Raw genomic sequence first — 57399 nt, forward strand, 5'->3', positions numbered from 1 at the left:
CATCACCTCGCGCGGGCGCGGGTCCAGAACGGGGCGGTGCGCGCCGCGACCGCGCTGGCCCCCGCGATCCGCGACCTGACCCATGCGATCGGGCGGCTCCATGCCGATCGCGGCATCACCCTGTCCGCCGACCTGCCCGACGATCTGGCGGTCGCGATGGACGCGCAGGATCTGGACGAGGTCGCGGGCAATCTGATCGACAATGCCGCCCGCCATGCCCGCACCCGCGTCCTGATCGCGGCGCGGGCGGAAGAACGGCAGATCCGCCTGACCGTGTCGGACGACGGCCCCGGCATCGCCGAGGCGGACCGGATTCGCGCGACCCAGGCGGGGGCGCGGCTGGACGAGCGGGGCGACGGGCATGGCTTCGGCCTGTCGATCGCGCGCGAACTGGCCGAGCTTCATGGCGGGCGACTGATCCTCGACGAAGCGGCGGGGGGCGGGCTGGCCGCCACCGTGCTGCTGCCCCGCGCCGCCCGCACCGCCTAGACAGGAGAGCATGATGATCCCCCGCCCCGCCCGCCTCCGCCCGATATGCCTGCTCCCCATGCTGGCACTGCTGCTCCAGGCGCAGACGCCGGTTCCGGTCGCGCCGCCCTCGCCCGCCGACATTTATGGCCCGCTATTCGCCGCGGTGCAGGAGGCGCAGGTCTTTCCCGACGGCAAGACCTTCGCCGATGCGGTGCCGCGCGAAGAGCCGCAGGCGATCCTGGCCGCCTATGCGCGTGAGAAGCCGGTAAACAAGGCGGCGCTGGCGGCCTTCGTCCACCGTCATTTCTCGGTGCGCGGCGACGAGGCAAAGGCCCGCCCGCCGCTGCGCGCGCGTATCCGCGATCTCTGGCCCGTGCTGGGCCGCGCGCCCTTCGCCGCGACGCCGGGCTCCTCCGCGCTGGGACTGAACCGTGGCTATGTCGTGCCCGGCGACCGGTTTCAGGAAATCTATTACTGGGACAGCTATTTCACGATGCTGGGGCTGAAGGCCGATGGCCAGGCGCCGCTGGTCGAGGCGATGCTCGCCAATTTCGTCGATCTGGTCGAGCGGTACGGCCATGTCCCGAACGGCACGCGCAGCTATTATCTCAGCCGGTCGCAGCCGCCGTTCCTGGCGCTGATGATGGACCTGTCCGACGATCGCGACCCGGCGCTGGCGAAGCGGCGGCTGGCGGCACTGATCCGCGAGCATGACTATTGGATGGCGGGGGCGGACTGCCTGGATGCCACCGACGCCTGCCGGCATGTCGTGCGGATGCCCGATGGCAGCCTGCTGAACCGCTATTGGGATGCGCGCGATACGCCGCGCGACGAGAGCTGGCGCGAGGATCGCGAAACCGCCGCCAGGGCCGCGCCCCGCCCCGCCGCGATCGTGCAGCGCGACCTGCGCGCGGCGGCGGAGTCGGGCTGGGACTTCAGCTCGCGCTGGCTGGGCGACCCGATGCGATTGGAGACGATCCGCACCACCGATATCGTGCCTGTCGACCTCAACAGCCTGTTGTGGATCGGCGAAACCCGCATCGCCGCGCGGGCCAGGGCCGCCGGGGACGACGCGACCGCGCAGCGTTTCGCCGCCATGGCGTCGCGGCGAAAGGCGGCGATCGACCGCTATCTCTGGGTCGCCGGGGAACGGCGTTTCGCCGATTGGGACCGAGTGGCCCGGCGCCCCACGGCGGCACGCACCGCCGCCTCGCTCTTCCCGCTGTTCGCCGGGCTGGCGAGTGCCGGGCAGGCGCGCGCGGTCGCCGCATCCACCCGCGCCACCCTGGTCGGCGAAGGCGGGCTGCGCACCACCAATATCCGGTCGGGCCAGCAATGGGATTCCCCCAATGGCTGGGCGCCGCTGCAATGGATCGCGGTCGAGGGGCTGGGCCGCTATGGCGAACAGGCACTGGCCAGGGACATTGCCCGCCGCTGGATCGCGACCGTCGCGCGGACCTATGCCGAGACGGGAAAGCTGCTGGAAAAATACGATGTCGAGGAACGGCGGCCCGGCGGCGGCGGGGAATATCCGACGCAGGACGGGTTCGGATGGACCAACGGGGTTACGGCGGCGATGCTGGAGCGGTGGCCGGATCTGATCCCGTCGGATGGTGCGCCCCGATAAGGGGTTCGCGGGGAGGCACGAACAAAAACTCTCCCCCCGCCCCGGACTTCGTGTAGCGGACCCCGCATGACCGACATTCCGCACACCGTCCTGGGCATCGACTTCGGCACCACCAACTCGGTCATCGCGCGTGCCGAGGGCGGGCAGTCGCATCTCGTCCCCCTCAAGGGGCCCAAGGACGCCGATCCGGTCTTCCGTTCGGCGCTGTGCTTCTGGGAGGATGACGGGATCGCGGTCGAGGCGGGGCCCTGGGCGATCGCCGAATATCTCGACTTTCCGGGGGGCAGCCGCTTCATCCAGTCGTTCAAGTCGGTCGCCGCCTCGCCCGTGTTCGAGCATGCGACGGTGTTCGACAAACGCTATCGCTTCGAGGAACTGGGTCGCACCTTTCTCGACCGGATGGCGGCGCATGGCGGCGGCGCCCTGGACGGCAAGGCGGCGCGGATCGTGGTCGGGCGGCCGGTGGAATATGCCGGGCACCGCCCCGACGAGGCGCTGGCCCGCCAGCGTTACGACGCCATGTTCGCGCGGCTGGGGGCGGATATCCACTATGTCTATGAACCGCTGGGCGCGGCGTTCAGCTATGCCTCGCGGATCACCGAGCCCGCGACCGTCTTGGTCGCCGATTTCGGCGGCGGCACCAGCGACTTTTCGATCGTCCGCATCGCCGCGCCCGGCGCCGAACGTCGCTGCGAGCCGCTGGGCCATGCCGGTGTCGGCATTGCGGGCGATCGGTTCGACCAGCGGCTGATCGATCACCTCGTCCTGCCGCTGCTGGGCGCGGGCGGCCAATATCGGTCGTTCGACAAGGTGCTGGAGATTCCGCGCGGCTATTTCGCCGATTTCGGCGACTGGTCGCGCCTTGCGCTGATGCGCAACCGCAAGACGCTGGCCGAGCTGGAGAAATTGCGCCGCGCCGCGCTCTGCCCGGACGCGATCGGGCGGATGATCGCGATCATCGAGGAGGAGCAGGGATACCGGCTCTACGACGCGGTCGGCCGGGTGAAGCGCGACCTGTCGGCGGCGGAGGAGGCGCGGTTCCGGTTCGAGGGCGGCGGCCTGTCGATCGAGGCGGGTGTCAGCCGGAAGGATTTCGAAAACTGGATCGCCCCCGATCTGGCGCGGATCGAACAGGCGGTCGACCGGGCGATGACGGCGGCGGCGACCGGGCCCGAGCGGATCGACCAGGTGTTCCTGACCGGCGGCACCTCGCTGATGCCCGCGATCCGGCGGATGTTCGAGATGCGCTTCGGTGAGGGCAAGATCGCGACCGGCGGCGAACTCACCTCGATCGCGCATGGCCTGGCGCTGATCGGCGAGCAGCCGGATATCGGGGCCTGGGCGGTGTAAAAGCCCCTCCCGCAGGCAAGAGGGGTTTGGGGAGGGCAAGGCCGCGAGCGCTGGTCTCGGTGAGACTCCCTGCCCTCCCCCATCCCCTCCCGCCTGCGGGAGGGGAGCGTCCCACGCATAGGTTCTATCAGAACCCCTTTTTCAGCGTCACGAACCACTGGCGCGGCGCGCCGGCGAGCAGCGTCTGGTTGTCGCCGCTGGCGGTGAAGCCGTTGGTGCCGATGGTCGAGATATAGCGCTTGTCGGTCAGGTTGGTCACGCTGCCCTCGATCGAGAAGCCGCCCCAGGCCGCCGGGAAGCGATAGCCGATGCTGGCATCGACCAGCACGCGACCCGCCACCGACTGGTCGTTCAGATAGGTGAAGTAGCGCTTCGACATATAATCCGCGCCGACCCGGCCGAAGAACCGGCTGTCGTCATAGACCAGCTCGCCCTTGACCATGTTCTGCGGCGTGTCGACGACATAGCGCCCCTTCTCCGCCAGCAGATTGCCCGAACCGTCGCGCACCGTCTGCTGATAGGTCGCATGATTGTAGGAATAGCTGGCCAGCGCCGAGAAGGCCGGGGTCAGGCGGTAGAAGGCCGAAACCTCCCCGCCATAGCTTTCCACGCCGCCGACATTGTTCAGCGTCGGCGGAATGCCCTGGATCGCGGTGCCGACCGAATAGGTCAGCAGGCGGTCGGAGAAGTCGATATAATAGCCGACCGCCGACAATTGCAGCCCGCCGGTGCGATAGCGGAGGCCACCCTCCGCCGTCTTGGACTTTTCGGGGCGCACCGTGTTGGCCACGGCATTGAACGCCGCCTGGCTGATCGAGAAGGGCGGCGCGGTCGCGGCGGCGACGAAGGCGCGCATATTCTCGGTATAGCTGGCGAAGACCTCCGCCTGGTTGCCCAGGTGCAGCACCGCGCCGATCTGCGGCAGGAACCAGTCCTGGCTCTTGATCCGACCGCGCGCCAGCGTGCCCGCCAGCACATTGGCCTGGTTGCGCACGCGCATCCCCTTCCAGCCGCCATTGATGGTCAGCTGGCCGATGTCGAGCGTGTCGCCGACCGAATATTGCAGCGTCTCGGTGTCGTACTTGCCGTTCCACGCGGTCGACATCGGATTGCTCTGATAGTCCAGCGCGTTGCGGTTCGGCGTCGCGGTGTCGGTCATGCCATAGAGGCGACGCGCCTGGTGCAGCGTGTTGCTCTCATACCAGCCGGTCAGCGCCAGCGTGTTGGCGCCGGTGGTCAACGCCAGCTTGGCGATGGTCCCTGCGCGGTCGAGGCTGTACTGGGTCGTGCGGAAGGACAGCGGCGCGGGGTTGGTGATCGGCGTGCCATCGGCATTGGGCGCGCCCAGCGTGGTCGGGCTGTAGGGCGTGATCCACGACCCCTGTCCCTTGTTATGATGATAATAGCTGGTCGAGGTCAGCGACAGGCTGTCGGTCAGCTTGGCGTCGAAGGTCACGCCGCCCAGATAGTCGCGGCGCAGACCCGCCGCATCATAATAGCCGTCGTCCAGCGTGATGCCGCTCGGCAGGCCGATCCCGACCCCGGCATAGGGCGCGGAAAAGCCGTTCAGCGAACCGTTCGCCTTCTGATAGGCCGCCGCCGCCGCGCCGTTGGTGGCCTGCTTGGCATAGAGGATCGCCAGCGGATAGTTGTTGCTGATATTGTCGTTGAAATAGCCGCGACGCTTGATGATATCGAGGCTCAGGTCCTGATAGTCGTTCTCGCGACGGTCGGAGAAGTTGAAGAAGCCGGTGATCGAGCCGCGATCGCCGAAATCCTTGACGATCTTGGCATTGGCCTGATGCTGGCGCTGGCTGCCATAGCCCTTCCACTTGTCGGTGGTCAGATAGGCATAGCTCAGATAGCCCTTCAGCCCGCCGCCCAGGTCGCCGCTGTCGACACGGATGAAAGCGCGCGCGGTATCGTTGCTGCCATAGGTGCCCGACGCGGCGATCCCGGCCGTGTCCGACGGGGTGCGGCTGGTGAACTGGATGGTGCCGCCCAGATTGCTGGTCGAGGCGGTGCCCAGCGCGCCCGCGCCCTGCGCGACGCTGGTCGAGGCGATATTCTCCGAGATGATCGCGCGGCTGATGTGCAGGCCGTTGGTCGGGCCATAGCTCATATCGCCCAGCGGCACGCCGTCCAGGGTGAAGCCCAGCTGGTTCTGGTTGAACCCGCGCAGCGAGATCTTGGTCGACCATTCATAGGCGCCGAAGGGATCGGCCGACTGGAAGTTCACGCCCGGCAGCTTCGAGATCGCCTTGAGCGGCGACGTGCCGGGGGTCAGCCGGTCGAGATCGGCGGCGGTGACGGTCTGGACCTGGCGGCTCTGGCCGAAGCCCAGCACCACGACATCGCCCGAATTGCCCGACTGATCGGTATCGGTCGTGCTGGGGTCGGCGACCACCGGGTCGCTCGCCGTGCCGGTAACAGCGGCCTGCGCGGGCAACCCCTGCGCCGCGACGCCGGGTGCGATCAGCGCGACCGTCGCGACACCGACCAGATACTTCACCATGATGTTTCGCCCCCAAATGGCTCGTTAACCCAATGGAGCGGGCGCATGGGACCGGCGCGTGACATCATGGCGACAGCGTAATGACCGGTTTGTGACGGCCTGCCGTTGTGGCTTTGCGGTCACGTACTTTTCCTCCCCTGCAAGGGGAGGGGGACCAGCGAAGCTGGTGGAGGGGTGTCACCACTTGCGAGGATGGCGGAACCTTGCACAGCGGGACACCCCTCCGTCAGGGCTTCGCCCTGCCACCTCCCCTTGCAGGGGAGGAAAAAAAGGGGGCCGGACAACCCGCGTTGCCCAGCCCCCTTTCCTGCCCTCAAGCCGAAGAGAAGATCAGCGCGCGATGCCGCCCGCCGCCAGCACCGCCAGCGTGACCAGGTCACCGGCGGTCGAGGTCATCGGCGCGATCTGCACCGGCTTTTCCATGCCGATCAGCATCGGGCCGATCATGCTGTCGCCGCCCAGTTCGCGCAGCAGCTTGGCCGAGATATTGGCAGACTGGAGACCCGGCATGATGAGGACGTTCGCCGGACCCGACAGGCGCGAGAAGGGGAAGTTCGCCATCTGCTTCGGGTTCAGGGCGACGTCGGGGGCCATGTCGCCTTCATATTCGAAACCGACCTGCCGCTTGTCGAGCTCCGCCACGCCGTCGCGGATATTGTCGATCCACTGCCCCTCGGGATTGCCGAAGGTCGAATAGGACAGGAAGGCCACGCGCGGCTCATGCCCCATGCGGCGCGCCACTGCCGCGGTGCGCTCGGCGATGTCGGCCAGTTCCTCGGCGGAGGGGCGTTCGTTGACCGTGGTGTCGGCGATGAAGACGGTGTGGCTCTGTCCGACGAGCAGATGGATGCCGAACGGCACCTTGCCGTCGACCGGATCGATGACCCGGCGGATCTCGCGGAAGCTCTGCGCATAGGTGCGGGTGATGCCGGTGATCATCGCATCCGCCATGCCCAGCTGCAGCATGACCGAACCGAAGATGTTGCGGTCCTGGTTGATCAACCGCTCGGCATCGCGCTTCAGGTAACCGCGCCGCTGGAGCCGCTCATAGAGGAAGTCGACCATCTGCGGCACCATCTCCGAGGTGCGGCTGTTATGGACTTCATATTCCTTGGGGTTGGTGACGCCCAGCGCGGCCAGACGGTCATAGACGTCGTCGCGCCCGACCAAGACCGGGATGCCGTAACCGCCTTCCTTGAAGGCAATGGCGGCGCGCAGCACCACCTCTTCCTCGCCCTCGGCGAACAGCACGCGCTTGGGGTGCGCCTTGGCGCCCTCATAGGCCAGCGTCAGGACCGAGGTGGTCGGGTTGAGACGCGCGCGCAGCTTCTGGCGATAGGCGTCCATGTCGAGGATCGGCCGCGTCGCCACGCCCGAATCCATCGCCGCCTTGGCCACCGCCGAGGGGACCAGCTCCATCAGGCGCGGATCGAACGGCGCAGGGATGATATATTCGGGGCCGAAGCTGTGCTGCGTGCCATAAGCCAGCGCGACCTCTTCGGGCACGCGCTGGCGCGCCAGTTCGGCGATGGCGTTGGCGGCGGCAATCTTCATCTCGTCATTGATGCCGGTCGCGCGCACGTCGAGCGCGCCGCGGAAGATGAAGGGGAAGCCGATGACGTTGTTGACCTGGTTCGGATAGTCCGACCGCCCGGTCGCGACGATGGCGTCGGGGCGCGCCGCCTTGGCGAGTTCGGGGCGGATTTCCGGTTCCGGGTTCGCCATCGCGAAGATGATCGGCGAGGGCGCCATGTCCTTGACCATCTCGGGCTTGAGCGCACCTGCGGCCGAAAGCCCCAGAAACACGTCCGCGCCGTGCAGCGCTTCGGTCAGGGTGCGGCGGTCGGTGACGGCGGCGTGCGCCGACTGCCACTGGTTGATGTCGTCGCGGCCCTGATAGATGACGCCGGTGCGGTCGCACATGATGACATTGTCATGCCGGACGCCCATCGCCTTCATCAGCTCGGTACAGGCGATCGCCGCCGCGCCCGCGCCGTTGACGACGACCTTGATCTCGTCCAGCCGCCGCTTGGTCAGCAGGCAGGCGTTGATGAGACCCGCCGCGCAGATGATCGCGGTGCCGTGCTGGTCGTCATGGAAGACCGGGATGTTCATCCGCTCGCGCAGCGTCTGCTCGATGATGAAGCATTCGGGGGCCTTGATGTCTTCCAGATTGATGCCGCCGAAGCTCGGCTCCATCAGTTCGATCGCGTCGATGATCCGGTCGACATCCTCGGTCTTCAGCTCGATATCGATCGAGTCGACATCGGCGAAGCGCTTGAAGAGCACCGCCTTGCCCTCCATCACCGGCTTGGAGGCGAGCGCGCCGAGATTACCGAGGCCCAGGATCGCGGTGCCGTTGGAGATGACCGCGACCAGATTGCCCTTGGCGGTATAGTCATAGGCGGTGGCGGGATCGTCGGCGATGGCCAGCACCGGCACCGCGACGCCGGGCGAATAGGCCAACGCCAGGTCGCGCTGCGTCGCCATCGGCTTGGACGCGATGATCTCGATCTTGCCGGGCCGTCCCTCGGAATGGAACAGCAGGGCCTCGCGCTCGGAGAACTGATCGGTGGGTTCGTCGGTCATGCGCGCGGCCTTCGATGCTGTGGATACTAAGGACGCTACGGCTCTTGAAGGTTTCGGACACGGCTGACAACCCTGTCACGCAGCCCTTTTGCCGCCCTAGGCAAGTCCGGGCATCAGCCTTATACGTTCATCCATGGAGCATGAGCCGAGCATTTTCGAGCAGCGTGACGAGGCGGCGGAAGCGCTGTCGCTGGAACGCGCTCGGGCGGATTACGCCGCCGGGCGCTATCATGACCACGCCACCGTTTCCGCCTGGCTCCGCACCTGGGGAACCCCGAACCGCAAATCGTTTCGCGAATGGCTCAAGTCGTCTGGCTGAACGAGGCCCTCGACCAGCTCGATCTCATCGTCGCCTATCTGGAAGCCTTTGATCCCGAGGCCGCCGCTCGAATCGCGCAGCGACTCGTGGATCTTGGCGAAAGCCTGCGAGACTTTCCTCGCCGTGGCCGTCCCGCTGCGGATGGCACCCGCGAGCTGGTGACGGTTCCCCCTTACATTCTCAGCTATGACGTGAACGGCGACATCGTATCGATCGTCGGCATCCGCCATGGTGCACGCAATCTGGATTCTCGCCCCCAATGACCACCCCCACCCCGATGATGGCCCAGTATCTGACGCTGAAGGCCGAGGCCGAGGATTGCCTGCTCTTCTATCGCATGGGCGATTTTTTCGAGCTGTTCTTCGACGATGCGCGGATCGCCTCGGGCGTGCTCGACATCGCGCTGACCTCGCGCGGGGAGCATGGCGGTGAGAAGATTCCGATGTGCGGCGTGCCCGTCCATGCCGCGACCGCCTATCTGCAACGGCTGATCAAGGCGGGTCACCGCGTCGCCATTGCCGAGCAGACCGAGACCCCCGCCGAGGCCAAGGCGCGCGGCGGGTCCAAGGCGCTGGTCGCGCGCGGCATCGTGCGCGTCGTCACGGCGGGCACGCTGACCGAGGAAGCGCTGCTCGACGCCAAGTGCGACAATTGGTGCGTCGCGATCGGCGAGGCGGGCGGCGCGGTGGCGCTGGCCGCCGCCGACATCTCGACCGGGCGGTTCGTGGTGATCGACGTGAAGGCGGATGCGCTGGGGGCCGAACTCGCCCGCCTGGCCGCCGCCGAGGTGGTCGCGGCCGAGAATGCTGCTCATGCCGAAGCGGCCACCACGCTGCGCCCTTCCGCCACGTTCGACAGCGGCCAGGGCGAGGATCGGCTCAAGCGGCTCTACGGCGTCGCCACGCTGGACGGGTTCGGGCAGTTCAGCCGCGCGGGACTGTCGGCGGCGGGCGGGCTGGTCGCCTATCTCGACCACACCGCCAAGGGCGCGCTGCCCTTCCTGCGCCCGCCGGTATTGATGCAGGCGGCCGGGGCGATGGCGATCGATGCGGCGACGCGCGAGAGCCTGGAGCTGACCCAGACGGCGAACGGCCAGCGCAAGGGCTCGCTGCTCGACGCGGTGGACCGGACGGTGACGGGCGCAGGCGCCCGCGCGCTGGCCGGGGATATCGGCGCGCCGTTGATGGACCGCGACGCGATCGAGGCCCGGCTCGACCTCGTGCAGCATTTCCATGACGATGCCGCGCTTCGCGAGCGGCTGCGCGCGGCGCTGCGGGCGCTGCCCGATATCGGCCGTGCGATCGGGCGGATCGCGGCGGGGCGCGGTTCTCCCCGCGATCTGGGACAGTTGCGCGACGGGCTCGACGGGGCCTGGGCATTGTCCGAACAGTTGAGCGACGGCCCTCCCCTGTTGCGCGAGACGACGCCGCGCCTGCGCGGGCATGGCGAACTGATCGACCTGCTGCGCCGCGCGCTGGTTCCATCGCCCCCCATCGAGGCCAGCGAAGGGGGCTATATCGCGGCGGGTTATGACGTCGCGCTCGACGATCTGCGCGATGCGGGCGCAGGCGGCCGCCGCGCCATCGCCGCGCTGGAGGCGGAGTTCCGCCAGAAGACCGGCATCACCGCGCTCAAGATCCGCCACAACGGCGTGCTCGGCTATCATGTCGAGGTGCCCGCGCGGTCGGCCGATGCGCTGATGAAGCCGGATTCGGGCTTCACCCACCGCCAGACGCTGGCGGGCGTGGTCCGCTTCAACACGCCCGAGCTGCACGAGGTCGCCAGCAAGGTCGCGCAGGCCGGTGCTCATGCGCTGGCCGCCGAGGCCGCGCATCTGGAGGAGTTGACCGCCGCCGCGCTCGCCTCGCGCGAAGCCATCGCCGCGACGGCGGACGCGCTCGCCCGGCTCGACGTGGCGAGCGGCCTGGCCGAACGCGCGGTCGAGGGCGGCTGGGTGCGGCCCGAGCTGGTCAACCATAGCTGTTTCGAGGTGACGGGCGGCCGCCATCCCGTGGTCGAGGCGGCGGTGGCGCGCTCGGGCGAGCGGTTCGTGGCCAATGACTGTTCGCTGTCGGAGGCTTCGCGGCTCTGGCTCGTGACGGGCCCGAACATGGGCGGCAAGTCGACCTTCCTCCGCCAGAACGCATTGATCGCGGTCTTGGCGCAGGCGGGCTCCTATGTCCCGGCCACCCAGGCGAAGATCGGGCTGGTCGACCGGCTGTTCAGCCGGGTCGGCGCGTCGGACAATCTCGCGCGGGGCCGCTCCACCTTCATGGTCGAGATGGTCGAGACCGCCGCGATCCTGGCGCAGGCGACCCCGCGCAGCTTCGTCATCCTGGACGAAGTGGGGCGCGGCACCTCCACCTATGACGGCCTCGCCATCGCCTGGGCGGTGGTGGAGGCGATCCATGAGGATAATCGCTGCCGCTGCCTGTTCGCGACCCATTATCACGAACTGACCCGGCTGGCGGAACGCTGCGAGGCGCTGTCGCTGCACCATGTCCGGGCGCGTGAGTGGAAGGGCGAGTTGGTCCTGCTGCACGAGGTGTCCGAAGGCCCGGCGGATCGCTCCTATGGCCTGGCCGTCGCACGCCTTGCAGGCATGCCGCCGACGACGGTCGCGCGCGCGAAGGCGGTGCTCGCCAAGCTAGAGGCGGGCCGGGCCAAGACCGGCGGGCTGGCGGCGGGGCTGGACGACCTCCCCCTCTTCGCCGCCGCCGCGCAGGCCGAGGAAGAACAGTGCGACGCGATCCGGGCCGAGGTGGAGAAGCTGGACGTCGACAGCCTGTCGCCGCGCGAGGCGCTGGATGCGCTGTACCGGTTGAAGGCCTTGGCGCGGGAGGGGTAACCTGCTCCCGTCTTCCACCCCGGAGGAGGCCGGGGCCCAGTTGCGGTGAAAGCCCGGGGCGCGAGCAATTTGCCTCCCCCGCACCGTATAGCGCACCATCCACTGCGTCGAACCTGGGCCCCGGCCTTCGCCGGGGTCAAGGAATGTGTGGTTTTCCTCACCCCGTTCAGCCTGAGCGAAGTCGAAGGCCACGCCCCATCGCCCCGCCGCGAGCCTCGCCCGTGCACTTCGACTTCGCTCAGTGCGAACGGACGTTGGGAGGGCAGCCGACCAGCAAGCATCCACCCGCCGCCTACCCCAAGGCCCAGGAAGATTCGGCTCACCCAAAAATTCGGAAAGTGGGGAGCTTCTGTTGCCCGGTGCTCCCCGTACCGCTGGAATCCGATTCTGTTGCCCGGTTCGGTCCAACCGCGCTATCTTGGTGTAATCTCAGGCCGTGAGGCCCTCAATTACGCCGCAATCGCGAGTGCTTCGTTATCGTTGGCACTTGTGTGTATGGGCCGTTGCGGTGGTCCCATTCCGAACGAAAACAGCGCTTTTCAACACACGTCGATCCTGGTTCGGCCCCGTCAGAAACGGTGTCCAAGTACACCACCTTTTATGGTGGAGCCGCCGGGTACTGCCCCCGGGTCCGCTGCGTCTATTACTCGCCGCAGTTTATCGTCATAGCCGGGTGAAACCCGGCACGAAGAGATATAGTTAGCCATGCGCGTTTACGCAAATGCCTTTCGCTCGCCCCATTTTGGGTCCATGGAAGCGCCATGTTGACCCAGCGGTCCCGTTATGCGTTGCGCGCGATGCTGTTCCTTGCGGAAATGCCCGTCGAAGGGCCGCCGACCTCGATGACGCGCATCGCGGCCGAGGCGAATGTGCCGCGCAAGTTCCTGGAACTGATCCTCGCCGATCTGAAGGGCGCGAATCTGCTCGACAGCCAGCGGGGCAAGATGGGCGGATACCGGCTCGCGCGCCCGGCGCATCTGATCTCGCTGGGCGACATCATCCGCACGATCGAGGGGCCGCTGGCGCTGGTCCCCTGCGTCAGCCGGACCGCCTATCGCCCCTGCAACGACTGCAAGAGCGAGGCGGACTGCGCCATCCGTCATGCGATGATGCGCGTGCGCGACGAAACGGCGCGGATTCTCGACGGCACCAGCCTGGCGGATGCCACCGCCAAGAAGCTGGCGGCGGCGTAAACGTCTTCACCTCACCCAACGCAGCGCCACCCCGGCGAAGGCCGGGGTCCAGTTGCGGTGGAATTCGCGAAGGCGGCAAGCCTTTGCCTCCCACGCACCGCAAAGGGCACCACGAACGTGGTGGCACCTGGGCCCCGGCCTCCGCCGGGGCGGCAGGTCGACTCAGGAACGCCGCGCACGCAGTTCGTCGCGGATCTCGCGGAGCAGCGCGATATCGGTCGGCTCGGCCTTGGGCTCCTCAGCCGCCTTGGCCTTTTCCTTCTCGAAGAGCGTCGTCGCGCGGTTCACCGTGCGGACCAGCAGGAAGATGATGAAGGCGACGATGACGAAATTGACCGCCTGGGTCACGAACGCGCCGTAACCGAGCAGCGGCACCCCCGCCTTCTTCAGCGCGGCATAATCGGTCAGCGAGCCCGTATAGCTGGCGGGGATCGGCCCCATGCGCAGGAAATAGCTGGAGAAATCCAGCCCCCCGAAAATCTTTCCGATCACCGGCATCAGCACGTCGTCGGTCAGCGAGGTCACGATCTTGCTGAACGCCGCCCCGATGATGACCGCCACCGCCAGGTCGAGGACATTGCCCCGCGCGATGAAGGCGCGAAATTCTTTTAGCATCGCCAACTCCCTCCGTTCGATGAGCGTTACGCCTATCGTCGCTTTTCCCCTTCGCCAAGCGGGGTCGGCGTCTTATATGGATCGGACAGTTGACGGAGGAATATTCGAATGCGTCGTCCCGTTCTTGCCCTGACCCCGGTCGTGATGGCCGTCGCCCTGTCCGGCTGCGGCATGAACAGCGTGCCCACGGCGGAGGAAAATGCGAAGGCGAAATGGGCGGACGTCCAGGCCGCCTATCAGCGCCGCGCCAACCTGATCCCCAACCTCGAAGCGACGGTGAAGGGCGCCGCCGCGTCCGAAAAGGCGATCCTGACCGATGTGGTCAACGCCCGCGCCAAGGCGACCTCGGTCCAGGTCAGCGCCGACGACCTGTCCGACCCCGCCAAGATGCAGCAGTTCGCACAGGCCCAGGGCCAGCTCAGCGGTTCGCTCGGCCGGTTGCTCGCCAATGTCGAGGCCTATCCGAACCTGAAGAGCCAGGACAATTTCCAGACCTTCATGAGCCAGCTCGAGGGCACCGAGAACCGCATCAACATCGCGATCCGCGACTATAATGGCGCGGTGCAGGAATATAACACCCGCATCCGCACCTTCCCCGACGCGATCGGCGCGAAGGTCTTCTACGGCGCCAAGCCGATCACCCCCTATCAGGCGACGACGCCGGGGGCCGAGAATGCGCCCAAGGTGAATTTCGGCAGCTGATCGGGCACTCATGACCCGGTTCACCCGGTTGCTTCGCCCGGTCCTCGGGCTCTGGCTGATCCTCTGCGCCGTCCCCGTGATGGCGCAGAGCTTTCCCAAGTTCGACGGCCTGGTCGTCGATGCGGCGAACAAGATCGACCCCGCCACCAAGGCGCAGCTCGAACAGAAGCTGGAGGCGCTGCAAAAGGATACCGGCCGCCAGCTGGTAGTCGCGACCATCCCCGATCTTCAGGGCTATCCGATCGAGGATTATGGCTATCGGCTGGGCCGGGCCTGGGGTGTCGGCCTGAAGGACGCGGATAACGGCGCGATCCTGTTCGTAGCGCCCAATGAGGGCAAGGGCCAGCGCGGCCCCCGGCTGGAGGTCGGGCGCGGGCTGGAGCCGATCCTGACCGACGCCTGGTCGTCGCAGATGATCCGCACCCTGATGATCCCGCGCCTGCGTGAATCGAGCGATATATCGGGTGCGCTGAATGCGGGCGCGGACGCGGTGATCGCGCAGCTCCGCGCCTCGCCCGAGGAAGCCCAGGCCAAGGTGGCCGAGGCGGCGAAGCAGTTCGACCGCCAGCACCGGCGCGGCGGCGGCGATTCCAACGGCTTTCCGATCCTGATCGTCCTGGTCATCTTCATCGGCGGCTTCGTCCTGCTGTCCATCCTGCGCCGCAAACAGGGCCAGCGTTTCCACGATGACGATGACGACGATCGTGGCGGCGGTGGCGGGCGACGCGGCGGAGGCGGCTGGCCGATCATTCTCTGGGGTCCCGGCTGGGGCAGCGGTGGCGGGTCGGGCGGCGGCTGGAGCTCGGGCGGATCATCGGGCGGCGGCAGCGACGGATCATGGTTCGGCGGCGGCTTTACCGGCGGCGGCGGCGGGGATTTCGGCGGCGGCGGCGCTTCGGGGGATTGGTGAGATGTTGAGCGAAGCCGATAGCGATCTGGTCACCGCCGCCGTGGCGCGCGCCGAGGCCGCGACCGATGCCGAGATCGTGACCATCGTCGCCCCCCGATCGGACGACTATCGCGACGTGGCGCTGTGGTTCGCCGCCGCCGCGATGCTGCTGGTGCCGCTGTTCGCCGCGCTGTTTCCGGGCCTGGGCCTGAAACTGCTCGCGCTGGTGCATGACGGATGGAGCGAAACGGGCGAGGATCTGGTCCTGGGCGTGCTGATGATCGCGCAAATCCTGGTCTTCGCGGTCGTCGTCGCGGCGCTGGGGCCGGTGAAGCGCCGGATCGTGCTGGTCCCCAAAAGCATCCGCCATGCCCGCGTCCGGGCGCGCGCCGTCCTGCTCTTCCGCGTCTCGGCCGAGCGGCGGACCGACAGCCGCTACGGCGTGCTGCTCTACCTTTCCGAAGACGAGCATATGGCGGAGATCGTCGCCGACTCCGGATTGACCGGCAAGGTCGGGCCGGAAACCTGGGGCCGCGCCATGGCGGTGATGTTGCCCCATGTCGCGAAGGGCCATGTCGGTGAGGGGCTGGGCGCGGCGGTCGAGCGGATCGGGCTTGTGCTCGCCGAGCATTTCCCCAAGACGGCGGCCGATACCAACGAACTGCCGGACAGACCCATTTCGCTATGACCGATCCCCGTATGGACGCCCCCCTCGAAACCATGGCCGAGGGACGGTTCCTGGCGCTGCGCAAGCGTGGCACCTGGGAATATGCCGACCGACCGCGTGACATCCGCGCCGCCGTCATCCTCGCGATCGACGGCGAGCATATCCTGCTGGTCGAACAGTTCCGCGTCCCCCTGGGCGCGCCTTGCCTGGAAATGCCCGCCGGGCTGATCGGCGACGAGACTGTGGGTGAGGCCGTGCTGGACGGTGCGGCGCGCGAGTTGGAAGAGGAAACCGGCTATCGCCCCTCGCGGATCGAGGCGCTGGGCGAATTCTGCTCCTCGCCCGGCATGACCTCGGAACGCTTCACCCTGGTCCGCGCGAGCGGCTTGGTGAAGGTCGGCGAAGGCGGCGGCGATTCGGACGAGCAAATCGTCGTCCACCGGATCAGGCTGGTGGATGTCCCCGCCTTCGTCGCCGAACGACGTGCGGCGGGGGTGGTGATGGATGCCAAGCTGCTCTTGCTGCTGGGGGGCGGCATCCTGGGCTTTTGATTTCACGCGAAGCCGCGAAGGCGCGAAGAGAAGAAGGTTGGTTCGCGCGGAGACGCGGAGACGCAGAGGAGTTTCGCTCGCGGCAGCGAGATTCCTCTGCCATCGGCCAAGATCGAAGAACGGCCGGAGCCGCTGGGTTCGACACCTCTGCGCCCTCTGCGCCTCTGCGCGAACCCATTCCGACAATCTTCGCGTCATCGCGGCTTCGCGTGAAATCATCGCGACACGCCGCAACGGACGGGAAGGCGCCAAGAAAATTTGTTCGCGCAGAGGCGCGGAGGGCGCAGAGAGGGATTGCTCGCGGAAGCGACACGCCGCTCCAACAGATCGGTTGTGATGCGATCCCGATGCCGCCGGGCGCAACACCTCCGCGTCTCCGCGTCTCCGCGCGAACCAACCTTCTCAAGCGCTGCGCGCGAAAGAAAAGCGCCCCGGCCTTGACCGGAGCGCTCGAACCTCAGCGGAAATTGTCGGCGTAGCTTTGCAGCTTGAGCGTCTTTTGCGGCGTCGGCACGACATGATGGTCGAGCCCCTCGCGCTGGCAATAGGCGATCGCCTCTTCCAGCGTCGCGAAGGTCAGGCGGACCTGCTCCCGCGTATCGCCGCTTCCGGCCCAGCCGGTCAGGGGATCGGGCTTTTTCGCCTCGGTGGATTCGAATTCGAGTTGCCAGCGATCGGTCCGGTACTTGCCGGATTGCATCGCGTTCTTGGGGCGCTGGAAGATGCGAGCAGTGGCCATAATCCACGTCCCTTATCGCGAACCGGCGGCTCTTGCATCCGCCTTTTTCGTGCGTAGCGTCGCGGAGGCCGCTGCGGGGTCATCGGGCCAGGGATGGCGGGGGTAGCGGCCGCGCATTTCCTTGGCCACCGCGCTCCAGCTTCCCGCCCAGAAACCGGGCAGGTCGCGCGTCGTCTGGATCGGGCGACCGGCGGGCGAGGTCAGGCTGAGGACCAGCGGCACCCGCTCGGTGCCGATCACCGGATGCTCGGCCAAGCCGAACAACGCCTGGACGCGCAGCTCCACCCTGGGGCCACCTTCCGCCGCATAATCAATCGCATGGCTGCTGCCCGCCGGGCTTGTGAACTGGGCGGGCGCCATCGAATCGATCCGCCGCTGGTCGTTCCAGTCGATCAGGTTGCGGATCGCCTCGGTCAGCGCGCCGGGGGCGACCGCATCCAGCCGCCTCTTGCCCGCCACCAGCGCGGGCAGCCAGTCGTCCAGCCGCGCGATCAGCGTCGCATCGTCCAGCGCCACCCCGGCATAGGCCGCCCGCGCCCGGTACGCCCCCGCCCCGTCGCTCCACGGCAACAGCGACAGGCCGTGCGTCCGCACCCCCTCGACCAGCGCCTCGGCGATCGCCTCGGGGGAAGCGCCCGAATCGGGGCCGCTCGACAGGCGCAGCCCGCCCAGCCGCCGTTCGCGCAACGCCTCGACGCCGCCGGTCGCGGGGTTGAAGGTGACGGTGCGCCGCGTCTCGATCCGATCGGCGAACAGCGCCTCGACGGTGGCGAGGTCGAGCGGCGCGGCGGACAGGATGCGCGCGCCCGACGCCGCGCCCTGCGTCTCGCCCACCGCCAGCCACTCCGCACCGGCCAGCGCCGATGCCGGATCGAGCCGGAAGCCCCGCCCGCCGACGCTCGCCCAATTCTCACCGGTCGAATCGCGGCGACGCGCGACCCGGTCGGGATAGGCCAGCGCCAGGCAGACGCCCGCCGGATGGTCCCACGCCTCGCGCTCGACCGGCCTGGGGGCCAGGCTAGCCCAGCGTTTCGCCATCTGGCGCGCCGCATCCGCCTTGGGACCGCGTTCGGTCCGCCAGCGGCGCAGGCGTTGTTCGACATCGACATCCTGCCCCCCGATGCCCCGCTCGCCCAGCAGCACCGCGACCTCGGCGGCGACGGAGGCCAGCCCGCGCTCGCCGCTGCGGATCAGCATATGCGCCAGGCGCGGCGGCATAGGCAGCGCGGCGATCGCCTTGCCGTGCGCGGTCGGGCGGCCCGTGTCGTCCAGCGCCTCCAGCACGGTCAGCCGCGCACGCGCCTCGGCGACCGCGGCCTCGGGCGGCGGGTCGAGCCAGGGGAGCGCGCGCGGGTCGCCCACCCCCCAGAGCGCGGTGCCGAGCAGCAGCGCCGACAGGTCCGCCTCCAGGATCTCGGGCGGGTCGAAACGCGGCAGCCCCGCCGTGGCGGCCTCTTCCCACAGGCGATAGGCGACGCCGGGCGACTGGCGCGCGGCGCGGCCCGCGCGCTGGGTGACGGCGGCTTGGCTGGCGCGCTCGGTGACCAGCCGGGTCATCCCCGCCGCGCGGTCGTAGCGCGGGCGGCGCGCCAGCCCCGAATCGACCACGATCCGCACCCCGTCGAGCGTCAGGCTGGTCTCGGCGATCGAGGTGGCGAGGACGATGCGCCGCCGCCCCTCCGGATCGCGCCGGATCGCCGCGCGCTGCGCCGCCGGGTCGAGCGAGCCGTGGAGTTCATGGACCGCGATCCCGGCGGGCAGGCTCGCCAGCCGCTCGGCGGTGCGCGCGATCTCGGCGGTGCCGGGCAGGAAGGCCAGGATGTCGCCCTCCGCCTCATCGGCCAGCGCGCGGCGGATGGCGGCGGCGACCGAATCCTCGATCCGCGCCTCCGCCGCCCGGCCGAGATGGCGAAGCGTCAGCGGATGGCTTCGTCCGTCACTCTCGATGACGGGCGCGTCGCCCATCAGGCTGGAGAAGCGGCGGCCATCGAGCGTCGCCGACATCGCGACCAGCCGCAGGTCGGGACGCAGGCCCGCTTGCGCATCCAGCGCCAGCGCCAAGCCGAAATCACCGTCGAGGCTGCGTTCGTGGACCTCGTCGAACAGCACCGCCGAGACGCCCCCCAGCTCGGGATCGGTCTGGATGCGCGCGACGAAGATACCCTCGGTCACCACGGTCACGCGGGTCGCGGCGCTGACCCTCGTATCCATGCGGGTGGCATAGCCGAAGGTGCGGCCGACCGGCTCGCCGACCATCGCGGCCATGCGTTCGGCGGCGGCGCGGGCGGCAAGGCGGCGGGGGGAGAGGAGCAGGACCTCTCCGGTGCACCAGGGCTGGTCGAGGAGAGCGGGCGCGACGGCGGTGGTCTTGCCCGCGCCCGGCGGCGCGACGAGGACGGCGTTGGGAGCGGCCGCGAGCGCGTTCAGCAGGTCGGGCAGGACGGCGGTGACGGGTAAGGTCATGGCGGTCGCGATACGGGGTTTGCCGGGCGGGGTGAAGGACCTCGACCCTTCTGGCCCCCACCTTCCGTTCAGGCTGAGCGAAGTCAAAGCCCATGCCTGGGCATTTGCCCAGCGGACAGGCTTTCCCTTGGCCTTCGACTACGCTCAGGCTGAACGGGGGTGAGGTGCGTTGTCAGCAAAGCCGTTCCCCGGCGAAGGCCGGGGCCCAGGCTCCACCAAGCCGGAGGCGCGCCACGCAACGCGGGGGAGGCAGACCGCCCCGCACCTCCGCCGGGGAACGGCCTCAATACGCCCGCGCGACCGCGAACTCGACCGCCTCGATCATCGCGCTCTTCGCGGGGCTATCGGCAAAGCCCTTGATCGCCTCGATCGCCAGCCCGCCATAATGGCGCGCGCGCGCCATCGTGTCGTCGACCGCACGGCTCTTGCGGACCAGCGCGATGGCATGGGCGAAGTCCTCGTCCGAGGTGCGCCGCCCCTCGACCGCGTCCTTCCAGAACTGGCGTTCCTCGTCATTGGCGCGGGCATAGGCCAGGATCACCGGCAGGGTCATCTTGCCCTCGCGGAAATCGTCGCCCGCATCCTTGCCCATGGTTCCCGCGTCGGAGACATAGTCGATCGCATCGTCGATCAGCTGGAACGCGATGCCCAGATTGCGGCCATAGGCCTCCAGCGCCAGCTCCTCCGCCTCGGGCCGCTCGGCGACGACCGCCGCGATGCGGCAGGCGGCGGCGAACAGCGCGGCGGTCTTGGCGTCGATGATCGAGAGGTAACGCTCTTCGGGCAGGCCCACCTGCCGCACCGCGGTCAGCTGGTTCACCTCGCCCTCGGCGATCACCGCCGAGGCGCCCGACAGGATGTTCAGCACCTTCAGGCTGCCCGCATCGACCATCAGCTGGAAGGAGCGGCTGAACAGGAAGTCGCCGACCAGCACGCTCGCCGGATTGCCCCAGATGATGTTAGCCGTCCGCCGCCCGCGCCGCAGGTCGGAGCCGTCGACCACGTCGTCGTGCAGCAGCGTCGCGGTGTGGATGAACTCCACCGCCGCGGCCAGCACATGGTGGCTGGTGCCCTGATAGCCGAGCAGCTGTGCGCTCGCGAGCGTCAGCATCGGGCGCATCCGCTTGCCCCCGCCCGCGATCAGATGACCGGCCAGTTGCGGGATCAGCGGAATCTCCGACCGCATCCGGTCGATGATCACCTGATTGACCTGATTCATGTCGTCGGCCACCAGCCGGATCATCGTGTCCAGCGAGGGCGCGGGCTTGGCGTGGCGGGTGGCGGTTACGGTCATGGGCAGGTAAGAGCCTCTGGCGACAACGCTTGCCGAACGCAAGCCTAAGCGCGAAAGGACGCGCGCGAAATTGCGCGAGCCCACGCGCCAGAGGGAGACACGTCCACCATGTCCGACACCGTGCTGACCGGCTATCGCCAGTCGATCGACAATATCGATGCCGCGCTCGTCTTCATGCTGGCCGAACGGTTCAAGGTGACGCAGGCGGTCGGCGAATATAAGGCGAAGAACGGCCTGCCCCCCGCCGATCCGGGTCGCGAGGAAGCGCAGATCGCCCGGCTTCGGCAATTGGCGATCGATGCGCAGCTGGATCCCGAATTTTCCGAGAAATTCCTGCGCTTCATCATCGACGAGGTGATCCGCCACCACGAACGCCTGCGCGGCTGAGATGGCCTTTCTCCTGGCGATCGAAGGGGCCGATGGCGCCGGCAAGGCGACCGCGACGGCGGCCGTCACCGAGCGGCTGAACGCGGCGGGCCTGTCGGCGGCGGCGCTGTCCTTTCCGCGTTATGGCGACACGATCGGCGGCTGGGCGCTGGGCGAATATCTGGCGGGGCGCCTGCCCCATGCCGCCGCGCCCGAGACGGCGGCGACGCTCTATGCGCTCGACCGATTCGAATCGCGCCCGCACCTGATCGCGCTGGCCGAGCGCCACGACGTCATCGTCTTCGACCGCTATATCGCATCCAACATGGCCTATCAGGCGGCGCAGGTGCCCCCCGAACAGGCCGAGGCGCTGCTGCAATGGATCGAACGGCTGGAAACGGTGCAGTTCCGCCTGCCCGCGCCGCATCTGTCGGTCTATCTCGACACGCCGCTGGCTGTCGCGCGCGACCTGATCGCCCGCAAGCGCAAGCGCAGCTACACCGACGAGACCTATGATGCCTATGAGGCCGATCTGGGGCTCCAGGCGCGGGTGCGGGCCAACTATGCCGCGATGGCGGACGGCGCGATGCTGGGCGAATGGGCGACGGTGTCGACCGTGGCGCATGGGAATTTGCGCGATCCGGCGGAGATCGCCGACGAGATTGCCGCGCTGGTGACGGGACGGCTGGGGTAATTTTCATTACGCGCGAAGCCGCGAGGGCGCGAAGCAAAAGAGGATGGTTTACGCGAAGATGTCGTGCCCCCGCGGGCCGAGCCGTCGCACGCGATTGCCTCTCTGCATCCTCCGCGCCTCCGCGCGAAATCAAAATCTTCGCGGCTTCGCGTGAACACATACTTCCAGGTATAGCCCCTCAATTCGACGCGCGGATCGTCCCTGCCAGCGGTGCGAAGCGAGCGACCTGCTGGCCGACCAACCGCAATTGCCCCTCCACCGAGGCATCGTTGATCCGGCCATCCTCATCGAACCGCGTCTGTTGCGAATTCACCGCCGCCGCAAAGGGCGTCGGCCAGCCGCGCAGCGCATGGACGATCGAGCGTAGCGCCGCGATGGTCGATCCCGTCGCCTGCCAGCCATAGGCAGTCGCGATCAGCCCGACCGGCAGATCGGCCAGATAGGGGCGTTCGTCCTTCGCCGTCTCTTCGAGCAGGTCGAGCGCGTTCTTCACCAGCCCCGAGATGCTGCCATGATAGCCCGGACTGGCGATGATGATCGCCGAGGCCTGTCGCACCGTCTCGACAAAGACCCGCTCCGCCTCGGTCCGCTCCGCCGCGCGCGGATTGTAGAGCGGCAGGCGCGCCAGGTCCTCGCCGCCGAAGACATGGGTGCGGAACCCCTCGTCGGCGGCGGCCGTCATCGCGATGCGAAGCGCACGCTCGGTCGAGGAGACGCTGCCGATCGTGCCGCCGATGCCGACGACGAGCGGGGAGGAGGAAGGACTGACCATGTCCGCCTTTCACCCCGGACCGGGCGGCTGGGCAAGGGGTAAGTTGCGGCAGGCCCGTCGGAGGATGCGATGACGGAACCGTGCCGGGGTGAAGCGCGGCGCGCGCGCTATGCCGTCAGTCCCACCAGAAGAACCACCAGTTCGACGTCATCAATCCTGCGGCCAGGTTGGACAGCGTACCCGCCCCCTGCTCGATGATGTCGGGGCAATATTCATACATTTCGCGCGCCAGCCCCAGCGCCTCCGCCCGGTCCTTCGGCCGGGTCCGGACCCGGATGTTCATCGTATCGCCGTTGATCCCGACCAGTTCGGCACCATAGCGCCGATTCCAGTCGCGCAGCGCCGCGACATGATATTCGGACGGCGGACAGGCGTTCCAGTTGCCCCAGCGCAGATAGGCGGGCGCTTCCCATGCGTGCGAAGTCGGCAGCATCATGATGTGCACCCGGTCACGAACCTGGCCGGATGCCCCGTCCTCGATGACGAACAATCCCGGCGCTTCGGGACCGTCCCCGACGTCTCTGGGCCATTCGCCGACCGGGGCCCGCAAATCCTCCCCGCCATTCTCCTTGGACCAACGGTGGAAATCCGCCGGAAAACGAAGGGCGTCGGCCGCCGCGACGATCTGGGCCGGCGTGCGCGGAGCCGGGCGGTTCGCGGGCCCGCCCGACATGGCCGGGTCATCGATCGAGAGCTGTTCGGCGATCCGCTCTAGATCCTCGTCCCCGCCGATCACCACCGGCCAGCCACGCCCGGCGCCTTTGAGCCGCTCCCACTCCGCCAGCGCGTTCCGGCCGGGCACGGTGATCCGCTCATAGGTCAGCGCCGCCATCATCCGCTGGTGCATCGCCTGATAGCGGGTGCGCTGTTCGGGCGTGAGGTGGGAAAGATCGTCCGTCACCTGTCCACTCCCCATCGGCCGCGTCGCACCGAGAAGCGCGCCCATCGCCAGCCCACCGATCATCCACCGCCGCGTCGGGTCCATGGCGTGCAGCTTGGCATGTCGATGCGCACGCCCGCAATCGATTCCGGCGACACCGGCAAAAATCCCCATCGGCATATTCAGGGCTGGCACACCCGCCCCCAGGGGGTAGAAGATCGATAAAAAGCATAACAAGAGGATCGGACAGGGCATGACGAAACACCTCCCCTGGATCGCGCTGGCGATCGTCGGAGCGGGCGCGCTGGGCGTGGTGGCGACGGTGCGCGGCGAGCCGATCAACGCGCTGTGGATCGTCGCGGCGGCGGTGTCGGTCTATCTGATCGCCTATCGTTATTATGCGCTGTTCATCGCGCGGGTGATCGGCATCGACCCCAGCCGCCCCACCCCCGCCATTCGTCGCGCCGACGGGCTGGACTATGTCGCGACCGACCGGACGGTGCTGTTCGGCCACCACTTCGCCGCGATCGCGGGCGCGGGGCCGCTGGTGGGGCCGGTGCTGGCGGCGCAGATGGGCTATCTTCCGGGCACGCTGTGGATTCTCGCGGGCGTCGTGCTGGCGGGGGCGGTGCAGGATTTCCTCGTGCTGTTCCTGTCGATGCGGCGCGACGGGCGCTCGCTGGGCGAGTTGATCCGCATGGAGATGGGCCCCGTGGCGGGCACCATCGCGCTGTTCGGCGCCTTCATGATCATGGTCATCATCCTGGCCGTGCTGGCGCTGATCGTCGTGCGTGCGCTGGCGGAAAGTCCCTGGGGGCTGTTCACCGTGGCGGCGACCGTGCCCCTGGCGATGCTGATGGGCGGCTATACCCGCTGGGTGCGGCCCGGGAAGATCGGCGAGGTGTCGATCATCGGCTTCATCGGCCTGATCCTCGCCATCGTCTATGGCCAGTCGATCGCCGAGTCGGCCGTCCTCGCGCCGCTGTTCACCTTCACGCCGGTCCAGCTCTGCTTCCTGCTGATCGGCTATGGCGCGGTCGCCTCGGTCCTGCCGGTATGGCTGCTGCTGGCACCGCGCGATTACCTCTCGACCTTCCTCAAGATCGGCGCGATCGTGGCGCTGGCGATCGGCATCGTCATCATGGCGCCGCCGCTGAAGATGCCCGCGCTGACCCAGTTCATCGATGGCAGCGGGCCGGTCTGGGCGGGGCCGCTCTTCCCCTTCCTGTTCATCACCATCGCCTGCGGCGCGGTGTCGGGCTTCCACGCGCTGATCGCCAGCGGCACCACCCCCAAGCTGATCGCCAGCGAAAAGGACGCGCCGTTCATCGGGTACGGCGCGATGCTGATGGAAAGCGCGGTGGCGATCATGGCCTTGGTCGCCGCCTCGATCCTCGATCCGGGCGTCTATTTCGCGATGAACGCGCCTGCCGCCGTGCTGGGCACCGACCCGGCCAGCGCCGCCGCCGCCGTGACCGCGATGGGCTTTCCGATCTCGGCCGACACGCTGGCGCAGGTCGCGCGCGACGTGGGCGAGCATACGATCATTTCCCGCGCAGGCGGTGCGCCGACGCTGGCGGTAGCGATGGCGGAAATCTTCAGCCACCTGTTCGGCGGACAGGCGATGAAGGCCTTCTGGTATCACTTCGCCATATTGTTCGAGGCGTTGTTCATCCTGACCGCCGTGGACGCAGGAACCCGCGCCGGGCGGTTCATGCTCCAGGACCTGATCGGGCTGGCCGTCCCCAGCTTCCGGGGATCGAGCAAGGTCGCGCCGGGCCTGATCGCGACCGGCCTGTGCGTCGCGGCCTGGGGCTTCTTCCTCTATCAGGGCGTCACCGATCCGCTGGGCGGGGTGAACACGCTGTGGCCGCTGTTCGGCATCTCCAACCAGATGCTCGCCGCCGTCGCGCTGATGCTGGCGACGGTCGTGCTGTTCCGCATGAAGAAGGACCGCTTCGCCTGGATCACCGTGATCCCGACCGTCTGGCTGCTCGCCTGCACGTTGACCGCCGGGTGGTTGAAGATCTTCTCCGCCGACCCGCGCGTCGGTTTCCTGGCGCATGCCGATAAATTCTCCGGTGCGGCAGCGGAGGGCAAGATACTGCCCCCCGCCAAGACCATGGCCGAGATGGGGCGGATCGTCTTCAACGACCGGATCGACGCGGGGCTGTGCGCGATCTTCCTAGGCGTGGTGCTGGCGATCTTGGTCTATGCGGTCCGCACCTGCCTGATCGCGCGCCGGATAGACCGGCCGAGCATCAGCGAAATCCCGCCCGAAATGGCGGCGGCCGAATGAGCTGGCTCGCCCGCCTGCGCGAGATCGGCAATGCCATGGTCGGGATGCCGAGCTATGACGCCTATCGGGCGCATATGGCGGCCAGGCATCCCGACCGCGAGCCGATGGACGAAGTGACGTTCTTCCGCGAGCGGCAACAGGCGCGGTACGGGGGCAAGAATGGTGGGCGGTGCTGCTGATTCACACGAAGGCGCGACGGCGCGAAGAGGAAAGAAGGTTGGTTCGCGCGGAGGCGCGGAGGCGCGGAGAGAAAGAGTGGGGCATTCCCCCCCTCCGTTCAGCCTGAGCGTAGTCGAAGGCCATGGGATGATGCCCGTCACGCGGGCGGAACGCGCCAGCGTTCGTTGAGCCTGCGGCTCGAAGTCCTTAGGCGTATCCTTCCCTTGGCCTTCGACTACGCTCAGGCCGAACGGAGGTTCGAGAGAGAGGTAACAAGAGCCTGCCGCTGCCCCCTCTGCACCTCCACGCCTCTGCGCGAACCACAAAAATCTCCGCGTCTCCGCGTCTCCGCGCGAACAAGAAACCCTCGCGCCATCGCGGCTTCGCGTGAACCCGAAAGCCCCGATCCGCCGCTACCCTTGCCTTTTGACCAAGCCACGGCTACATCGCGTTCCCATCCGAACAGCGCGGACGGACCTTTCGTCGCAGGCCCCTTGGGTCAGCGACGGCGGACCCATGCCTCGCTGACAGTATTTCAACGCAGGTGCGGGAACGGCACGAGTGGCGAAGACGACCCCCATCGAATTCTTCAACCAGGTCAAGACCGAGACCAAGAAGGTCGTCTGGCCGACGCGGCGCGAGACGGTGATGACCGGCGTGATGGTGGTCGTGATGACCACGATCCTGGCCATCTTCTTCCTGGCGGTCGACTCGTTCTTCGAGACGCTGGTCCGCACCCTGCTGTCGCTCGCGAAGTAAAAGGGTTCCCATGGCGCGCTGGTACATCATCCACGCTTATTCCGGTTTCGAGGGCAAGGTCCGCGATTCGATCATGGCCGAGGCGACCCGTCTGGGCCTCGACCATCTCGTCGCGCAGATCGAGGTGCCGACCGAGACCGTGACCGAGGCCCGTCGCGGCAAGAAGATCGCGGTCGAGCGCAAGTTCATGCCCGGTTACGTGTTGGCCAAGCTCGACATGAACGACCAGGTCTATCACCTGGTCAAGAACACGCCGAAGGTAACGGGCTTCCTGGGCGCGATGGGCAAGCCGCAGGCGATCAGCGAAAGCGAAGCCACGCGGATGCTGAACTCCAAGGAAGAAGCCGCCGCCGCCCCGAAGCACAAGGTCAAGGTCGATTACGAGATCGGCGACGCGGTCAAGGTGCTGGAAGGCCCCTTCGCCAGCTTCAACGGCGTGGTCGAGGAACTGGATTTCGACAAGTCCAAGGTCAAGGTGTCGGTGTCGATCTTCGGTCGCGCCACCCCGGTGGAACTGGATTTCGAGCAGGTCGAACGCTCGAAGTAAGTTTCGACCATCCGACGAAAAAAGGGCCGGGGCGGCGACGCCACCGGCCCTTTTCGTATCCAGCCCACTCCCAAACCACCGTTCAGGCTGAGCGAAGTCGAAGCCCACGCCCGGCGCCGTGCCGCGCGCGAATCCCCTGCACTTCGACTTCGCTCAGTGCGAACGGAGGTGGTGGCTTGCCCGCCTTGCCATTCCCCCCATTTTCCGCTATCGGCCCGCGCTTCCCTAGCATCATGCGACGGAACCCTTGCGGGAGGGTGCGCTGGCCTATGCCTTGCGTGCCCGTCACGACCGCTAGACTCGAAAAGAGAGTGACATGGCAAAGAAGATTACCGGCTATATCAAGCTGCAGGTCCCTGCAGGCGCCGCCAACCCCTCGCCGCCGATCGGCCCGGCGCTGGGTCAGCGCGGTGTGAACATCATGGAATTCTGCAAGGCGTTCAACGCGCAGACCGGCGAAGTCGAGAAGGGCACGCCCCTGCCCACCGTCATCACCGTCTATGCCGACCGTTCGTTCTCGTTCGAGACGAAGACCGCGCCTGCGACCTACCTCATCAAGAAGGCGGCCAACCTGAAGTCGGGCTCGAAGGAGCCGGGCAAGGTGTCGGCGGGCAAGATCGCGCGCTCGAAGCTCGCGGAAATCGCCCAGGTCAAGATGAAGGACCTGAACGCCAACGATATCGAGGCTGCGACCAAGATCATCGAAGGCTCCGCCCGCGCGATGGGCCTCGAAGTGGTGGAGGGCTAAGATCATGGCGAAGCTGACCAAGAAGCAGAAGGCCGTCCAGATCGACTCCGAGAAGCTGCACGGCATCGACGAAGCGATCACGCTGGCTCGTACCAACGCGACCTCGAAGTTCGACGAGACGATCGAAGTCGCCGTCAACCTGGGCGTTGACCCGCGTCACGCCGACCAGATGGTCCGCGGCGTCGTCACCCTGCCCAAGGGCACCGGCAAGACCGTTCGCGTCGGCGTGTTCGCCAAGGGCGCGAAGGCCGACGAAGCGCGCGCCGCTGGCGCCGACGTCGTGGGCGCCGAGGACCTGATGGAAACCATCCAGGGCGGCACCATCGACTTCGACCGCTGCATCGCGACCCCGGACATGATGGGCGTCGTCGGTCGCCTCGGCAAGGTGCTGGGCCCCAAGGGCCTGATGCCGAACCCGAAGCTGGGCACCGTGACCATGAACGTCGCCGAAGCCGTCAAGGCGGCCAAGGGCGGCCAGGTCGAGTACCGCGTCGAAAAGGCCGGCATCATCCACTCGGGCATCGGCAAGGCGTCGTTCCCGGCGGAGGACCTGCGCGCCAACTTCGACGCGCTGGTCGACGCTCTCATCAAGGCCAAGCCGTCGGGCGCGAAGGGCAAGTATGTCCGCAAGATCGCCGTCTCGTCGACGATGGGCCGCGGCATCAAGGTGAACGTCTCGGAAGTTCCGGGCGCGTAAACCACGCCGCAGCCGTCAGGCTGACGGATCAGGGGGTCGGGACTTCGGTTCCGCCCCCCTTTTCGTTGGAGCGGGAAGCACTTGTGCGGAACCCACACCGCCCGGCTTGCAGCGGGCGGTCAGGCCGCATAGGCTTGGCCATGGCAAAAAAGCCCGACAATGGCCGCTTGTACGAGCGGATCGCGCGCGAGATCGGCGCGAAAATCACGGCCGGCGACTATGCGGTGGGCCAGCGCCTGCCGTCCGAGCGCGACTTGGCGCAGGCGCATGCGGTGTCCCGCCCCACGGTGCGCGAGGCGATCATCGCGCTCGAACTCGACGGTCTGGTCGAGGTGCGGATGGGATCGGGCGTCTATGTGACGGCCGCCACCCCGCATGGCGGCGAACCGGGCCAGACCGATATCGGCCCCTTCGAACTGCTGGAGGCGCGCCGCACGATCGAGAGCGAGGTCTGCGCGCTGGCGGCCACCCGCATCGACGATGCCACGCTGGCCGAATTGCGCACGCTGACCGACGCGCTGCACGATCCCGATTTGGAGCGCGCCGAGCTGGCCGACCGGCGGTTCCACGAAACGATCGCCCGCGCGACGCAGAACAGCGCGATGGTCGCGATGGTCGAGCTGCTGTGGAACGCCCGCGAACGCTCGCCGCAATATCGGCTGCTCAGCGACAAGGCGCATGGCGCGGGCGTCGTCCCCCGGCTGGAGGACCATGTCGCGATCCTCGACGCCCTGATTGCACGCGATCCGGACGCCGCGCGGGCGGCAATGCGCCAGCATCTGACCAATGTGCTCGACGCGATCCTGGCCGCGACCGAAGTGCACGAAATGGAACAGGCCCGCGCCCGCATCGCCGCGCATCGGGAACGCTACGCAGTCTGATTCCTGATCGTCGCCCCAGCGCAGGCTGGGGCCTTTGGCGCGGGAAGGGAATGCGCCGCCAGAGATCCCAGCCTGCGCTGGGATGACGGTGGGGATGGCCGCCATTTGGCACGCTCCACCCCCGACCAGGGTCCGACCAGCCCGAAGCCGTCAGCCCGGCATGTCGGCATCGCGCGGCGGGATCGCGCCGGGCCGCATCACCGTCCATCCCGCCAGCCGGTGCCCGCACAGCGCCGCCTCGGCCGGGGCCAGCCCGTCGAGCCGCGCGGCCAGATACCCGGCATTGAACGCATCGCCCGCGCCGCTGGTATCGCGCGGCGACAGCCGTTCGGGCGGCGGCACCAGCCCGCTCGCCAGCAGGCACCCCTCTGCCCCCAGCTTGACCACGACCTCGCGCGCGCCCAGCCCCTGCCAGCGCGCCTGCACCGCCTCGGCCGAGCTCGTGCCCTCCAGCATCGTCTCGTCCTCCAGCGTCGGCAGGCCGATGTCGCACACCGCGATCGCGCGGCGGCACGCAGCCTGCGCGGTCGGCTGGTCGGGGAACAGCCGGGGGCGGTAATTGCCGTCGAACGCCACCCGGCCACCCCGCGCGCGCACCCGCTCGGCCAGCGCGATCAGCCGGTCCTGCCCCTCAGGCTCGAGGATCGCCATGGTGATGAGCGAAAAGAGCAGCAGGTCCGCCCCTTCCGCCTCGGCCAGCACCTTGTCGCTGCCCGGCAGCGACAAGGTGCGCCGCGCTGCGCTCTGCCCGCGCCAATAGGCAAAGCTCCGCTCGCCCGCTGCGTCGGTGGTGATCGCATACAGGCCCGGCATCCGCGTCGGATCGCTCTGGATCAGCGAGGTGTCGACCCCCTCGCCCGCCCAGTCGTGGCGCAGCGTCGCGCTGAACGGATCGTCGCCCAGCGCGGTGACGTACCGCACGTCGCGCCCCATGCGCGCCAGATGGATCGCGGTGTTCAGCGTGTCGCCGCCATGGCCCAGCCGCCAGTCCTGCGCGCCGGCGCGCGACAGCTCGATCATTCCTTCCCCGACCACGACGATCCGCATGAAGCTTCCTCTCCTCTTTTATGCCCTACCGGTCTTGAAAGACTGGCAAGGCCAATTCTACAAAACTGGTCTATCAGAATCATTGCTGCTACCGCATCACCCAAAGCAGCTTGATGTCCGCTGGAGAGGATGGCGACATGTTCATGACCCAGACAATGCGGTGGTTCGGCCCGGCCGACCCCGTACCCTTGTCCCATATCCGCCAGGCGGGCGCCACCGAAGTGGTAACCGCGCTGCACGAAATCCCCAATGGAGAGGTCTGGCCGCGCGCCGCCATCGCTGAGCGGCGGCACATGATCGAGGCCGCCGGACTGGGCTGGACCGTGGTCGAGAGCCTGCCGGTCCACGACGCGATCAAGCGCGGCGAGATGACCGATGCGCTGATCCAGGCTTATGGCGACAGCCTGCGCCATCTGGCGGCGGAGGGGGTGCGTACCGTCACCTATAATTTCATGCCGCTGCTCGACTGGACCCGGACCGATCTCGACTGGCGGTTGCCCGATGGCGCGACCGCCTTGCGCTTCGAATGGGCGGCGGTGGCGGCCTATGACATCCATATGCTGCGCCGACCGGGGGCGGAGGCCGATTATTCGCCCCAGGTCCGCGCCGCCGCCGCCGCGCGGTTCGAGGGCATGAGCGCGGAGGAGCGCCACCGGCTCGAGCGCACGATCATCGCCGGATTGCCGGGCAGCGAGGAGAGCTTCGACTCGCCCGCCTTCCTGCGCGCGATCGACAGCTATGCCGGGATCGACGCCGAACGACTGCGAGCCAATCATGTCGCCTTTCTGCGCGCGGTCTGCCCGATCGCCGAAGAGGTCGGCATCACCCTGGTCGTCCATCCCGACGATCCCCCCTTCCCCATTTTCGGCCTGCCGCGCGTGGTCAGCACCGCGGACGATCTCGCCCGGCTGTTTGCCGCCGTCCCCTCGCCTGCCAACGGGCTGTGCTTCTGCACGGGGTCGTTCGGCGCGCGGCCCGACAACGACCTGCCCGCCATGGTCCGCCGCTTCGGCGAGCGGATCGACTTCCTCCATCTGCGCGCGGTCGCCTGGGAAGCGGGCGACCGCAATTTTCACGAGGCCGAGCATCTGGGCGGCGATGCCCGCATGATCGAAGTCGTGCGCGCGGTGGTGGAGCTGTCGCACGACCAGGGCCGCGCCATCGCAATGCGCCCCGATCACGGCCACCGGATGATGGACGACCTTCATCGCCAGGCCAATCCGGGCTATTCGCTGCTGGGCCGGATGCGCGGACTGGCGGAGCTGCGCGGGGCGGAGAGAGGAATTGCCGCGATGCTGGGCCTGACCCGAGACTCCGTGCAGGAGATGGCGGCATGACCCGCCCGCTGCATCTTCATCCCGACCGGCTGTTCCCCGCCGACCCGACCATTCGCGGCATCGCGCGCACCCTGTACGCCGAGGTCGCCGACCTGCCGATCGTCAGCCCGCACGGCCATACCGATCCGCGCTGGTTCGCGACCGATGCACCCTGGCGCGATGCGACCGAGCTGTTGCTGGCGCCCGATCACTATATCTTCCGGATGCTCTACAGCCAGGGGATCGCGCTCGACGATCTGGCCATCCCCAGCAAGGCGGGACGCCCCGCCACCGATCCCCGTGCGGCCTGGGCGCTGTTCGCCAGCCATTACCATCTGTTCCGCGGCACGCCGTCGCGCATGTGGCTCGACCATGTCTTTGCCGAGGTGTTCGGCATGCCGGTCGCACTCGAGGCGGCGACGGCCGACCTGTATTTCGACACGATCGGCGAAAAGCTGGCGACCGACGCCTTCCGCCCGCGCGCGCTGTTCGAGCGGTTCCGGATCGACTGCCTCGCCACCACCGAAGGAGCCGACGATGCGCTGCCGCATCACCGCGCGATCCGCGAATCGGGGTGGCAGGGGCGGGTCATCACCACCTATCGTCCCGACAGCGTGATCGATGTCGAGCATGAGCAGTTTGCGGGCGCGATGCAGCGCTTCGCCGAGCTGACCGGCGAGGACGTGCATAGCTGGTCGGGCTATCTGGCCGCCCATGCCAAGCGCCGCGCGGCGTTCCGCGATATGGGCGCGACCGCGACCGATCATGGCCATCCCACTGCCGCGACCGCCAACCTGTCGACGGCGGCGTGCGAGGCGCTGTTCGCGCGGATCGTCGGCGGCACCTGGACCCCGGCCGATGCCGAGCTGTTCCGCGCGCAGATGCTGACCGAGATGGCGAAGATGAGCGTCGCCGACGGCATGGTGATGCAGATCCATCCCGGCTCGTTCCGCAACCACAATGCCGCGCTGTTCGCCAGCCATGGTCGCGACAAGGGCGCCGACCTGCCGATGCGCACCGATTATGTCCATGCGCTCAAGCCCATGCTCGACGTGGTCGGCAACGAACGCGACCTGACCATCATCCTCTTCACGCTGGACGAAAGCGTCTATGCGCGCGAACTGGCGCCGCTGGCGGGCCATTATCCCTGCCTGAAGCTGGGCCCCGCCTGGTGGTTCCACGACAGCCCCGAGGGGATGCGCCGGTTCCGCGAGATGACGACCGAGACGGCGGGTTTCTACAACACGGTCGGGTTCAACGACGACACCCGCGCCTTCCTGTCGATCCCGGCGCGGCACGACGTCGCGCGGCGCGTCGATTGCGGCTTCCTGGCGCGGCTGGTCGCCGAGCACCGGCTGGAAGAGGATGAAGCGGTGGAACTGGCCCATGCGCTGACCAGCGGTCTCGTGCGATCGGCGTACCGGCTGTGAGCACGCCCCGGTTGAATGCCACGCAGGTCGCCGCCTTGCCCCAGGCGGTCGCGCGCCCCGGCTATGACCGCGATGCGCAGAGGATCGGCATCGTCCATCTGGGGCTGGGCGCGTTCCACCGGGCGCATCAGGCGGTCTATACCGACGATGCCATGGCGGCGGGGGATCGCGACTGGGCGATCGCCAGCGCCTCGCTGCGCTCCTCGGGGGTATGCGATGCGCTCGCCCCGCAGGACGGGCTCTATACCGTCACCGATCGCTCGGCGGAGGGCGAGGCCGTCCGCCTGATCGGCGCGGTGCGGGAGGTCAGCGCGGTCGCGAAGGAGCCCACCCGGCTGGCCGCGCTGCTCGCCGCCGCCGATACACGGGTGGTGACGCTGACCGTGACCGAAAAGGGCTATTGGCGGCGGCCCGGCGGCGGCACCGACCTGTCGGGCATCGCGGCGGACGGCAACAGCATCTACCACCATCTGGCCCGCGCGGTGACGGCGCGGCACGCGGGCGGACTGGGTCCGCTGACGCTGGTCAGTTGCGACAATCTGCCCGACAATGGCCGGGTGCTGCATGGCGGCGTGGCGGCTTTTCTCGATCATCAGGGACTGGCGGCCGAGCGCGACTGGTTCGAGCGCGAATGGCGCGCGCCCAACACCATGGTCGACCGCATCGTCCCCGCCGTGACCGACGCCGATCTCGACCGGGTCGAGGCGATGCTGGGCCTGCGCGACGCGGCGGCCGTTATCACCGAACCCTATCGCCAATGGGTGATCGAGGATGATTTCGCCGCCGACCGGCCGCGCTGGGATGCAGGCGGTGCGACCTTCGTCGCGGATGTCGCGCCCTATGAGACCGCCAAGCTGCGGATGCTCAACGGCGCGCATTCGGCGCTGGCCTATCTCGGGCTGGAGCGGGGGCATGACTATGTCCATCAGGCGATCGCCGATCCCCTCATTCGCCCGCTGGTCGAGACGCTGATGCGGGCCGAAGCGGCGACCGGCTTCACCCCGGCCCGGGGGCAGGATCTGGATGCCTATGCCGATGCGCTGCTGGCGCGCTTCGCCAATCCGTCGCTGGCGCATCGCCTGTCGCAGATCGCGAGCGACGGGTCGCAAAAGGTCGGGCCGCGCTGGCTCGGCTCGCTGGCGGATCATGCGCGGCGGGGCACCGACATGCCCGCAACGCTCGCCGCGCTGGGGGCGTGGCTGCGCTTCATCCGGCGCGAGCATCCCGCCTCCCCCGATCCGCGCTCGGCCGAACTGGCGGCCTTGTGGCAGAGCGCGGGCGAGGCGGGGCTGATCGACGCGCTGTTCGGCGAGCGCGGCCTGCTGGCGAGCGACTGGCATCCGTCCGCGTCGCAGCGGGCGGTGCTGGCGCGTCACATCGGCGCGACCGCGCTGAGCGGGGACACGCCGTTTTCGTCGAACGCCTCGACCGCGACATAATAAGGCTGGCCGCTGGTCAGCGCACGCAAGGGGAGCGTGGCGGCCTCGCCGCCCGCGACCCGGTCCGCGAACAGCTGATAGGTCAGGTATAGCCGGTCGGGCCGGATGCCCCAGCGGACATTATAGCCGACCGCGCCCGGCACCCGCCGCCAGCGGATCGTCGCATCGCGGCTGTCCGCCTCGCGCCTGGCCTCGACCAGCACGGGCGCGGCGGGCACGGGCCCGTCGGCGCGGCCGAATACCCGCAGGTCGCTGATCGCCAGATGCGCGCCGCCGATATGGCCGTGGACATAGCGGACATAGCGGGTGCGCACGGCCGCAGGGAGCGCGAAATAGGCGTTCGGCCGGTCGCGGCGCGGCGCCTCGGTCCGGGCGAGCGGGTGCCAATGGCGGCCGTCGCGCGAATGCTCCAGCCGGAATTCGGTATAGATGTCGGGCGCATCGCCGAAGCGCCCTGCCTGGTAATCGGCGAAATTGACCTGCACCGCGCGCACCGTCTTCACCGCGCCCAGATCGACGGTCAGCGTCGCGCCCGCCGCCTTGCTGGGTGACAGCCAGAAGCTGCGGGGATTCTCGTCGGTCGCGTCCCCGGCGGGATGGCCCGCCACCGTCCCGCTCGCCACCACGGGCTTGCGATAGGACAGCAGCATCCATCCGGTGAACAGCGCCTCGGGATCGGTGACGCGGCCGCGCGGCACATAATGCGGGAAGTCGCCGAAGCGGGTCGAGACATGCATCTGGCCATCGGCCTCGAACGCGGCGGGCCATAGCCCGATGCGCCGCTCGAACGTCCAGTTATAGCCGATCCATGGCGTGCCGGTGTTCCACCAATTGCCATGCGCGTCCTGGAAGCTGTTGCCATGCCCCGCCCCCTGGACGAAGCCGCCGGGCTTGTACCCGACCGGGTTGTAGGGCGCATAGGTGAACGGCCCCATCGGCGACGTCCCGACATAGGTGCCGGTGGCATAGCTGTTATACTCGGTCCCCGGCGCGCCATATTGCAGATAATATCGCCCGCTCGTCCGGGTCATCCACGCGCCTTCCATATAGGGGGTGATCGGCGTGCCGTCGGGCAGCGTCCCGCTATGATCCTGGCCGAACCGCTCCCAGCCATGATGCGCGGGGTCAAGCCGGATGAAGGCGCGACGCGGCGTGCCATAGACCATCTTCCCATCGGCGAAGCGCACCGGCGCGCCATAGATCGGAAAGACGTTGGACGAGTTCCAATAGAGATACCAACGCCTGTCCTCGTCCTGGAACAGGTCGGGGTCCCAGGGGCCGGGGGGCACCTGCCCCGGCTTGATGCCATCCTCGAACCCCGATCGCACCGCGCCGGGCAAGGGCGGCATGCGACGGACGAAATAGTCGAGCCTGCCGCTCGCCGGATCGCTGGTCGCATAGATCGCGCCCTGGCCGGTCATCGAGGGCATGATGAGCAACCGCTCCCCGTCCGACCGCACGGCGGGCGCGACGATCCCCTCGGCGGGCCAGCGGCTGGGGGTGACGAAGCGCCAATGGATCAGGTCGGTCGAGCGCCAATAGCCATCGGCCAGCGTCAGGAAGAGATAATAGACCCCCTTGAACCGCACGATCACCGGATCCGCCCCGGTGCGGTAGGAAACGCCCTCGTTCACCTGCTCGAAATTATACCGGTAATCGATGTCGACCGGGTTGGCATATGTCTGAGCGGGGGACTGTATCGCGGCGGCGAGCGCGAGCGACAGGATCATGGTCGCGCCTGCACGAACATATTGGCGGTCAGGCGGCCGATGCGCGGATCGGCGCTGAGCGGCATGTCGGGCGGGATGATCCCCGAATGGAGCAGGCTGCCCTGATAGATGACGACGCGGTCGACCCTGGCCTGGACCATGCCGATCCGTTCATAGGCGGTGTCGCTACCTGCGATATAGCCGGTCTGTGCCGCCCCGACGCGACGCGCGGCGGCAAGGAAATCGTCGCGATTGGCCGCGTCCACCCGCTCGATATTCGTCGCGCGCTGGCGGTAGAAGGCGGTGCCGCTGCCGGGCGTGTCGGACAGATAGTGGAGCACCGCCAGATAGCCCAGATCGGTCGAATCGAAATGCGGCATACGCTGCGCCGGAGACAAAGTGTGGGGCGCGGCGGTGATCATCGAGAAACTGGCCTCGATCCAGTCGAACCGGTCCACCGCGAACGCGCCGCCGATAAAGGGCGCCACCGCTTCGAGCAGCGCGGTGGCATAGCCATGGCCTGCGCCATCGGCCGGTGTCAGGACGCGCCGGACACCGGGATAACCATTGCCCGATGCTGGCGGAAACGGTGCCAGCGCCGCCGCCATGGCGACGATTGCCGGGACATCGCCCATCACGTCGTCGACCACCACGACCGGGCTTTGCGACGCGCCGATGCGAAGGAGGCGGGGCGTCATGACGATACCGCCTCCCCGTGCGTCGGTCAGAACTTGTACCGCGCGCCGACCTGGAAGGAGCGCGGCACGCCGATCGTGTCGTTCTCCCGCTTGGTCGGGTTCACGCCCGACCCGGCACCCCAGGCGGTGTAGGTCCGGTTGACCGAGTCGAACAGGTTGAACGCGGCGAAGTTGACTTCCAGGTCATGCCCCCAGGGCATGTGGAAATTCTTCGAGATGCGCGCATCGACCGAGGCATAGCCGACGATCTGGTCGGGCCAGAACACGCCGCCGAAATTGCCATAGGCGTTCGCATTTTCCGGCGGATTGGCCGGGAAGATCACCTGGCCGAAGGACGGGCCCGAGCTGAAGGTGCCGGTCAGCGAGATCTTGGTGTCCCATGGCCCCTTGGCGATGCCGGTGCCGACGAAGCGCCACTTCTCGACGCCCGCGACATAGTTCCAGCCATAGGCATCGACGCGCGGGCCGTTGTAGAATTCGTCGCCCTGCAATTCCTGCGCGACGTTGCTCTTGGCCTGCTGCACCGTCAGCGTCGCGGTGAAGCCCCATTTGGAGCCCGTCACGAACGGCTTTTCGGCGGTGAAGTAGATGGCGTTATATTCCGCCTTGCCCGCATTCGACCCGATGTTCAGCTTGCCGCTATAGCCGGGCAGGATGCCCGAGGCGGGGAACAGATCCTCGATCCACTGGTCGCCCTGGCTGGTATATTGGCCGCTGGGCAGGCGGTTGCCGCGCACATATTTGAAGATGTTGTGGCTGCGGATGTGGCTGAACGTCACCGAGGTCTGGACGACGCCCAGCCGCTTGCGGAAGCCGAAGTTGAACTGGTCCGAATAGGGCAGCCGGGTGTTGTTGTTGAGCAGCCAGACATCGCCCCCCACCCCGGTCGCGGTCGCCGCCGCGCGCAGCGTATCGACATTCTTGTAGCCGCTGTTCCAGGCCAGCGTCGCGGGCGGCAGCGCGCCGCCATTGCCCGCGCGGATGCTGGCGCAGGTCGGCTGGCCGGGACCGTCGCAGAAGCTGAGCGTGACCGTCTGCTGATAGAGCGCCTTCACCGTCTCGATGCCCGAGGCGATGAACAGCGGCCGGTCGTAATAGCGCCCCGCGCCCGCGAAGAAGATGGTGTCGCGGTCGCCGTTCACGTCATAGGAAATGCCCAGGCGCGGCTGGAACGCCTTCCAATAGGGTTTCCGGTTGCTGCCCGTGGAGATGTAATCCTCCGGATTGATCCCCGCCGCCTGCCAGGGCTGATAATTGCGCAGCGCGTTGGCGATTTCGGCGGGGGTGACGAACTTCTCGTTCTTGGCGTTGGTCTCGTAATCCCAGCGCAGGCCCGCATTGATGGTGATATGGTCGTTGACCGTCCAGTCGTCCTGGATGAACAGGCCAATCTGCGTGTCCTTGGCGGTGGCGGGGCGCACCGGCACGACCGAGATGGCCGCCTGTTGCGGGGTGGAATTCTCGAACGAGGTGAAGGTCGACGGCGTGAAATAATAAGCGCCGTTGCCCAGATTGTCCTCGGAGCGCGACAGGTCGTTCAGCGACACCTTGACGCCCGCCTTCACGACATGGCGATCGCCGAAGAAGGTCACATTGTCCTTGAACGTCCAGGTCTTCTGGTTGTCGATCTGCTCGAACCCGTTGGTGCCGAGCTGCGCCACGGCGGCGCCGGGCTTGCCCAGCACGATCTCGGGGCCGGTGCCGGTGCGCGGCGTGCCGTTGAAGACGCTGTTATAGGCGATCGTCGCCTCGTTCAGCCAATGGTCGCCGCGATGATTCCATTCGAGCTGGTAGAGATCGATCTTCGACTCGAGCAGATGGCCGTGCGAAGGCACCGAGATGCCGCCAAAGTCCGCCAGATTGCTCTCGCGGCGGAAGAAGCCGCTGAAATTGACGGTGTCGGCATTGGACAGGAAAGCGGTCAGCTTGCCGAAATAGAGGCGCTGGCTGAAGTCCTGCGGATAGCTGCCATTATATTGGCTGGCGATCGCCTGCGGCACATTCTGGGTCGGGTCGGCGGAATTGGTCTGGCCGAGCAGCACGGCCGCCGACGGCGATTTCTGGTCGGTCGCCTCGAACGCGCCATAGATGTGCAGCACGTCCTTGATGATCGGGCCGCCCAGATCGGCGCCATATTGCTTGCGGTCGTAATTGCCCTGCTGAAGCTGGCCGTCGATATTGTTGGCATGGCCCGGCCGGTCGAAATATTTGGTGCCGTAGAAGGATTTCGGCTGCCACTCGCCGAACAGCGTACCGTGGTAGGAGGTGCCGCCGGTCTTGGTCACGGCGGTGATGACCGCCGATCCCGCCTGGTCATACTCCGCCTTGAAATTCTGGGTGTCGACCTTGAACTCCTGCACCGCCAGCTGCGGGAAGGGGTTGCCCTGGCTGAAGTTCTGGCCCGCGACGCCGCCGTGATTGACCTGGTTCTTCAGCGACAGGCCGTCGATGAAGACGTTGATATTGTCGGCGCTGATGCCGCCCGCCTGGACCTGGCGATTGCCGCGTCCCGGCGTCACCGCGACGCCCGGTGCGAGCGCCGCGAAGTTCAGGAAGTTGCGGTCGCTCTGCGGCAGGCTTTCGATCTGCTGCTGCGAGACGTTGGTGGAGACCTCGGCGGTGCGCACCTCCTGGGTGCGGCGGCCGGTGACGACGACATCGCCGCTGGCGACGGCCGCGTCGGCCGATCCGGTGGCGGATGCGGCGGCAGGCTCACCGATATCGGCGGTGATGATCTGGCCGACCGGCACCACGACCTCTTCGGGCGGCTGGCCCTGGACCGCGACGCGGTAGGTGCTGGGGCGGATGCCGGGGATGGTATAGTCGCCCGCCGCATTGGTGCGGCCGTTGATGACCTGGCCCGTCGTCAGGTCGGTGATGGTGACCGTCGTCCCGGCCGCCGCGCCCTCGACATGGCCGCGCAGGGTGGAGGTCGCCTGGGCCAGGGCCGGCGCGCTCACGACCAGGGTCGCGGCCATCGCCATCGCCGAGATCCCGCGGACCAGACGCACACGATCGATTCTGGATGCCATTTCAATCCCCTCCATGATCATCCCTTGTGCCCCGTCATGTTCCCCGACAGCCGATGACGCGCATCGACCGCCTGAGCCTTTCAGGACTTGTGTAACCGGTTACTTGGCTGCGTAACCGGTTACAACCATCGTGATCGGGTTCCACCCGATATCGATTTCCCTGTTACGGAAATGTCACAGTCCGGCCGGAAGCGCAGGCGCCCGGCAATGGCGGGCGATGAACGCCTCATGGGTGGGCATGGCCGCCGCGACCTCGGCGATAACCTCCTCGACATCCTTCAGAAAGTCGCTCGCCTGGGCATCGGGGATCATGTCGACCATCGGGTCATGCCGCGCGGCCAGCCCCTGCCCCAGCAGCACCTGCACCCAGCTTTCCTCGCGGAACAGCTCGGCCTTGCCATGCATGAAGAAGCGCGCCGACGAGCGGAACAGCGCGATCCGCTCGGCCAGGCTGTCGGGCACGTCCATATGCTTCAGATATTGCCAGAAGGGCGTGTCCTGGCGATTCGTCACCTTGTAGTGCGCGATGATGAAGTCGCGCACGTCGCGATATTCGAAATCGGTCTGGCGATTATACTCCTCCCGATCGACCGCATGGAAACCGCGCCCCGGAAACAGCGCGATCAGCCGCAGCAGCCCGGTCTGGATCAGATGGATGCTGGTCGATTCCAGCGGCTCCAGGAACCCGCCCGCCAGCCCCAGCGCGACGACATTCTTCTCCCAGGCGCGGATGCGCTTGCCGGGGCGGAAGCGGACCGCGCGCGGATCGCCCAGCGCGGGCGTGTCGAGATGCGCGAGCAGCGTCGCCGCCGCCTCGTCATCCGAGGTGAAGCCGCTGGCATAGACATGGCCGTTGCCGGTGCGGTGCTGGAGCGGGATGCGCCATTGCCACCCGGCGCCGTGCGCGGTCGAGCGGGTATAGGGGGTCAGCGGCCCGCCACCCCGGACGCTCGGCACCGCCAGCGCGCGGTCGCAGAGCAGCCATTGGTTCCAATCCTCATAGCCGACGCCCATCGCCTCGCCGATCAGCAGGGCGCGCATCCCCGAGCAGTCGATGAACAGGTCGCCGTCCACCGTCCGCCCATCGGCCAGCACGACATGGTCGAGAAAGCCGTCGCTGGCGCGCGCCTTGGCCGCGACGATCCGCCCCTCGATCCGCTCCACGCCCGCCGCCTCGGCACGCCCGCGCAGGTAGCGCGCATAGAGCGAGGCATCGAAGTGATAGGCATAGTCGAGGTCCGCCATCGGCGAATAGGGATTGGACGGATCGGGCATGGCGAAGCGGTTCATCCGCGCCGCCAGCGTGTTCAGCGCATAATGGTCGAGATGCTTCGCCCGCCCGCGCGCGGCTTCCTTCAGCCAGAACTGGTGACAATGCAGCCAGTAGAGATCCTGCCCGATCTTGCCGAAGCCATGGATGTAGCTGTGCCCCGGCTCGCGCCAGTTGCGGAACTCGATGCCCAGCTTGAAGGTCGCCTGGGTCGCGCGGACCATCTCATATTCGTCGATCCCGGCCAGGCCGTTGAAGGTGCGGATCGCGGGGATCGTCGCCTCGCCGACGCCGATCGTGCCGATCTCCTCGGACTCGATCAGGCGGATCGTATAGGCCCCCAGGAACAGCCGCGACAGCAGCGCCGCCGTCATCCACCCGGCGGTGCCGCCGCCGACGATGGTGATGGTCCTGATCGGCGCATTGGGATTGGGATCGGGATCGGGATCGGTCATGCCGCCCCCGCCGGGGTGGTCGCGCGGATCACCAGTTCGGTCGCCATGACCTGCGTGTCCGGGGTCAGTCCGCCCCCCTCCAGCGCGTCGATCAGCCGCGCCACCGCGCGCTCGCCCATCCCGGCCAGCGGCGCCCGGACGGTGGTCAGCCCCATATAGCGCGCCAGCGGCACATCGTCGAAGCCGGTGACGGCGACCGCTCCCGGAACATCGACCCCGGCCCCGCGCAACGCGCCGAGCACGCCCAGCGCCATCATGTCGTTCGCCGCGACGATGCCGTCGCACGGCAAGTCCCGCGCCAGCAGCGTCGCCGCCGCCGCCACGCCCGAAGATTCATGGAAATCCCCCTCGATCACCACAGCTTCGACATCCGGGGCCAGGCGCGCCATCGCGGCCAGGAACCCGTCCCGCCGCTCGCTCGCATCGACATTGCCCGCCGGGCCCGAGACATGGACCAGCCTGCGCCGCCCCAGCCCGACCAGATGCGCGACGCTCGCCGCGATCCCGGCGGCATTGTCGACCCGCAGGGCGGCACGGCCCAGGCCGCGATGGGCGTTGACCAGCACCGCGGGCACTTCGGGGGGCAGCGCCTCCGCCAGCGCCTGTGCATCGAGCTGCGGCGCCATGACGATCAGCCCGTCGACCCGCCCGCGCATCGCCCGCACCGCCAGCGCCGCGCGCTCGGCATCGGCGTGCATGTTGGACAGGAGCAGATGATAGCCGCGCGCTGTCACCTCGCGGTCCATGCCGCGCACGATCTCGGAAAAGAATTCGCCGTGCAGATCGGGCAGGACGACGCCGATCGCATGGCTGCGTGACAGCGACAGGCTGCGCGCGCCCGCATGGGGGACATAGCCCAGCGCCTTGGCGGCGGCGAGGACGCGCTCGCGGGTGTCCGGATGGACGCTGCTATGCCCGTTCATCGCCCGCGATACCGAGGCGACCGAGACCGAAGCCTCGCGCGCGACATCGCGGATCGTGGCCGATGACTGCCTCACACCCCTCCCCCAATTCCCGGCGCAGGTCCGGCTCGCTCCATCCCTCACATCGTATCTTGTGCGACGTGTCCAGCCTGTGTAACCGGTTACAAAAGAGCGTCAATGCGAAAGTCGACAGGCGCATGCCGAAGCCCGAAGGGCCACGAGCATCCGCCATATCCTAGGGGAGAATCGCCAATGTCCGACACCAGAATCTCGCGGCGTGCAGCGCTGCTCGGCGCAGGCGCGGTGGCGGCCTGGGCGGCCAGCCCGGCGCGCGCGCTGCTCGCGCAAGGCGACGGCGTCGCGCTGCCCGCCTCGGTCGAGGCGATCCTGGCACGCATGACGCTGGAGGAGAAGGCGGGGCAGCTCCAGCTGAACGCGGCGGCCTGGGGCGGCGGCGTCGCCACCGCGCTGAACCCGCCGTCGAACGGCCCCAGCTTCGAGGGGCAGCTGGCCGATGCGGTCGCGGGCAAGCTGACCGGCGTGTTCAACGGCAATGGCGCGGAAATGGCGCGGCGGATGCAGGGCGCGGTGATGCGCAATTCGCGGCTCAAGATCCCGCTGATCTTCGCCGCCGACGTGATCCATGGCCACCGCACCATCTTTCCGGTGCCCGTCGCCGAGGCGGCCAGCTTCGAGCCCGACCTGGCCATGCGGACCGCGCGGATGGCCGCGTTCGAGGCGGCGGCGGCGGGCATCGACTGGACCTTCTTCCCGATGGTCGACATCGCGCGCGACCAGCGCTGGGGCCGCACCATGGAGGGCGCGGGCGAGGACGTGCTGCTCGGCAACCTGTTCGCCGCCGCGCGCGTGAAGGGCTTCCAGGGCAAGAGCCTGTCCGCCGACGATGCGGTCATGGCCTGCATCAAGCATTTCGCGGCGTATGGCGCAGGCGAGAGCGGGCTCGACTATAATATCGTCGACCTGTCCGAACGCACGCTGCGCGAGGTCTATCTGCCGCCCTACAAGGCGGGGTTCGATGCGGGCGCGATGAGCGGCATGGCCTCGTTCAACGAGATCGACGGCATCCCCTCGACCGGCAATCCCTGGCTGATGAAGCAGGTCCTGCGCGACGAGTGGAAATTCCCCGGCATCATCGTGTCCGACTATACCGGCGACGAGGAGATGATCGCGGCGGGCTTCGCCAAGGACGGCAAGGACGCCGCGCGCCTCGCCTTCCTGGCAGGCGTCGACATGAGCATGCAGTCCAACCTCTATGCGCTGTACCTGCCCGAGCTGGTGCGCGAGGGCGCGGTGCCGCAGGAGGTGCTCGACCGCTCGGTCCGCCGCGTGCTGGCGGTCAAGCAGATGCTGGGGCTGTTCGACGATCCCTTCCGCCGGATCGACCGCAAGCGCGAAACCGCGCGGTCGCGCACCAAGGCGGCCCTCGCCCTGTCGCGCGAGGCGGCGCAGAAGGCGATGGTGCTGCTGAAGAACGACGGCGACCTGCTGCCGCTCGACCCCAATCGCCGGATCGCGCTGATCGGTCCCTTTGCCAGCGGCCAGCACGACCTGAACGGGCCCTGGGTCGTTTACGGCGACAACAATCAGGCGATCGACCTGGTGACCGGCCTGCGCGATGCGGGCGCGAAGAACGTGACGGTGACGCACGGCTCGGGCGTCGAGCAGGCGCTGCCCGGCGGGATCGAGGCGGCGGTCGCGGCGGCGCAAGCGGCCGACGTGGTCGTGCTGGCGATCGGCGAGAGCGAGGTCATGTCGGGCGAGGCGCAGTCGCGCACCTCGATCACCGTGCCCGCGCCGCAGATGGCATTGGCGGAGGCGGTCGCCCAGGCGGTGAAACCGTCCGGCAAGCCCATCGTCGTCCTGCTCAAGAACGGGCGCGGCCTTGCGCTGGAGGGCGCGGTGAAGGACGCGCCCGCGATCCTCGTCACCTGGTTCCTCGGCTCCGAGACCGGCCATGCCATTGCCGACATCCTGTTCGGCAAGGTCGGGCCGTCGGGCCGCCTGCCGCTGAGCTTTCCGCACGAAAGCGGGCAGGAACCCTATTATTACGCGCACAAGGCCACCGGCCGTCCTGCGCCGGAGGGGCCGCGCGTCCCCTACAAGACCCAGTGGCGCACCGCGCCCAACGCGGCGCTCTATCCGTTCGGTCATGGCCTGACCTATGGCAAGGTCTCCTACGGCGCGGCGCAGGTGCCCGCCAGCCTGCCCTGGGACGGGCGGATCACGGTGTCCGCCACCGTCACCAATGGCGGCACCCGCCCCTGCGAGGAAGTGGTCCAGCTCTATATCCGCGACCGCGTGGCCAGCATCACCCGGCCGGTGCGCGAGATGAAGGCGTTCCGCAAGGTCGCGCTCGCCCCCGGCCAGAGCGAGGTCGTGAGCTTCACGCTGACCCGTCCCCAGTTGGAGTTCCTGGGCCGGGACCTGCGCCCCACGGTCGAGCCCGGCACCTTCGACGTGTGGATCGCCCCCTCCGCGCAGGACGAGGGCGCGCATGGGACCTTCGACCTGATCCGCTGACCGACACGGCGGGGCATGATGCGGGACAGGCGTCGCCCGCCGCCTGCCCCGCCCGCCAGCAACATTTTGTTACTTTCGGCGACGGGCGGCGTTTGAAGAGCATCCCTCCTGTCAGGTGCCCCCGATCGATGCCCCTTCCCGCCGAACGCCACGCCATCCTCGACCATCGCCGCACGCTGAAAATGGCGCGTTCCGCCCATGCCTATGTGCGGGGCAACACCACGAAATTCTATGAATGGCTGGCGGCGTCGCCGGTCGCGGCGCGGGTGCCGCAAGGGCCCGCCATCTGGATCTGCGGCGATTGTCATCTGGGCAATCTGGGGCCGCTGGCAAACGGCGCGGGACAGGTGGAGATCCAGATCCGCGATCTCGACCAGGCGGTGATCGGCAATCCGGCGCACGACCTGATAAGGCTGGGGCTGTCGCTCGCCACGGCGGCGCGGGGATCGGACCTGCCGGGCGTCGTGACGATGCGGATGCTGGAGGAGATGGTCGACGGCTATGCCGCCGCGATCCGCGACCCCGGCGGCGATCCCGGCGACGAATCGGATGTGGTGCGCAGCGTCGAGCGCGCCGCGCTGGGCCGCCGCTGGCGCCACCTCGCCCGGGAGCGGCTGGACGCGGTCGAGCCGCGCATCCCGCTGGGCAAGAAATTCTGGGAACTCGCGCCCGAGGAACGCGACGCGCTGGCGCATCTGTTCGAGGACGAACGCGTCGCCGCGCTGGTGCTGGCGCTGAAGGGCAAGTCGAAGGAGCGCGAGGTGCGGCTGGTCGATGCCGCCTATTGGATGAAGGGGTGCAGCTCGCTGGGGCTGCTGCGCTATGCCGCGATCGTCGGGCTGAAGGGCGGCAAGGGCCAATGGACCTATGCGCTGGTCGACCTGAAGGAAGCGACCGATCCGCTCGCCCCCGCCGCCGCCCGCGCGAAGATGCCGCGCGACAATGCCGAACGCGTCGCCGCCGCCGCCCGCGCGCTGTCACCCCATCTGGGGCAGCGGATGATGCCGGTGCGGATGCTCGACCGCTCGCTGTTCATCCGCGAACTGACGCCGCAGGACCTGAAGCTGGAGGTTGACCAGTTCAGCCAAGGCGAGGCGGTGCGCGCCGCCCGCCATCTCGCCTTCGTCGTGGGCAAGGCGCATGGCCGCCAGCTGGACGATCGGGCCAGGGCCGACTGGCTGGCGACGCTCGACGCCGACCGGGGCGGCGCCGTCGACACGCCCTCCTGGCTGTGGGAGAGCGTCGTGTCGCTCGCGGGGCGGCACGAGGCGGGCTATCTGGACCATTGCCGCCACTATGCGCTCGCCGCCTGAACGACGGCGGACGGAGCCGGTAGGGCCGGTGTCGTCCGCCGGGGCGCGGCGTCAGTAATCGTCCGACGGGTCGAAATCGCCGCCATTGTCCATTCCGCCATCGTCGAAGCGGCGGTCGCCATCGTCCCCGTAATTGTTGATGGTGATATTCTCGGGCTCCGCTCCATGAAGCCCTGACCGCCGCCACCGCCGAACAGGCCGCCGCCGCCCTGATGGCCGAACATGTCCGACAGGCCCGAAAACAGCATCTGGCCGCCGACCACCCCGGCCGCCGTCGTGCCCGCGCTGCGCAGGAAGCTGCCGAGCCCGCCGCCGCCGGAAAAGACGCCCGGTCGCGCCTCGGGCGGGGGCGGCGCATAGCTGTCCTGCGGCCGCGCGCCCCAGGGGCCGCCCGCGCCCTGCGGCAGGAAGCTGCTGCCGGACGGGGCCGGGGCGTATTGCGACTGCTGGCGTTCCAGCTCGGCGATTCGTTGCTGCGCGGCGTGGAGCGACTGGTCGGCGACGATCGCATGCTGGACCAGCAGATAGGCCGCATCCGGATTGGACGACAGCGTGCGGGCGATCATCGCCTCGGCCTCGCCATCCTTGGCGCTGGTCCGCGTGGCGGCCAGCTCATCGAGGAAACGGGTGAGAAGGGTGCGTTCTTCGGTGTTCATCGGGGCACTCCAGTGATGCGACCGGAACATCGGCTAGGCGTCGGTGGAATCAAGATCGCCGGCGATGGATGACCGATAATTCACCGCGCCGGAACGCGGCGTCCACGATTCGGTTGATCCGGCATCGACGCGATCGGCCTGCCCCGCACGGGTCCGCCGCCGTGCATCGAGGGGAGACGATGATGACCGACCTGCCGAGCCGCGTTCCGCTGGACAATGACGGCAACGATGCCGACCGCCCCCCGGTCCTGCCCTTCCTGAACATGTGGACCGCCATCGACGGCACCAGCCGCATCGACCTGTCGCGGATGACCGGGTTCGGGATGAAGAGCGTCGGGGGCAAGGCATCGCCGCAATGGATGCGCCCCTTTCCCGGCGAGGTCGCCGCGATCAACTTCGCCGTCTTGCCGGTCGGGTGGACCGGCGACTGGCACGAAAGCCCCAGCCCGCAATGGGTCATCCCGCTGCGCGGCCGCTGGTTCATCGAGACGATGGACGGCAACCGGGTCGAGATGGGGCCGGGCGACATCCATTTCGGCCAGGATCAGGACACCACCGATGGCAAGGGCCACCGCTCCGGCCAGATCGGCGACGAGCCCTGTTTCCAGATCATGATCCAGTTCGCGACCTCGCCCGCCGCGCAGACGCGCGATCCGTTCGGCGCATGACGGGCGATCCTCCCCCCTTGCTGACACCCGCGCGCCTGCGTCCGCCGGGACCGCCCGAGCCGACAGAGGCCGACCCGATCCGCATCCACCATGCCGCCGCGCGGGACGTGCTGGGCGAGGCGCGGCTCTTCACCCTCTACGATCAGGCGAGTTGGAGCGAAGGGCCGGTCTGGTGGCCGCGCGCGCAGACACTGGTGTGGAGCGACATTGTCGGCCGCCGGGTGCTCGGCTGGCGCGAGGATGGCGCGGTCGACGTGCTGCTCGACGCGACGCCCTTCATCAATGGCAATGCGGTCGCGGCGGACGGTGGCCTCGTCCATTGCGAGCATGGCCGCCGCGCGATCAGCCGCTCGGACGGCACCGGCATCCCGACGCCGATCGCCACCCAGGCGCAGGGCCAGCGGCTCAACGCGCCCAATGATCTGGCCGTCGCCGATGACGGTTCGATCTGGTTCAGCGACCCGACCTTCGGCTTGGAAAACCCCAAACAAGGCGTGCCCGGCCGGTCCGAGAGCGGGCGCACCGCGATCTGCCGGATCGGCGTGGACGGGGCGGCGGTACGCGTCATCGACATGGCGCAACCCAATGGCCTGGCTTTCTCGCCCGACGGCCGGACCTTCTATGCCTCGCAGACGCCCGAACATGGCGAGGGCGAGGTCGCGATCTTCGCATTCGACCGGCATGGCGAGACCCTGTCGAACCGCAGGTTCTTCGCCCGCGTGCCGCAGGGCATTCCCGATGGCTTCACCGTCGACCGGCGCGGCTGGCTGTGGAGCAGTTCGGAGATCGGTGTCGAGCTGTTCGATGCCGAAGCCCGGCACCTCGCGACCATCCCCACGCCGCACCTCTGCAGCAACTGCGCCTTCGACACCGACGAGCGGCGGCTGTTCGTGACCGGCGGGGAAAGCCTGTGGATGCTGGCGCTGGGGTAGCGCGCGCCGGGGCCAATCCTATTCAACGATGCCTTTCCTTCCCTCGCCCCTCGCAGAGGGGAGAGGGGGGAAGAAGAAGCAATACTGAATGGCGATCCGACTTAGTCGCGCTCCCAGCGATGTTCCTTCTCCAGCGCCAGGCCATCACGCCCGGCAGTCAGCACCGCCCGCTCGCGCCCCTCCTCGGCAAAGGACACCACGAAGTCTCGTCCGGCAACGTCACCGTCGATCGCCCGGTCTTCGGTCGATGCGACATGGCCGACATAGCGCAGGCTCAGGTCGTAATGGCCCGACCAAAAAAACGGCACCTCGGTATATTCCGCTTCGCCCTCGCCCATCAGATGCCGGGCGAGCCATTGGCCCATGCGCTGTGCGACCACCCAATGCTCGACGCGGATCGGATGGCCCAGCCGGGGATCGGGCACGCTGGCGATGTCGCCGATCGCATGGATGGCCGGGTCGGAGGTACGTAGGCAGGCATCGACCTGCACCCCGCCCCCCGCTTCCCTGGCGGCGAGTGTCAGCCCGGCCGCCTCGGCCAGCTCGGTCCGGGGCGTGGCACCGATACCGGCGACCAGCAGATCGCCCTCGACCCGGCTGCCGTCGTCGAGCGTCGCGGCATGCCCGTCCCAGCGCGCGACGCGGCGGTTGAGGTGGAAGGTCACGCCCTTGGACTGGTGAAGATCGCGGATCATCGCGCCGACTTCCGGCCCGGCGGTCTTTTCCAGTGGCAGGTGGGCGTCGGACACCACCGCCACCTCCAGCCCGCGCGCGACCAGTGAGGCCGCGACCTCCAACCCGACATAGCTCGATCCGATGACGATCGCACGCGCCGCGTCTGCCAGCGCGGCAATCAGCCGGTCGGCATCGGCCAGGCCGCGCACGACATGCACATCGTCCCGGTTCGCGCCGTAGAAATCGGGCGGCACGGCGGCCGATCCGGTCGCCAGGACCAGAATGTCATAGGCCACCCGCTCGCCGTCACCGAGTACGACCGCCCCGGCATCGCGGTCGATCCGCGTCACCGCCACCCCGGTCCGCACCGTCACCCCCTCGCCCGGCGGCGGGAGCGCGGTATCGTTGCGCTCCGCCTTGCCCGCCAGATATTGTTTGGAACAGAAGGTGCGATCATAGGGTGCGTCCGGCTCGTCCGAGAGAAGCGTCACCGTCGCATCCGCGCCGTGTCGCGTCAGCATCTCGGCACAGGCATGGCCCGCCCCGCCGCCACCGATGATGACGACCCGGCCGATCCTTCGCCCGGTCTTCGCCGGTGCGGCCTCGACCCGTGGCGCGGGCCCCTCGACCCGGACCCGCCCCTGCTCCTCGACCACCGTAAAGCGGTCGAGCGGGGCAAAGGCAGGCGCGCCCATTGCCTCGCCCGTCTCCACGTCGAAACGGGCATGGTGCCAGGGGCAGCGGATCGTCCCATCGGCGACGATGCCGTCGGCAAGCGGCGCCTTCAAATGGGTGCAGGTGCCCGAGAGTGCGCAGATACGGCCCCGATGGCGGACCAGGACCACGTCCCGTCCGTCCACGACCCCGGCAAGGATCCGCCCTTCCTCCAGATCGGTGGAGGCGATGCCATTCGCCAGATCACGGTCCGCCATCGCCTCACCCTTTTTCCGTCGGTCGTCCGGATCAGTCCGCGCGCTGCAATTCGGTCGCGGCGAGATGCTCGCCGATGAACCAGACCTGCGGCTCGCCGCTGCGGATGATGTCGCTGACCAGCAGGTCGTTGGTGCCGTCGTCGCCCGATTCATCGGCGGTCTTGGCGCCTTCATGCGCCTGTTCCAGAACGATCTTGTGCGCCTCGAGCAGACGCGCGAGCATGGTCGGCACATCCTCGCGGCCACGCGGCGGGCGCGGGATCTTGGTCATCTCGGCCACGTCGTGCGGCGTCGCGATGCTGATACCGCCCAGCGCCTGGATACGTTCGGCGACCATGTCGACCAGTTCGGCCTGCTTCTCATAATGGGTGTCGAGCAGCAGATGCAGTTGATAGAAGGTCGCACCCGACATCTGCCAATGATGCTTCTTGTACAGGTCGCGCAGCATGATCGTGTCGGCCAGCACCTGGTTCAGGATCGACACGCTTTGCTTGCGGGCATTTTCGGACAGGCCGAGCGGCAGGTCTTTCAGCGTGCCGAACGGCTGGATTTCGCGATAGTCGATCTTGTACTGCGGCTGCGCCTGGTCGGTATCGGTCACGATGTCACTCCACTCTGCAATGATCTTCGTTCCGAAGCGCTTGTTCCCGCGCAGGGTTCCATGAAATTATCGACAAGCCTGCGGGAACAAAAATCGCGGCGATCATGATCCAAATTAATTTCGATACGGTCGCTTTGGGCGGGAACGCTCCGGCTTTTGCGACGTCCAGCATGGGATTTATCCGGGCGAGACCGCATGACCCAACCCATATTGGTTTTTCTTCACGCACTCGGCGCCAGCAGCGGGGAATGGGATCTGGTACGCCGCCAGCTCGGCCATCTGCCCAGCCTCGCGCTCGACCTGCCGGGGTTCGGTGCGCGAAGCGACGAGGGCTATGCCGATGTCACCGCGATGGCGGACGATCTGGCGGACACGATACGCCGCCACCGGCTGACCGCGTGCATCCTGGTCGGGCACAGCATGGGCGGCAAGATCGCCACCCTGGTCGCCGCGCGCGCCCAGGCGGGCGAGCAGGGGCTGGCCGGTGTCGTCGGGGTCGTGCTGGTCGCCGCCTCCCCGCCCGCCCCCGAGCCGATGGACGATGACCGTCGCGCCCAGATGATCGGCTGGGTGTCGGACGGTCCGGTCGGACAGGCCGATGCCGAGACCTTTGTCGACGCCAACACCGCCCGGCCGCTGCCCTCGCCGCTGCGCGAACAGGCGATCGCCGATGTCCGTCGGTCCAGCCGTGAGGCATGGCTGGGCTGGCTGGAGCGCGGCAGCCGTGAGGATTGGAGCCGACAGGCAGGCTCCATCACCATCCCGGCGCTGATCGTGGCGGGCGCGGAGGATGGCGATCTGGGCGAGGCTGCGCAGGCCCGGCTGAACCGGCCGCATTATCGCCATGCCGAGATGCGCGTGGTCGAGGGTGCGGCGCACCTGATCCCCTATGAACAGCCCGAGGCGCTGGCCGCGCTGATCGCCGATCACGCCGCCTCGCTCGCCGGGTCGATCCTTCCCGCCGGGTTCGTCCATGTCCTGGGTTCCGACCGGGTCAGCCGCCGAACCCGCGCCGCGATGCTGGAGCGGACGCGGCCGGTATCCGATGACCAATGCGGCTGGTCGGACGCGCAGCTGGCCTTGGTCGCGGCGCTGATCGCGCATGTCCTGCCCGACCGGGGGGCCGATCGCGACCTCACCCGCCATGTCGGTGCGGCGGTCCATGGCCCCGGCGATGGCTGGCGCTTCGCCGACCTGCCGCCGGATCGAGTGGCATGGGCACAGGGACTGGCCACACTCGACGCGCTGACCGGCGGGTTCGTCACGCTGGACCATGCGGCGCAGGCCGAATGGCTGAAGCGGATCGATGCCGGATATGTCGATATGGCGTCTGGGCCCGACCGGCTCACGCCCGACCAGATGGCCCTGTGGTTCCAGGACGTCCGCGCGGAGATCGTGCAGCAATGGATCGCCTCGCCCGCCGCGATGGCCGCCATCGGCTATGACGGCTTCGCGGTCGGCGGCGATGGCCCCCGCAAACAGGGCTATGCCCGCACCGCCGCAAACGACGCCGAACACTGGCAGCACGCCACGGAGACGACCGCATGAGCCGCGCCCCTTATGCCGAGCATGACATGGTCGACGCGGTGGTCATCGGCACCGGCGCGGGCGGCGCGCCGCTGGCCGCGCGCCTCGCCAAGGCGGGCCTGTCGGTCGTCGCGCTGGAGGCGGGCCGCGCCTTTCGCCCCGACGAGGCATGTCGCCGACGAGGTGGCCGCCAATATATACTGGATGGAGGAGCGGCTGAGCGGCGGCGCCGACCCCACCGCCTTCGGCTCGAACAATTCGGGCATGGGGGTAGGCGGATCGACGCTGCACTGGGGCGCCTTCTGCCCCCGGCCCGATCCCCGCGACCTGCAACTCCGCACGATGACCGGGCAAGGCGCGGACTGGCCCGTCCCCCATGCCGAGCTGATCGCCTATATCGAGGAGGTGGAGGCGTTCACCGGCGTCTCCGGCCCCGCGCATTATCCATGGGACGATAGCCGCCGCTATGCCTATCCGCCGGTGGCGCGCAACGCGTCGGCCGACGCCATGGCGCGGGGCTGCGCGGCACTGGGCATCACCGCGACCGATGCGCCTGCCGCGCTGGTGTCGCGCGACCGGGACCAGCCCTATTGGGGGCAGCGCCAGGCCTGCGTGAATTGCGGCACCTGCCACCAGGGATGCCGCAACGCGTCCAAGACCAGCATGGACACCAGCTATCTCCCCTATGCCGTCGCGCATGGCGCGGAGATCCGCGCCGGATGCCGCGTGCTGTCCTTCGAACGCGACCATCAGGGGCGGATCGACGCCGTGGTCTATCGCCAGGACGGTGAGGACCGCCGCCAGCGCTGCCGCGCGGTGTTCCTATGCGCGGGCGGGGTGGAGACGCCGCGCCTGCTGCTGAACCTCGGCCTCGCCAATTCCAGCGGACAGGTCGGGCGCAACTTCATGGCGCATGTCGCCACCCAGGTCTGGGGCCGGTTCGACGCCGAGATGCGGATGAATCGCGGCTATCCCTCCTCGATCATCACCGAGGACATGATGCGCCCCGGCGATGCGGATTTCGCGGGCGGCTATCTGATCCAGAGCCTGGGCGTGCTGCCCGTCAATCTGGCCACCGGGCTGGCGCGGGGCGCGAGCATGTGGGGGGACCGGCTTCAGGACACGCTGCGCCACTATAACCGGATGGCGGGGATCGGCATCAATGGCGACTGCCTGCCCCATCCCGACAACCGCCTGACCCTGTCGGACGAAACCGACGCGTTCGGACAGCGCAAGGCGCGGATCGACTTCAGCTATCAGGCGAACGAGCGCGCCATCGATGCGCATTCGCGCCGCACCATGACCGCCATCTGGGACGCCGCAGGGGCGAGCGACATCTTCGCGGTCGACCGCTCGGCCCACACCATCGGCACCTGCCGCATGGGCGACGATGGCGACGAGGCGGTGGTCGATGCCGATGGCCGCAGCTTCGACATCCCCAACCTGCTGATCTGCGACAATTCGATCTTCCCCAGCGCGCTGGCCGCCAACCCCGCGCTGACCATCATGGCGCTGTCGCTGCGCACCGCCGACCGGTTTCTGGCATTGTCGCGGGGGCAGGCGTGACGACGGGCGCGGGGCCCGCCAGCATGTCTTCCGCGTCACATTCGGCGCGGCCCCTTGACGGGAGCAGGGCAAGGGGTGCTCCATCGGTCAGCAACACTGTCTGAATCCGGAAACACCATGAAACGCCTCGCGCTCTCGCTCGCCCTGCTCGCCTCCACCGCTGCCGTCGCCCAGACCGGTGCCCTCTCGGGCGTCGACAAGGCGCTGATGGACGGGGCGGTCAAGCCCGGCGACAATTTCGACGCTTACGCCAATGGCACCTGGCGCAAGACCGCCCAGATTCCCGCCGATCGCTCCTCGATCGGCGTCGGGCTCGACGTCTCGCTCCGCGCCGAGGCGCGCAATGCCGCGATCATCAAGGGGGCCGCGGCCGCCCGTGGCGCACCGGGCAGCGACGAGCAGCGGATCGCCGACTATTACGCCGCCTATACCGATACCGCCGGGATCGAGGCGCGCGGGCTGAAACCGATCCAGCCCGGCCTGGCCGCGATCGCCGCGATCCGCGACAAACATGGCCTGTCGCGCGCGATCGGCGCAGCGATGCGCGCCGACACCGATCCGTTCAACAACAACAATTACGCCAGCACCAACGACCTGTTCGGCCTGTTCGTCAGCCAGGATCTCAACCATCCGACGCGCAACATTCCCTATCTGATGCAGGGCGGGCTCGGCCTGCCCGACCGCGACTATTACCTGTCCGACAAGCCCGAGATGGCGGAGATTCGCACCGCCTATCGCGCCTATCTGGGCCAGTTGCTGCAACTGGCCGGGCTGTCCGATCCGCAAGCCCGCGCCGACCGCATCTTCGCCCTTGAACAGAAGATCGCGGCGGCCCAGGCCGACATCATCGCCAGCCAGGATGCGCATAAGGGCGACAATCCCTGGACCCGCGCCGACTTCGCCACTCGCGCGCCGGGCCTGGACTGGGCCGCATTCTGGACGGCGGCAGGCGTGCCCGCGAGCCAGCGCGACTTCATCGCCTGGCAACCCGGCGCGATCACCAAGCTGTCCGCGCTCGTCGCCAGCGAACCGCTGCAAAGCTGGCGCGACTGGCTCGCCTTCCACATGATCAACCAGGTGACCGGCTCGCTGCCCAAGGCGATCGACGACGCGTCCTTCGACTTTTACGGCCGCACGCTGACCGGCACGCCCGCCCAGCAACCCCGCGAGAAGCGGGGCATCGCGGCGGTCAACGGCGCGCTCGGCGAGGCGGTGGGCAAAATCTATGCCCGCCGCTATTTCCCGGCCTCGTCCAAGGTCGAGATCCAGCATATGGTGACGAACATCGTCGCCGCCTTCGACCGCCGCATCGCCGCGCTCGACTGGATGGCGCCCGCCACCAAGGCGGAGGCGAGGGCCAAGCTGGCGGTGCTCAAGGTCGGGGTCGGCTATCCCGACCATTGGTGGAACTACCCGACCTTCGCGGTGCGCGCCGACGATCCCGTCGGCAATGCGCAGCGGGCGCGGCTGTCGCTCTATCGCTATCACCTCGCCAAGCTCGGCAAGCCGGTCGATCGCGGCGAATGGTGGATGACGCCGCAGACGGTCAACGCGGTCAACCTGCCGCTCCAGAATGCGCTGAACTTCCCGGCCGCGATCCTGGAGAGCCCCTATTTCGATCCCCGGTTCGATGCGGCGGCCAATTACGGCGCGATCGGATCGGTGATCGGGCATGAGATCAGCCACAGCTTCGACAATCTGGGCGCCGATTTCGACTCGACCGGGCGGCTGCACAATTGGTGGACGCCTGCCGACCTGAAGCGGTTCGAGGGCGCGGGCCAGGCGCTGGTCGCCCAATACAATGCCTATGAGGCCTTGCCTGGGCTCCACCTCAACGGCGAGCAGGAACTGGGCGAGAACATCGCCGATGTCGCCGGGCTGACCGCGTCCTACGAAGCCTATCGCGCCTCGCTCGGGGGCAAGCCCGCCCCGGTCATCGACGGGCTGACCGGCGACCAGCGTTTCTTCCTGGCCTTTGCGCAGAGCTGGCGGACCAAGATGCGCGACAAGGCGCTGCGCGCCCGGATCGCGACCGACGTCCATGCACCCGCGCCGTGGCGGGTCCTGACGGTCCGCAACCTCGACGCCTGGTATACGCCCTTCGACGTCCAGCCGGGGCAGGCGCTTTACCTGACGCCCGAAAAGCGGGTCCATATCTGGTAAATGGCGACACGGCCCCATGCGCCTCCGGCATCGCAGGCGCATGGGGGCACGGCATGGCCCGTCACCGATGCTCGGGCAGAAACGAGACGGCCATCCGGACGTTCTCCCCGCCATGCCACTCGATCCCGAAGAGACCGCGACCATCGTGACCAGCCGCGCCATCCGCGCGGGGCATGAGGAGGATTTCGAGCGATGGGCCGCCGAACTGGATCGGCTGGCCCGCGCGGAACCGGGCTTTCGCGCCAGCATCCGGCTGGGCCAGACGGCGGGCTTTCAGCATCTCCTCTTCCGCTTCGACGATCGTGGCACGGCGGAAGCCTGGCGCAACAGCCCCGCCTTTGTCGCGCATGCGGCCATGGCCGACGATTATTCCACCGCGCTCGACCAGATCGGTACCGGCGACGCCGTCCGCTTCGAATTGCCGAGCGACGCCAGCGCCGGCAAGTGGAAGCGTTTCGTGACGACATGGCTGACGGTCTTCCCGGTCCTCCTGATCGTCAGCCTGAGCGTGCGCATGGTGGTGAAGGAGGCGCCCCTGCCCCTGCAACTGCTCCCCTCGTCCCTGCTGCTCACCGCGACCCTGCAATGGGTGATCCTGCCGCGCCTGCAGCGACACACTCGTTTCTGGCTGCTTCAGGACGGCTCCGGCCATCTGAGGACCTGATAGATGCGCGGCTTTGCCGCTTATGCATCGGTGCGTGGCTTATCGAGAGCATGACGACCTACCCGGACTCGCCGATGGCCCAGAGGCGGAGTTGGTTGCGAGCGTGGCGTCGCTGGTGGCGTATGCCCTAAACGACAACGCCGCCCTGGAGGGCGGCGTGTGGCGATATAGCGTTGGTTGCGGGGGCAGGATTTAACCGCTGTAGAAC

Annotated in this window: 48 protein-coding genes and 1 other RNA gene (1 of these 49 cut by a window edge); 31 read left to right on the top strand and 18 right to left on the bottom strand. The window is 68.1% G+C overall.

Annotation, left to right across the window (positions count from 1 at the left end; genetic code table 11):
* The 3 genes from QE363_RS17735 to QE363_RS17745 form a co-directional block, all read left to right on the top strand.
* Window positions 1-489 carry the 3' end of a HAMP domain-containing sensor histidine kinase gene (locus tag QE363_RS17735; protein WP_309697405.1) on the top strand. 879 nt of this gene lie to the left of the window's left edge, so the window shows 489 of its 1368 coding nt (coding positions 880-1368); its start codon lies beyond the left edge, outside the window; it ends in the stop codon at window positions 487-489.
* Window positions 490-499: 10 nt separating this feature from the next.
* On the top strand, window positions 500-2098 hold the full coding sequence (gene treF / locus QE363_RS17740; protein ID WP_309697406.1) for an alpha,alpha-trehalase TreF: 1599 nt from the start codon (window positions 500-502) through the stop codon (window positions 2096-2098).
* Between the two features lie 66 nt (window positions 2099-2164).
* Window positions 2165-3448 (top strand): Hsp70 family protein, encoded by a 1284-nt coding sequence (locus QE363_RS17745; RefSeq protein WP_309697409.1) that lies wholly within the window; start codon window positions 2165-2167, stop codon window positions 3446-3448.
* A gap of 127 nt (window positions 3449-3575) precedes the next feature.
* On the opposite strand, the gene QE363_RS17750 is transcribed toward QE363_RS17745, so the two are convergent.
* Both QE363_RS17750 and QE363_RS17755 read right to left on the bottom strand, forming a co-directional pair.
* A complete protein-coding gene (locus tag QE363_RS17750) occupies window positions 3576-5963 on the bottom strand; it encodes a TonB-dependent receptor domain-containing protein (protein WP_309697411.1) in 2388 nt (795 codons plus the stop codon).
* A 330-nt stretch (window positions 5964-6293) separates the two neighbouring features.
* Entirely contained in the window at window positions 6294-8552 is a 2259-nt protein-coding gene (locus QE363_RS17755; RefSeq protein WP_307100826.1) for an NADP-dependent malic enzyme, read from the bottom strand.
* Between the two features lie 133 nt (window positions 8553-8685).
* Here QE363_RS17755 and QE363_RS17760 point away from each other — a divergent pair, with 133 nt between their 5' ends.
* Genes QE363_RS17760 through mutS form a run of 3 tightly spaced genes read left to right on the top strand, consistent with a single transcriptional unit; the run spans window position 8686 to window position 11719 of the window.
* On the top strand, window positions 8686-8871 hold the full coding sequence (locus QE363_RS17760; protein WP_309697415.1) for an antitoxin: 186 nt from the start codon (window positions 8686-8688) through the stop codon (window positions 8869-8871).
* On the top strand, window positions 8850-9134 hold the full coding sequence (locus QE363_RS17765) for a type II toxin-antitoxin system RelE/ParE family toxin (protein WP_307100830.1): 285 nt from the start codon (window positions 8850-8852) through the stop codon (window positions 9132-9134). Before QE363_RS17760 ends, QE363_RS17765 begins: the two co-directional genes overlap by 22 nt.
* A gap of 14 nt (window positions 9135-9148) precedes the next feature.
* Window positions 9149-11719, top strand: a complete 2571-nt coding sequence (mutS, locus tag QE363_RS17770; protein ID WP_309698239.1) for a DNA mismatch repair protein MutS — start codon at window positions 9149-9151, stop codon at window positions 11717-11719.
* Between the two features lie 337 nt (window positions 11720-12056).
* On the opposite strand, the gene ssrA is transcribed toward mutS, so the two are convergent.
* Window positions 12057-12444, bottom strand: a transfer-messenger RNA (tmRNA) gene (gene ssrA, locus QE363_RS17775).
* A gap of 36 nt (window positions 12445-12480) precedes the next feature.
* Between ssrA and QE363_RS17780 the strand changes: the two genes are divergently transcribed.
* Window positions 12481-12912, top strand: a complete 432-nt coding sequence (locus QE363_RS17780; protein WP_309697417.1) for an Rrf2 family transcriptional regulator — start codon at window positions 12481-12483, stop codon at window positions 12910-12912.
* Window positions 12913-13074: 162 nt separating this feature from the next.
* Here QE363_RS17780 and mscL read toward each other — a convergent pair whose 3' ends face one another.
* Complete coding sequence (mscL, locus tag QE363_RS17785; protein WP_307100834.1) at window positions 13075-13527, bottom strand: large conductance mechanosensitive channel protein MscL; 453 nt, start codon at window positions 13525-13527, stop codon at window positions 13075-13077.
* Window positions 13528-13635: 108 nt separating this feature from the next.
* Between mscL and QE363_RS17790 the strand changes: the two genes are divergently transcribed.
* The 4 genes from QE363_RS17790 to QE363_RS17805 are packed head-to-tail and all read left to right on the top strand — an operon-like array spanning window position 13636 to window position 16336.
* Window positions 13636-14229, top strand: a complete 594-nt coding sequence (locus tag QE363_RS17790; RefSeq protein WP_307100835.1) for a LemA family protein — start codon at window positions 13636-13638, stop codon at window positions 14227-14229.
* A gap of 10 nt (window positions 14230-14239) precedes the next feature.
* Window positions 14240-15139, top strand: a complete 900-nt coding sequence (locus QE363_RS17795) for a TPM domain-containing protein (RefSeq protein ID WP_309697420.1) — start codon at window positions 14240-14242, stop codon at window positions 15137-15139.
* Window position 15140: 1 nt separating this feature from the next.
* Entirely contained in the window at window positions 15141-15806 is a 666-nt protein-coding gene (locus QE363_RS17800) for a hypothetical protein (protein ID WP_309697422.1), read from the top strand.
* Window positions 15803-16336 (top strand): NUDIX hydrolase, encoded by a 534-nt coding sequence (locus QE363_RS17805; protein WP_309697424.1) that lies wholly within the window; start codon window positions 15803-15805, stop codon window positions 16334-16336. Before QE363_RS17800 ends, QE363_RS17805 begins: the two co-directional genes overlap by 4 nt.
* Before the next feature lie 457 nt (window positions 16337-16793).
* Here the strand turns inward: QE363_RS17805 and QE363_RS17810 are convergent, their stop codons facing one another.
* From QE363_RS17810 to QE363_RS17820, 3 genes are all read right to left on the bottom strand, one after another.
* Window positions 16794-17075 (bottom strand): ETC complex I subunit, encoded by a 282-nt coding sequence (locus tag QE363_RS17810; RefSeq protein ID WP_261269007.1) that lies wholly within the window; start codon window positions 17073-17075, stop codon window positions 16794-16796.
* A 12-nt stretch (window positions 17076-17087) separates the two neighbouring features.
* Entirely contained in the window at window positions 17088-19538 is a 2451-nt protein-coding gene (gene hrpB, locus QE363_RS17815) for an ATP-dependent helicase HrpB (RefSeq protein WP_309697427.1), read from the bottom strand.
* Window positions 19539-19821: 283 nt separating this feature from the next.
* On the bottom strand, window positions 19822-20832 hold the full coding sequence (locus QE363_RS17820; protein WP_309697429.1) for a polyprenyl synthetase family protein: 1011 nt from the start codon (window positions 20830-20832) through the stop codon (window positions 19822-19824).
* A 108-nt stretch (window positions 20833-20940) separates the two neighbouring features.
* Here QE363_RS17820 and QE363_RS17825 point away from each other — a divergent pair, with 108 nt between their 5' ends.
* Window positions 20941-21219 (top strand): chorismate mutase, encoded by a 279-nt coding sequence (locus tag QE363_RS17825; RefSeq protein ID WP_307100847.1) that lies wholly within the window; start codon window positions 20941-20943, stop codon window positions 21217-21219.
* Window position 21220: 1 nt separating this feature from the next.
* Window positions 21221-21892, top strand: a complete 672-nt coding sequence (locus QE363_RS17830) for a thymidylate kinase (protein ID WP_309697431.1) — start codon at window positions 21221-21223, stop codon at window positions 21890-21892.
* Between the two features lie 178 nt (window positions 21893-22070).
* Here the strand turns inward: QE363_RS17830 and QE363_RS17835 are convergent, their stop codons facing one another.
* On the bottom strand, window positions 22071-22664 hold the full coding sequence (locus QE363_RS17835) for an NADPH-dependent FMN reductase (RefSeq protein ID WP_307100851.1): 594 nt from the start codon (window positions 22662-22664) through the stop codon (window positions 22071-22073).
* A gap of 115 nt (window positions 22665-22779) precedes the next feature.
* The gene (locus QE363_RS17840) at window positions 22780-23718 is read right to left on the bottom strand and encodes a DUF4253 domain-containing protein (RefSeq protein WP_309697433.1); all 939 of its coding nucleotides are present in this window, start codon (window positions 23716-23718) and stop codon (window positions 22780-22782) included.
* A 79-nt stretch (window positions 23719-23797) separates the two neighbouring features.
* Between QE363_RS17840 and QE363_RS17845 the strand changes: the two genes are divergently transcribed.
* From QE363_RS17845 to QE363_RS17875, 7 genes are all read left to right on the top strand, one after another.
* On the top strand, window positions 23798-25843 hold the full coding sequence (locus QE363_RS17845; protein WP_309697435.1) for a carbon starvation CstA family protein: 2046 nt from the start codon (window positions 23798-23800) through the stop codon (window positions 25841-25843).
* Window positions 25840-26022: a YbdD/YjiX family protein gene (locus tag QE363_RS17850; RefSeq protein WP_307100855.1), complete on the top strand. Its 183-nt coding sequence runs from the start codon at window positions 25840-25842 to the stop codon at window positions 26020-26022. Before QE363_RS17845 ends, QE363_RS17850 begins: the two co-directional genes overlap by 4 nt.
* Window positions 26023-26563: 541 nt before the next feature.
* Window positions 26564-26761 carry a preprotein translocase subunit SecE gene (gene secE, locus QE363_RS17855; RefSeq protein ID WP_007407051.1) on the top strand — a complete coding sequence of 66 codons (198 nt, stop codon included), beginning with the start codon at window positions 26564-26566 and terminating at the stop codon, window positions 26759-26761.
* A gap of 10 nt (window positions 26762-26771) precedes the next feature.
* On the top strand, window positions 26772-27308 hold the full coding sequence (nusG, locus tag QE363_RS17860) for a transcription termination/antitermination protein NusG (RefSeq protein ID WP_007407052.1): 537 nt from the start codon (window positions 26772-26774) through the stop codon (window positions 27306-27308).
* Window positions 27309-27624: 316 nt separating this feature from the next.
* A complete protein-coding gene (gene rplK, locus QE363_RS17865; RefSeq protein WP_007407063.1) occupies window positions 27625-28056 on the top strand; it encodes a 50S ribosomal protein L11 in 432 nt (143 codons plus the stop codon).
* 4 nt (window positions 28057-28060) lie between these two features.
* Complete coding sequence (rplA, locus tag QE363_RS17870) at window positions 28061-28753, top strand: 50S ribosomal protein L1 (RefSeq protein ID WP_261268994.1); 693 nt, start codon at window positions 28061-28063, stop codon at window positions 28751-28753.
* A gap of 140 nt (window positions 28754-28893) precedes the next feature.
* Window positions 28894-29634: a FadR/GntR family transcriptional regulator gene (locus QE363_RS17875; protein ID WP_309697449.1), complete on the top strand. Its 741-nt coding sequence runs from the start codon at window positions 28894-28896 to the stop codon at window positions 29632-29634.
* A gap of 150 nt (window positions 29635-29784) precedes the next feature.
* Here QE363_RS17875 and QE363_RS17880 read toward each other — a convergent pair whose 3' ends face one another.
* A complete protein-coding gene (locus tag QE363_RS17880) occupies window positions 29785-30681 on the bottom strand; it encodes a sugar kinase (RefSeq protein ID WP_309697451.1) in 897 nt (298 codons plus the stop codon).
* A gap of 143 nt (window positions 30682-30824) precedes the next feature.
* Here QE363_RS17880 and uxuA point away from each other — a divergent pair, with 143 nt between their 5' ends.
* The 3 genes from uxuA to QE363_RS17895 are packed head-to-tail and all read left to right on the top strand — an operon-like array spanning window position 30825 to window position 34866.
* Entirely contained in the window at window positions 30825-32018 is a 1194-nt protein-coding gene (gene uxuA, locus QE363_RS17885) for a mannonate dehydratase (RefSeq protein ID WP_309697453.1), read from the top strand.
* Window positions 32015-33427 carry a glucuronate isomerase gene (gene uxaC / locus QE363_RS17890; RefSeq protein ID WP_309697455.1) on the top strand — a complete coding sequence of 471 codons (1413 nt, stop codon included), beginning with the start codon at window positions 32015-32017 and terminating at the stop codon, window positions 33425-33427. The genes uxuA and uxaC overlap by 4 nt, the downstream gene beginning before the upstream one ends.
* On the top strand, window positions 33424-34866 hold the full coding sequence (locus QE363_RS17895; RefSeq protein WP_309697457.1) for a mannitol dehydrogenase family protein: 1443 nt from the start codon (window positions 33424-33426) through the stop codon (window positions 34864-34866). Before uxaC ends, QE363_RS17895 begins: the two co-directional genes overlap by 4 nt.
* On the opposite strand, the gene QE363_RS17900 is transcribed toward QE363_RS17895, so the two are convergent.
* From QE363_RS17900 to QE363_RS17920, 5 genes are all read right to left on the bottom strand, one after another.
* Window positions 34800-36596 (bottom strand): family 43 glycosylhydrolase, encoded by a 1797-nt coding sequence (locus QE363_RS17900; RefSeq protein ID WP_309697459.1) that lies wholly within the window; start codon window positions 36594-36596, stop codon window positions 34800-34802. The two genes, QE363_RS17895 and QE363_RS17900, sit on opposite strands and share 67 nt — an antisense overlap.
* Window positions 36593-37273 carry a DUF6445 family protein gene (locus QE363_RS17905; RefSeq protein WP_309697460.1) on the bottom strand — a complete coding sequence of 227 codons (681 nt, stop codon included), beginning with the start codon at window positions 37271-37273 and terminating at the stop codon, window positions 36593-36595. Before QE363_RS17905 ends, QE363_RS17900 begins: the two co-directional genes overlap by 4 nt.
* Window positions 37274-37299: 26 nt before the next feature.
* Window positions 37300-40305, bottom strand: a complete 3006-nt coding sequence (locus QE363_RS17910; RefSeq protein WP_309697462.1) for a TonB-dependent receptor domain-containing protein — start codon at window positions 40303-40305, stop codon at window positions 37300-37302.
* A gap of 174 nt (window positions 40306-40479) precedes the next feature.
* Window positions 40480-42030, bottom strand: a complete 1551-nt coding sequence (locus QE363_RS17915; RefSeq protein WP_309697464.1) for a tryptophan 7-halogenase — start codon at window positions 42028-42030, stop codon at window positions 40480-40482.
* Window positions 42027-43028 (bottom strand): LacI family DNA-binding transcriptional regulator, encoded by a 1002-nt coding sequence (locus QE363_RS17920; RefSeq protein ID WP_309697466.1) that lies wholly within the window; start codon window positions 43026-43028, stop codon window positions 42027-42029. Before QE363_RS17920 ends, QE363_RS17915 begins: the two co-directional genes overlap by 4 nt.
* Before the next feature lie 177 nt (window positions 43029-43205).
* Between QE363_RS17920 and QE363_RS17925 the strand changes: the two genes are divergently transcribed.
* A complete protein-coding gene (locus QE363_RS17925; protein WP_307100883.1) occupies window positions 43206-45494 on the top strand; it encodes a glycoside hydrolase family 3 N-terminal domain-containing protein in 2289 nt (762 codons plus the stop codon).
* Between the two features lie 128 nt (window positions 45495-45622).
* Window positions 45623-46807 (top strand): DUF2252 family protein, encoded by a 1185-nt coding sequence (locus tag QE363_RS17930; protein WP_309697469.1) that lies wholly within the window; start codon window positions 45623-45625, stop codon window positions 46805-46807.
* On the opposite strand, the gene QE363_RS17935 is transcribed toward QE363_RS17930, so the two are convergent.
* Window positions 46789-47463 carry a DUF2076 domain-containing protein gene (locus tag QE363_RS17935; protein WP_309697471.1) on the bottom strand — a complete coding sequence of 225 codons (675 nt, stop codon included), beginning with the start codon at window positions 47461-47463 and terminating at the stop codon, window positions 46789-46791. The genes QE363_RS17930 and QE363_RS17935 overlap by 19 nt on opposite strands.
* 182 nt (window positions 47464-47645) lie before the next feature.
* On the opposite strand from QE363_RS17935, the gene QE363_RS17940 reads away from it, so the two are divergent.
* Both QE363_RS17940 and QE363_RS17945 read left to right on the top strand, forming a co-directional pair.
* Window positions 47646-48131 (top strand): hypothetical protein, encoded by a 486-nt coding sequence (locus QE363_RS17940; protein WP_309697473.1) that lies wholly within the window; start codon window positions 47646-47648, stop codon window positions 48129-48131.
* Entirely contained in the window at window positions 48128-49063 is a 936-nt protein-coding gene (locus QE363_RS17945; RefSeq protein WP_309697475.1) for an SMP-30/gluconolactonase/LRE family protein, read from the top strand. The genes QE363_RS17940 and QE363_RS17945 overlap by 4 nt, the downstream gene beginning before the upstream one ends.
* Window positions 49064-49164: 101 nt before the next feature.
* Here QE363_RS17945 and QE363_RS17950 read toward each other — a convergent pair whose 3' ends face one another.
* Both QE363_RS17950 and QE363_RS17955 read right to left on the bottom strand, forming a co-directional pair.
* Window positions 49165-50670 carry an FAD-dependent oxidoreductase gene (locus QE363_RS17950; RefSeq protein WP_309697477.1) on the bottom strand — a complete coding sequence of 502 codons (1506 nt, stop codon included), beginning with the start codon at window positions 50668-50670 and terminating at the stop codon, window positions 49165-49167.
* A gap of 31 nt (window positions 50671-50701) precedes the next feature.
* Window positions 50702-51271: a DNA starvation/stationary phase protection protein gene (locus QE363_RS17955; RefSeq protein ID WP_309697479.1), complete on the bottom strand. Its 570-nt coding sequence runs from the start codon at window positions 51269-51271 to the stop codon at window positions 50702-50704.
* Window positions 51272-51466: 195 nt separating this feature from the next.
* On the opposite strand from QE363_RS17955, the gene QE363_RS17960 reads away from it, so the two are divergent.
* The 4 genes from QE363_RS17960 to QE363_RS17975 all read left to right on the top strand — a co-directional run bounded on the left by QE363_RS17960 (window position 51467) and on the right by QE363_RS17975 (window position 57191).
* The gene (locus QE363_RS17960) at window positions 51467-52819 is read left to right on the top strand and encodes an alpha/beta fold hydrolase (RefSeq protein WP_309697481.1); all 1353 of its coding nucleotides are present in this window, start codon (window positions 51467-51469) and stop codon (window positions 52817-52819) included.
* A gap of 162 nt (window positions 52820-52981) precedes the next feature.
* Window positions 52982-54364, top strand: coding sequence for a GMC family oxidoreductase (locus QE363_RS17965; RefSeq protein WP_309697483.1), 1383 nt, complete (start codon window positions 52982-52984; stop codon window positions 54362-54364).
* Window positions 54365-54481: 117 nt separating this feature from the next.
* Window positions 54482-56527, top strand: coding sequence for a M13 family metallopeptidase (locus QE363_RS17970; protein WP_309697485.1), 2046 nt, complete (start codon window positions 54482-54484; stop codon window positions 56525-56527).
* A gap of 67 nt (window positions 56528-56594) precedes the next feature.
* Complete coding sequence (locus QE363_RS17975; protein ID WP_309697487.1) at window positions 56595-57191, top strand: antibiotic biosynthesis monooxygenase; 597 nt, start codon at window positions 56595-56597, stop codon at window positions 57189-57191.
* Window positions 57192-57399: the final 208 nt, after the last annotated feature.

Source organism: Sphingomonas sp. SORGH_AS_0870 (genome assembly GCF_031453175.1).
In the GTDB taxonomy this organism is placed as follows: domain Bacteria; phylum Pseudomonadota; class Alphaproteobacteria; order Sphingomonadales; family Sphingomonadaceae; genus Sphingomonas.

Bases quoted from the DNA above. Each gene is read 5' to 3' on its own strand.
- QE363_RS17970 (WP_309697485.1), top strand. From the start codon at position 54,482: ATGAAACGCCTCGCGCTCTCGCTCGCCCTGCTCGCCTCCACCGCTGCC.
- QE363_RS17830 (WP_309697431.1), top strand. From the start codon at position 21,221: ATGGCCTTTCTCCTGGCGATCGAAGGGGCCGATGGCGCCGGCAAGGCG.
- QE363_RS17800 (WP_309697422.1), top strand. From the start codon at position 15,141: ATGTTGAGCGAAGCCGATAGCGATCTGGTCACCGCCGCCGTGGCGCGC.
- QE363_RS17805 (WP_309697424.1), top strand. From the start codon at position 15,803: ATGACCGATCCCCGTATGGACGCCCCCCTCGAAACCATGGCCGAGGGA.
- QE363_RS17755 (WP_307100826.1), bottom strand. From the start codon at position 8,552: ATGACCGACGAACCCACCGATCAGTTCTCCGAGCGCGAGGCCCTGCTG.
- QE363_RS17950 (WP_309697477.1), bottom strand. From the start codon at position 50,670: ATGGCGGACCGTGATCTGGCGAATGGCATCGCCTCCACCGATCTGGAG.
- QE363_RS17900 (WP_309697459.1), bottom strand. From the start codon at position 36,596: ATGATCCTGTCGCTCGCGCTCGCCGCCGCGATACAGTCCCCCGCTCAG.
- nusG (WP_007407052.1), top strand. From the start codon at position 26,772: ATGGCGCGCTGGTACATCATCCACGCTTATTCCGGTTTCGAGGGCAAG.
- QE363_RS17905 (WP_309697460.1), bottom strand. From the start codon at position 37,273: ATGACGCCCCGCCTCCTTCGCATCGGCGCGTCGCAAAGCCCGGTCGTG.
- QE363_RS17820 (WP_309697429.1), bottom strand. From the start codon at position 20,832: ATGACCGTAACCGCCACCCGCCACGCCAAGCCCGCGCCCTCGCTGGAC.
- QE363_RS17960 (WP_309697481.1), top strand. From the start codon at position 51,467: ATGACCCAACCCATATTGGTTTTTCTTCACGCACTCGGCGCCAGCAGC.
- QE363_RS17925 (WP_307100883.1), top strand. From the start codon at position 43,206: ATGTCCGACACCAGAATCTCGCGGCGTGCAGCGCTGCTCGGCGCAGGC.
- QE363_RS17910 (WP_309697462.1), bottom strand. From the start codon at position 40,305: ATGGCATCCAGAATCGATCGTGTGCGTCTGGTCCGCGGGATCTCGGCG.
- QE363_RS17745 (WP_309697409.1), top strand. From the start codon at position 2,165: ATGACCGACATTCCGCACACCGTCCTGGGCATCGACTTCGGCACCACC.
- QE363_RS17850 (WP_307100855.1), top strand. From the start codon at position 25,840: ATGAGCTGGCTCGCCCGCCTGCGCGAGATCGGCAATGCCATGGTCGGG.
- mutS (WP_309698239.1), top strand. From the start codon at position 9,149: ATGATGGCCCAGTATCTGACGCTGAAGGCCGAGGCCGAGGATTGCCTG.
- QE363_RS17750 (WP_309697411.1), bottom strand. From the start codon at position 5,963: ATGGTGAAGTATCTGGTCGGTGTCGCGACGGTCGCGCTGATCGCACCC.
- hrpB (WP_309697427.1), bottom strand. From the start codon at position 19,538: ATGACCTTACCCGTCACCGCCGTCCTGCCCGACCTGCTGAACGCGCTC.
- QE363_RS17765 (WP_307100830.1), top strand. From the start codon at position 8,850: ATGGCTCAAGTCGTCTGGCTGAACGAGGCCCTCGACCAGCTCGATCTC.
- QE363_RS17840 (WP_309697433.1), bottom strand. From the start codon at position 23,718: ATGGGGATTTTTGCCGGTGTCGCCGGAATCGATTGCGGGCGTGCGCAT.
- QE363_RS17790 (WP_307100835.1), top strand. From the start codon at position 13,636: ATGCGTCGTCCCGTTCTTGCCCTGACCCCGGTCGTGATGGCCGTCGCC.
- uxuA (WP_309697453.1), top strand. From the start codon at position 30,825: ATGACCCAGACAATGCGGTGGTTCGGCCCGGCCGACCCCGTACCCTTG.
- uxaC (WP_309697455.1), top strand. From the start codon at position 32,015: ATGACCCGCCCGCTGCATCTTCATCCCGACCGGCTGTTCCCCGCCGAC.
- QE363_RS17760 (WP_309697415.1), top strand. From the start codon at position 8,686: ATGGAGCATGAGCCGAGCATTTTCGAGCAGCGTGACGAGGCGGCGGAA.
- QE363_RS17835 (WP_307100851.1), bottom strand. From the start codon at position 22,664: ATGGTCAGTCCTTCCTCCTCCCCGCTCGTCGTCGGCATCGGCGGCACG.
- QE363_RS17930 (WP_309697469.1), top strand. From the start codon at position 45,623: ATGCCCCTTCCCGCCGAACGCCACGCCATCCTCGACCATCGCCGCACG.
- treF (WP_309697406.1), top strand. From the start codon at position 500: ATGATGATCCCCCGCCCCGCCCGCCTCCGCCCGATATGCCTGCTCCCC.
- QE363_RS17825 (WP_307100847.1), top strand. From the start codon at position 20,941: ATGTCCGACACCGTGCTGACCGGCTATCGCCAGTCGATCGACAATATC.
- QE363_RS17875 (WP_309697449.1), top strand. From the start codon at position 28,894: ATGGCAAAAAAGCCCGACAATGGCCGCTTGTACGAGCGGATCGCGCGC.
- rplA (WP_261268994.1), top strand. From the start codon at position 28,061: ATGGCGAAGCTGACCAAGAAGCAGAAGGCCGTCCAGATCGACTCCGAG.
- QE363_RS17945 (WP_309697475.1), top strand. From the start codon at position 48,128: ATGACGGGCGATCCTCCCCCCTTGCTGACACCCGCGCGCCTGCGTCCG.
- QE363_RS17795 (WP_309697420.1), top strand. From the start codon at position 14,240: ATGACCCGGTTCACCCGGTTGCTTCGCCCGGTCCTCGGGCTCTGGCTG.
- QE363_RS17810 (WP_261269007.1), bottom strand. From the start codon at position 17,075: ATGGCCACTGCTCGCATCTTCCAGCGCCCCAAGAACGCGATGCAATCC.
- QE363_RS17935 (WP_309697471.1), bottom strand. From the start codon at position 47,463: ATGAACACCGAAGAACGCACCCTTCTCACCCGTTTCCTCGATGAGCTG.
- rplK (WP_007407063.1), top strand. From the start codon at position 27,625: ATGGCAAAGAAGATTACCGGCTATATCAAGCTGCAGGTCCCTGCAGGC.
- QE363_RS17940 (WP_309697473.1), top strand. From the start codon at position 47,646: ATGACCGACCTGCCGAGCCGCGTTCCGCTGGACAATGACGGCAACGAT.
- QE363_RS17780 (WP_309697417.1), top strand. From the start codon at position 12,481: ATGTTGACCCAGCGGTCCCGTTATGCGTTGCGCGCGATGCTGTTCCTT.
- QE363_RS17880 (WP_309697451.1), bottom strand. From the start codon at position 30,681: ATGCGGATCGTCGTGGTCGGGGAAGGAATGATCGAGCTGTCGCGCGCC.
- QE363_RS17845 (WP_309697435.1), top strand. From the start codon at position 23,798: ATGACGAAACACCTCCCCTGGATCGCGCTGGCGATCGTCGGAGCGGGC.
- QE363_RS17975 (WP_309697487.1), top strand. From the start codon at position 56,595: ATGCTCGGGCAGAAACGAGACGGCCATCCGGACGTTCTCCCCGCCATG.
- QE363_RS17915 (WP_309697464.1), bottom strand. From the start codon at position 42,030: ATGACCGATCCCGATCCCGATCCCAATCCCAATGCGCCGATCAGGACC.
- mscL (WP_307100834.1), bottom strand. From the start codon at position 13,527: ATGCTAAAAGAATTTCGCGCCTTCATCGCGCGGGGCAATGTCCTCGAC.